This is a genomic window from Amycolatopsis thailandensis, assembly GCF_002234405.1.
Lineage (GTDB): Bacteria > Actinomycetota > Actinomycetes > Mycobacteriales > Pseudonocardiaceae > Amycolatopsis > Amycolatopsis thailandensis.
This window is the reverse complement of record NZ_NMQT01000008.1, coordinates 57,672-98,972: the sequence shown is the minus strand read 5'-3', so window position 1 is coordinate 98,972 and position 41,301 is coordinate 57,672. Positions and strand designations below refer to the sequence as shown.

Genomic DNA, 41,301 nt, shown 5'->3' with positions numbered 1-41,301 from the left:
TCTGTGCGCGCCGCGGCTGAGTCCTTCCGCGACACCGAAGACCAGATCCCGCGTCGCGGAGTAGCCGAGCGCGTTGAGCCGGTACCCCGGTTCGGTCACCCGCGACGTGGTTCCCGAGCCGACGTCGATCCACCGCAGCTTCGACTTCCCGGACGAGCCGGTCTCCGCCTGCACCACCAGGCAGGACTCCGCGGCCCGCGCGGCCATCGGCGCCAGCAGCGCCGACGCGCCGACCAAGCCGGCGGCGGCCGCCGTCGCCGCCGCCCGCGTCACCCCGTCCACGGTCCCCGCCCGCTCAAGCGAGCCTGGCCAGCGCGGCGGTGAACGCGTCGGGCGGGATCCGCACCCCGCCGCCGAACGGGTTCTGCAGCTGGTAGATCGCGAACAGCAGCAGCGTGACCGTACCGGCCAGCGTGGACACGATCACCAAGTGCGCGGCCAGCCGAGTGCCACCGAAGAGGTTGGGCAGCAGCACCGAGATGAGGCTGCCGAGGATGAGCGCGAACCAGACGACACCACCGACCCGCCCGCCCTCGACAGCGTTGAGCCGATCCTGCCGGGCCTCGTAGACCTGCCAGAGCTGGGCGGACGCTTCGGTCTTGCGTTCGCGGAGCCAGTCATCGTCCGAAGAGGCCTTGTCGACCGCCTTGCGCAACCGGTCGAGCTGCGACCAGCCGGTGTCGGAGACGAACTCGCCGCCGCCCGCCATCTGCGGCCACTCCTTCTTCTCGACCGTGGAGATGTAGTCCGCGCTCAGCTTCCGGACCTCTCCCTTGACCTCGTCCCCCAGTGAATCGGCGGCCCAGACGGCGGCGACCAGGCTGTCCGCCTCGTGGTACGAGCCTTCGCGCGCCGCACTCGCGGAGTCGAACAGGGAGATCAAGATGAAGGCGACCAGGACGGCGTGCAGCCCGCCGACGATGGTGAACACCTGTCCCGCGGCGTCGTTGTTGTCGGGCCGCCCTTCGTCCCAGCCGAACTTGCGGACGAGGTAGCCGACGAACCCCGCGAGTGCCGCCGCGCCGACGACCCAGGCGATGCCGGTCAGGTAAATACCCATTCGACTCCCTCCGTGCGATGAGTGCTGAAGCTAGTTCACGGTTCGCCGCGCGGAAAAGACCGGTTGAATCAATTCATTCCTGCGGCGGAGCAACACCAGTCGATCATCACCGGCTCGGCCCAATTTCTCATATCGCGAAACGAATTCCGCCACGCCCTGGAAAGGCGTGTCACCGCTCGGAGAGCACGGCTTCACGACCGGGTGAGGACCGGCCACTGGACGTCACTGAAGTAGCGCTATACCGACATTTCGAGCAGCTCCGTAGCCCGAACGGCCGCCGGTCACCGCCGCGTACGGCCCAGTCCGGCAAACAGGTGAACCTCCCCTGAGACCCGATCGAGTTGTTTGTCCGGGCATTACCGCTTGCTATGTTGATTTTGCACCCACTCCACCCGAATGAGTATCCGCGAATTGCTAAAACAGCAGTTCACCGGGTCGCCTGCCGGTTGAGTAATCCGTCGACTACGAGACTGAAAGGGAGTCCGTTGACGACCATCGACACCCGTGCCGGTACCCGGCCCGCCGGCGAAGTCCTCACCTGGAGCCGGAATCTGCTCGACCCGGCGCTGCGCGAGGCCGTCGACGGCCTGCCCGACTCGATGCGGATCATCGCCGGCTACCACTTCGGCTGGTGGGACGAACAGGGCCGGCCCTCCACTTCGGACGGCGGGAAGGCGCTACGGCCCGCGCTCGCGCTGTTGTCGGCCCAAGCGGTCGGCGGTGACGCCGAAGTCGCCGTGCCGGTGGGGGTCGCGGTCGAGATGGTGCACAACTTCTCGCTGCTGCACGACGACGTGATGGACCGCGACACCACCCGGCGGCACCGCCCGACCGCGTGGACCGTCTTCGGCACGGGTGCCGCGATCCTCGCCGGGGACGCCTTGCTGTGCCGCGCCTTCGAGGTGCTGGCGCCGTTCGGGCAGACCGCGCTGCGGGTGCTGAGCTCCGCCGTGATCGACCTGCTGGAGGGACAGAGCGCGGATCTGAAGTTCGAGGAACGCGGTGACGTCGACACCGCCGAATGCGTACGCATGGCCGAGGGGAAGACCGGCGCGTTGCTCGGGGCGTCCTGCACGCTCGGCGCGCTCGCCGGGGAAGGGAGGCAGGATCAGGTCGACCGGCTGACCGAGTACGGGAGGGCACTCGGGCTGGCGTTCCAGCACATCGACGATCTCCTCGGGATCTGGGGCGATCCGGAGGTGACCGGGAAACCGGTCCACTCGGATCTTTCCAACCGGAAGAAGTCTCTGCCGGTGGTGGCCGCGCTCCACTCCGGGACCGAAGCCGGGCGAGAACTGGATGCCTTGTACCGCAAGGAAAACCTCGACGTCGCGGAATTGCCCCACGCGGCGGAGCTGGTGGAACGGGCGGGCGGCCGGGCATGGAGCCAGGAGCAGGCCGACGCGCTCCTGACCGGCGCGCTGCACCATCTCGCCGTCTCGAACCCGGTGCCCCGCCCAGGCGCCGAGCTCGCGGCCCTCGCGAAACTGGTGGTGCGGCGACGTTATTGAAGACCGGGCGCGGAAAGGCAGGGGTGGGCCGGTCGAAACGGCCCGGCCCACCCGCTGTCGCCCCCGAGGGGGTCAGCGCCCGGGGCGGGTCAGTCCCTGATCACCGGCGCCCCGGCTGAGGACGACCTCGTCGGTGGCCTTGAGTGCTTCCGCGCCGTCGTCCCCGCTCTGCCCGGCGGTCAGGTCGAGCAACCGGATCGGCGGGCCGAGCCGGACCAGTGTCGGCACGTACTCGGCCTTGTCGACCTTCCAGCGTTCGCCATCCCGGACGAACCGGAACCGCGCGGCCGCGCCCTGTTCGGTCGAGCCCTTCGGCTCCGAATGCCGGGCGACGCTGTTGCCGAGGCCGTAGGCGACCCATTTGCCGTTGATCTGTTCGAAGGGCTGCACGACGTGCGCGTGGTGGCCGATGATCAGGTCGATCGAGTCGTCGCCGAGGAGTTTCTTCGCCAGTGAGCGCTGTTCGGCGGTCGCGTCGTGCTGGTACTCGGTGCCCCAGTGCAGGCTCGCGACGACGACCTGGGCGCCCGCCTTCCGCGCGGCCTTGGCCTGGGCGATCACGTCTTCGGCGTCGATCTGGTTGACCAGCCAGGGCTTCCCCGCGGGCACCTTGATCCCGTTGAACCCGTAGGCGAAGGAGATCTGGGCGACCTTGACGCCCTTGACGTCGACGATCAGCGGCTTCTTCGCCTCTTCCGCCGAACGCGCCGAGCCGGTGTGCTTGATCCCTGCTTCGTCGAGCTTGTCGAGCGTCCGCTTCGCGCCCTCGGCGCCTTGGTCGATCGTGTGGTTCGACGCCGTCGAACAGTTGTCGTACCCGGTGTCCTTGAGCGCGTCGACGATCTCGGGCGGCGCGCTGAACGACGGATACCCGCTGTACGGCCCGCCCTTCGGGGCGAGCGGGGTTTCGAGGTGGCAAATGCCGAGGTCGGCCCCGGAGATCAGCGGTTTGATCCCGGCCAGCAGCGGCCGGTAGTCGATCTCGCCCTTGCCGTCCTCCTTGGCCTGATCGGTCAGCGCCGGGTGGATCAGCACGTCACCGGTGGCGACCACGGTGAACGACCCGTCCGGCGCTTGGCTCGACTGCGGCGGCGCCTCGGACGCGGCGGGCGACTGCTGCTGCTCGGGGGCGGAACTACAGGCGGCGAGCACCAGGGTGGCGCCGAGGAGAGCGGTGGTCTTGCGGGCGCGGGAGCTGAACATGGATTCCCTCGATCGGGTGACTGTCCCATTCATCCTGCCTTACGCCGAATGGGTACGACACTCAACCAAAGTCAACAAGAACGATCGGACAGACATCGGACAAGTTCGTCGTGACTACTCGTCGAGATACCCGGCTTCTCACGTGGGATTTGTACGACCACAGCCGTCTTCCGTGACTCAATCGCGCCTTGACGTCACCCGGAAGAGTGTTTAGTAATACGAGTCACACTCTTCCGCTTCGTCCTGGGAGCATCCGATGTCCACAGCTTCGCACAGATCCCTGCCCTGGCGCATTGTTGTTTCTTGTTTGATTGTCGGTGTCGTGTTGACCGGCTGCTCCTCCGGGAAGGAGACCGCCGCGCCGCAGCAACAGGCCCCCGCGAGCGGCAAGGTCACCCTCTTCTACCTGCAGAAACAGGGCGACCAGCAGTACTTCGTCGAGCAAGCGCAGGGCGCGCAGGAGAAGGCGAAGGAACTGGGCGTCGAGCTCAAGGTCGTCAACCTCGGGCAGGACGCCAACAAGGCGATCACCGAACTCGACGCCGCGCTCGCCCAGGGCGCCAACGGCATCGCGATCGTCGTCCCGGACCAGGCCATCGGCCCGCAGGTGCTCGACAAGGCCAAGAGCGCGGGCATCCCGATCATCGCCTCCGACGACGTGATCAAGGACGGCGGCGGCGCGAAGTCGCCGTTCGTGGGCTTCAACGGCTCACAGATGGGCGACTCGGTCGGCAAGGAGGCCGCGAAGCTGTTCAAGGCGGCCGGCTGGACCGCGGCCGACACCAAGATCATCAGTGCCTACAAGCAGGACCTGACCGTGTGCTCGGACCGCGTCTCGGCGGCGAAGGCCGCGTTCGATAAGGACGCGGGTGCCCAGGTCCCGGTGATCGAGGTCGGCACCGACAACACCCCGGTCGACGCGCAGAACCGCACCGGCGCGGTGATCGGCTCGAACCCGGGCGTCAAGCACTGGGTGGTCTGGGGCTGCAACGACGAGAACGAGACCGGTGCGGTGACCGCGCTGGCGAACTCGGGCGTCGCCGCGAACGACATCATCGGCGTCGGCCTCGGCGCGTACCTGACCTGCAAGGACTGGGCCGCGGGCAAGGACACCGGCAACAAGTCGGCGCTGTTCATCTCCGGTGCCGAGGTCGGCCGCACCGCGATCCAACTGCTCGTGGACAAGGTGAAGAACTCCAAGGAGCTGCCCCCGGAGACGATCGCGAAGACCCAGATCGTCACCAAGGACAACTACAAGCAGGCCGGCGTCAACTGCATCTGATCCCGCGTGGAGGCGTTTCCATGGCCACATCCGAACCCGCGGCGGCGCTGACCGCCGAAGGGATCAGCAAACGGTTCTCCGGGGTGACGGCGCTCGACGGCGTCACCCTGGACTTCCGGCCCGGCGAGGTGCTCGCGCTGATGGGCGAGAACGGCGCCGGGAAGTCCACCCTGCTGCGGGTGCTGTCCGGCGACCACGGTCCCGACGACGGGCATCTGCTGATCGGCGGCGGTCCCGTGACCTTCGACAGCCCGCGTGCCGCGATGGCCGCCGGGATCCGGGTGATCTACCAGGAGCCGGAGATCATCCCGCACGTTTCGGTGGCGGAGAACGTCTTCGTCGGCGAACTGCCCGCGCGGGGACGGCTGGTCAACCGCCGGACCCTGCACCGGATGACGCAGGAAGCGTTGCGGGAGTACGGGTTCGAGGGCGTGTTGCGGCCGGAGACGCTCGGGAGCAGGCTGTCCGCCGCGCAACGGCAGCTGGTCGAGATCCTGCGGGTGCTCACCGCGAAGACACCGCCGAAGGTGATCGCGTTCGACGAGCCGACGTCGTCGCTGTCCGAACACGAGGTCGACGCGTTGTTCGCGCTGATCCGACGGCTGCGCGACAGCGGCGTGGCGGTCGTCTACGTCTCGCATCGGATGAAGGAGATCTTCCAGCTCGCGGACCGGGTGGCGGTGCTGCGCGACGGCAAGCTGATCGGGGTGGAGGACGCGGCCGCCACCGACGAGAACCGGCTGGTGCGCATGATGATCGGCCGCGATCTGTCCACTTTGGAGCGACGGGTCACCCAGGAGACCGGCCGGGTCGTGCTGCGGCTCGACCACGTCACCACCGACGACGTCACGGACATCTCGCTTCAGGTCCGCGCGGGCGAGGTCGTCTGCCTCGCCGGTCTGGTCGGCGCCGGGCGCTCGGAGCTCGCGCACGCGATCGTCGGCGACCTGCCGGTGCGCTCGGGCACCGTCGAACTGGACGGGAAACCGTTGCGTGCCCGCACTCCCGGCGACGCGGTCAAGGCGGGGATCGGGTTCGCGCCGGAGGAACGCAAGACCGACGCGTTGCTGATGCAGCGGTCCGTACGGGACAACGTCTCCATCGCCGTGCTGGACCGGCTGCGCCGGTTCCGGGTGGTGCGGCGGGCCAGGGAACGCGAGCTCGTCGAGGAGTACGTGCGCGAACTGCGGGTGCGGACGCCGTCGATGGAGCAGGAGGTCCGCAAGCTCTCCGGCGGCAACCAGCAGAAGACCGTCCTCGCCCGCTGGCTCGCGCGACGCCCGAAACTGCTGATCCTCGACGAGCCGACCCGCGGTGTCGACGTCGGCGCGAAGGCCGAGATCTACCGGATCATCGACGGTCTCGCGGCCGAGGGCATCGCGCTGCTGGTGATCTCGTCCGATCTGCCCGAGGTGCTGAGCCTCGCCGACCGGATCGTCGTCCTGCGCGCCGGCCGGGTCGCCGGCGTACTCGGCCGCGACGACGCGACCGAGGAAGCCGTCCTGACCCTGGCCATCCCCGCCACCGAACCCGCTGTCGAAGAAGACCTGGAGATCGTCTCGTGAGCACCCCCACGCGCACCGAATCCGAAGAACGGGCTCCCGCGGCGGAGACCGGGCACGTCTCCCCCGTGCGGCGGGTGCTGACCGCGATCGGCGTGCAGAATTCGAGCCTGCTGCTCACCCTGATCGCGCTGGTGATCCTGATGAGCTCGCTGAACGAGAACTTCCTCCGTACCAACAACCTGCTGCTGATCGGCAGCGCGATCACCATCATGGGCCTGCTGTCGCTCGTGCAGACCCTGGTGATCATCCTCGGCGCGCTGGACATCTCGGTCGGCTCGATGGCCGGGCTCGCGTCGGTGGTTTCGGCGATGGTGTTCACCTCGACCGGCTCTTCCGCGGTCGGGACACTCGCCGCGATCGGCGTCGGCGTGGTGTGCGGCCTGGTCAACGGCATGATCATCATCTTCGGCCGGGTCAACCCGGTGGTCGCGACGCTGGCGATGCTGGCGACGTACAAGGGCATCGCGCAGGTGGTCTCGGACGGCAAGGCGCAGGGCTACACCGGCGCCGACGACCTGTTCATCTTCCTGGCCAAGGGCTCCATCGCCGGGCTGCCGACGCTGGTGTGGGTGTTCCTGCTCGTCGCGGCCGTCCTGCACTTCCTGTTGCGCTACACCGACATCGGCCGCAACATCTACGCGATCGGCGGCAACGACACGGCCGCGCGGCTGGCCGGGATCAACATCAACCGCTACATCATCGGCGTGTACGCCCTCGTCGGGGTGGTCGCGGCGATCGCGGGGCTGCTGATCACCGCGCGCACCGGATCCGGGCAGCCGACGTCCGGCTCCGAAGGGCTCGAACTGCTGGCCGTAACCGGCGCCGCGCTCGGCGGCACGATGCTCAAGGGCGGCAAGGGATCCATCATCAGCACCGTGCTGGCGGTGATCATCCTGGGCGTGCTCAACAACGGGATGTCCGGGCTCGGCGTCAACCCCTTCTGGCAGAACATGGCCACCGGCTCGCTGCTCGTCGTCGCCGTCGTGCTCCAGCAGGTCCGGAGCGGGGAACGCCGGGTCGGCCTGCCCGTATGACCCGGCATGCCCGGATCGTCGACGAGCTGGGCAGGCTGATCGTCTCCGGCGCCCTCGGGACCGAGCGGCCGATCGTGCCGGAGGAACTCGGCCGCCGCTTCTCCGCGTCGCGCACGGTGGTGCGGGAAGCGTTGCGGGTGCTGGAATCCAAGGGCATGGTGACGGCGCGGCCGCGGGTCGGCACCTGGACGCGGCCGCCGGAGCACTGGGACGCGATCGACCCGGACGTCATCGCCTGGCGGGTCGCCGGGCCCGACCGCCCCCGGCATCTGGCGGACCTGTACGAACTGCGGCTGGCGATCGAACCGCAGGCGGCGCGGATGGCGGCGTGGCACCGTCGTCCGGACGAACTCGCGGTCCTCGTCGCGACGTACGGGCTGATGGCCGACGCCGCCGATCTCCGCGCTTTCCAGGAAGCCGACAGCGCCTTTCACGCGGCGCTGCTCCGCGCGTCCGGCAATCCCTTGATCGCGCAGTTGCACATCCCGGTCGTCGCGGCGCTCGAAGAGGTCCCGGGCGACGACGTGCTCGCGGCGCATTCGCTCGTGGTGGCGATGGTGCTCGGAAAGGACGCCGACGGGGCGGAATCGGCGTCGCGGCGGCTACTGGAAACCGTTGTGCCGCCGCTCGATCACGCGTGTCGTCCATCCAGTCACGCGTGTCGTCCGTCCGGACACTAGCGCCCGACTCGCATGGCCCAGCTCGGACCGCCGGCCCGGCCACGAGGAGGCGCCGGAATCGGCGGAAACGTACGCGGACCGACGGCCTTCACCGGTACCGGATAGAGGCCTTTCCGGAAGCGGCCGTTTTCGAACAAGACGACCATGGCGGCGTCTTCGCCGCCGACCCACACCTCGAGACAGCGGCGTCCCGCGCGATATCCGGCGTCGTAGGTCGACAGGCTCGAACTGAACCCGATCGTACTGCCGTCTTCGAAGCCGACCGAGATCGCCGGAAGGCGGAGGTCGTTCGCGCGGAAGACCTCGATGTCGATGACTTTCGCGGCGTACCAGCCGGTCTTCCGCACGGACTTGGCTCTTCTGTCCCAGCCGACCCAGGCGGTCAGACTGCCCACGATCCCGAGGGCCAGTGGAATGCCGAAGAGAACCACGAGTCCCGGTGAGCCGGTCGCCAGTGAGGACCACACCACGAGACCGAACGCCACGGCACAGGCACAAAAGGACGGGATGGCCAGGAGGCTCATGGTGTGAAAACGCTGGGGCAGTACCTCGAATCCGGGCTCCCGTGCGACGGCTGTTTCCGTGGGAAGCCAGGTGCCGACCGCGGCTTCGCCTATCTTGCGGCTGTGTCGCAGAGCGATGGCGCACGCGATCGCGGCAGTGAGCAGCGAGGCCGCCAGGATGCCGTCGACCACGAATTCGGTGCTTCCCGCCCAGTCGGCGGGGCCTTTCTCGGTGAGACCGAAGCAAAGCCCGAGGAAGACGGCAAGGAAGAGCATGATCCCGCCGGCGGCCACCAGAAAGGATGTACGCCGCCGATCCATGAGCATCGGCACGGAAGGCTGAGTGGCCACGGGAGCTCCCTCGGGGTCGACGAACACCATGCCGACCAGACTTCCCGGCGCTCCTCCTTGGAGAATAGCCGAATCGCGTCACGAGCGGAACGCGCAGCGGCCTCAGGAAAGACAGTCGGAGGGATCGCCGCGTCGCAGGGCCGGGTCCTCTTGGGTGAAGGTTCGCGCCACTCCGGGCCCGCTGGACCGCGTCTCGAAACGGACGGTCACCCGCCCGTGCCCGGCGCCCTGCACCCAGCCGCTCCCGTGCTCCTCGTGCACGACGTCGTTCCCGGGCCGCCAGCCCGAGAACACGACCGGAGCGGGTTCCTTCGAAACCGAAGTCTCCGAGGCTTCGGCAACGGGGACGGACAAGGTGAACAGCGGATCCTGATGCGGCACCGAAAGCCCGGAGAACGCGACGCCCGCCAGCCGGACCCCGCCGAACTCCGTCGGGTCGATCAGCAGCCTTTCCGCCATCGAGGCGAGCTGGTCGAATTCGTCGGTGGGCGAGGCCATCGTCTCCGAACGGGTCACCGTGCTGAACGTGGTGTCCCGCAGTTTCACCACCACCGTCCGGGCCACCTTCCCCGCGTTCACCAACCGTTTGTGCGCGTGGACGGCGAGGTCGCGGACCTCGCGCCGCAGGCTCGGCAGGTCGATCAGGTCCCGGTCGAAGGTCGTCTCCGCGCTGACCTGCTTGAGCTCCGCGCGGTCGGACACCGGCCGGTCGTCGACACCGGTGGCGAGGCGCCGCAGGTCCCGGCCGACCACACTGCCCAAAGTGGACACCGCGTCGGCGTCGGAGAGCGCGGTCAGCTGCCCCAGCGTCCGGACGCCGATCGCGCGCAACTTCCCTTCCGCCACCGGGCCGATCCCCCACAGCACCCTGGTCGGCAGCGGGGCGAGGAAGTCGCGTTCGGTGCCCTGGTCGACGACGAGCAGCCCGTCCGGTTTCGCCAGATCCGACGCGACCTTCGCGACCTGCTTCCCCGACGCCGCCCCGATCGACGCCACCAGGCCGATCTCGGACCGGATGTGCTCCCGCAGGCGGGTGCCGAACTCCCGCACCTCGGCCGACGAAGCCCCGGCCAGCGAAGGCGGTTCCGCGAAGGCCTCGTCGAGGGAGATCCTTTCCAGCACGGGCGCGTACTGGGCGACGAGGTCGAACACCTGGGTGCTCAGCAGTTCGTACAGTTTGAACCGCGGCGGCAGGATCACCCCGTTGGGTGGCAACAACCGCCGCGCCTGCGACATCGGCATCGCCGACTTGATCCCGTGTTCGCGTGCCTGGTAGCTCGCCCCGGCGACCACGCCGCGCGGGCCCGCGCCTCCCACCAGGACGGGCCGCCGCGCCAGCGTCGGCCGGGTCAGCTGCTCACAGGAGGCGTAGAACGCGTCCATGTCGAGGTGGATGACCCACCGGTCATGCCCGCCCATCGCCCGGTACCTCGAGAAGACGGTGCAGGGCCTTCGTGTACTCCTCGAACGCGGCCCGGCCCCGGGTGGTCAGCTCGACCAGCGTCACCGGTGTGCGATGTTCGAAGGCCTTGGTGATCTCGACGTAGCCGGCGTCTTCGAGTTTGCGCAGATGCGTCGACAGGTTGCCGGGCGTCATGTCCAGCAGTTGCTGCAACCGCGGGAAAGTGATGCTGTCCCCCTGCCCCAGGCTCGACAGCGCCACGGTGACCCTCAGCCGTGCCTGCGCGTGGATCACCGGATCGAGCTGCGGCAGCCCGTCTTCGCTCATCGCGACCGCACCAGGAACACCAGTGACGCCACCAGGAAGCCCCCGCCGCCCGCGAGACTCAGCACGAGGAAGTTGTGCGGTCCCCCGGCCAGCACGCTCGCCGCGCCGCAGGCGATGATCCACACTCCGAGGCCGTACTGAAGCTTGCTCTGCCACAGCATTCCGCCCGCGAGGTACATCAGGCCGGTCAGCATGAGCGAAGTCCCGGACCACAGCAACGGGATCAGGTCGGTGTCGAGGCCGAGGCGGATCAGGGCGGTGTTCACCACCGTCAGCCCGCCGAACGCGATCATCCAGCTCCAGCCGTACATCGCCCCGACGAGCCGGGACGGCCCGCGTACGCCACGGCCCGCGCGGATGCCGTAGATCGCCGAGTACGCCATGGCGCCGACGAACCCGGCGACGGTGATCGTCGCGGCGACCCACATCGGCATCAGGGCGGTGGGCGGAGCGGAGACGTAGATGAGCCCGAAACCGAACAGCCACACCAGACCCCAGACGGCGAGCAGCACGGCCGGGTTCGGCCCGATCTCGCGCCGGGTCTTCTCCGTTTGACTGGCGATGAGCGCGAGCGATTCCTCGGGCGTCATCGGCCGCGCGTCGTCGTGCTCATCCTCCACCACCTCGGAAAACTAACACGCGCTCACAGTCTCGCGGTGTCGAGCCGGAACCTCGCCATCACCACGAGCGCGGGCACCACGAGCCACGCCGCGAGCACCCCGGCGGCGATCAGCACCCCCGAGCCGCCGAGCACCGGCGCGCGGCCGATCTCGCCCAGCCAGTACGTCGGCATGATGTGCCCGGCGGTGTTCATCCAGCCGGGCAGGATCTGCAACGGGATCCACAGCCCGCCGAACATGCCCAGCGGCAGCATCAGCGCGCCGGTCACGGCCTGGACGGTGTCGCCCTTGCCGAACAGGCCGATCATCAGGCCCAGTACCGCGAAGGGCAGCGCCCCGAGCCACAGCGATCCGAAGATCGTCAGCCACTGGCCGGTTTCGAGCCGGATGCCGCGGATCATGCCCGCCGCGAAGATCACCAGCAGCACGGGCAGCGCCACGAACAGGCCCGCCGACACCTTGACCATCAGATAGCCCGGCGCCCGCATCGGGGTGAGTCGCAGCGTGCGCTGCCAGCCGTCGGTGCGTTCGGTGGCGACACGGGTGCCGGTGAACAGCGCGGCGGTCATGGCGCCGTACGCCGCCATGTTCACCATGGTCACCGTCGCGGTCGAGATCCCGGGTGCGATCTCTTGGGCGCCGAAGATCCCGCCGAACAACAGGAACATCGCCAGCGGCATACCGATGGTGAACAGCGCGAACTGCGGGCTGCGGACGATGCGCTTGATCTCCAGCGCGAGGTAACTCAGGCTCATTTCAAGGCCCCCTCGGTCTCATCGGCGGTCAGCGCGATGAAGGCTTCTTCCAGTCCTACGGCGGTGATCTCGATGTTCGCGGCGAGCGGGAACTCGCGCAGCAACCCGCGGATGGCGGCGTCGGAATCGGCGCAACTCAGCTCCGCGTGCCCGGCCCGCAGGACGGCTCGCGAGACCCCGGGCAGCGCGGCGAGGGCCGCTTCGGTGGCGTTCGGGACGAGGGCGCGCAGCACCCGGCCGGCGACCGCGGCCCGGACCTCGCCGACCGGTCCGTCCGCGACGACCCGGCCGTGCCGCATGAGCACGACGCGGTCCGCGTAGTCCTCGGCCTCGGCGAGGTAGTGCGTCGCGAAGAGGACCGTGCGGCCCGTCTCGGTGTACTCGCGCATCGACGCCCAGAACCGGCGCCGCCCGTCGACGTCCATCGCCGCGGTCGGTTCGTCGAGCACCAGCAGCTCCGGATCGCCGACCAGCGCGAGCGCGAACCGCACGCGCTGCTGCTCGCCGCCGGAGAGCTTCCTGCAGCGGCGGTTCGCGTACTCGGTGACGCCGGCGCGCTTGAGCACCTCGCGGGTCGGCAGCGGATTCCGGTGCAGCGAGGCGAACAGGCCGACCAGTTCGGCGACCGTGGCGTCCCTGAGCAGGGTCCCGTTCTGCGCCATCGCGCCGACCGTCCCCCGGTCCATCGCCTCGGCCGCGCTGACCCCGGCCACCCGGACCTGCCCCGAATCCGGCCTGGTCAGGCCCAGCAGCATGTCGATCGTGGTGGATTTGCCCGCACCGTTCGGCCCGAGCAGCGCCACCACCTCCCCCGGCGCGACCCGCACACTGACGTCTTCGACGGCCAGGACGTCACCGAAGCGCTTCACCAGCCCTTCGAGGCTGAACGCGTCCGCCATGACTCTCCCCCTTCGAGCACTCTGAACCACAAAGCTCACTTCCACTTTGTAACACAAAGTCCCCTGCCCTGAAAACCCCCAAGTACATGAAGGCCCCCTTCCTGTACCTAGGCGCAAGGAAGGGGGCCTTCATGTACTTGGGGGCTAGGCGGGCACCCGGGAGAGGGCGGCGGCCGCGGGTGGGGTGGGTACGGGAAGCGGCAGCGGCGCGCATTCGACATCGGCCGTCCGGCCCGGCTTGCGGTCGGGAAGGGCCCCGGTCGCCAGGTAGTCGGCGATCCGGTTGTCGACACACGCGTTGCCACGCGGGGTGATCGCGTGGCTCGTGCCGCCCGGCTCACCGATCAGGCGAGCGCCAGGGAAACGGCTACGCACTTCGAGGCTGCCTTCGTACGGCGTCGCCGCGTCGAGCGTCTCGCCGATCATCAGCACACTCGGCACCTTCTTGCCGTCGACCTTGACCGGCTTGCCGGGCTTCGCGGGCCAGTACAGGCAAGGCCCGTTGTACCAAGCGTTCTGCCACGTGTAGTACGGCGCCTTCTGATGGGTCCGCCAGTTGTCGTGCTTCCACTGCTGCCAGCTCTGCGGCCACTTGACGTCGGTGCACTGGACGGCGAGGTAGACGGCGTAACTGTTGTCGTCGCCGCGGCCACCGAAGCTCTCGAAGAGCCCCTTCATCGTCTGCCAGTCGCCCTTGTTGACGAACTTCGCGAGCGCGTCACCGAGCAGCGTCCAGCGCAGCTGGTAGTAGGAGGCCTGCTGGAAGACGTCGAGGAACTCGTCCGGCCCGACGTAGCCACCGGCCGGGACCGCGGCCAGCTTCTTCAGCTGCTCGTCGAAGACCTGCTTCACCGCGGCCTGCGTCTTGCCGAGGTGATAGACGTCGTCGTGCGAGGCGACCCAGCCGAACCAGATGTTGAGGTTGACGTCGTAGGCGAGGTCCTGGTTCAGGTTGGCCTGATACCAGACGTTGCGGGGGTCCACAGTGGAATCGAGGACCATCCGGCGGACGCGCTGCGGGAACAGCGTCCCGTAGACCTGGCCGAGATAGGTGCCGTAGGAGTACCCGTAGAAGTTCAGCTGCTCCGCGCCGAGCGCCTTGCGGATGCTCTCCATGTCCTTGACCGTGTCGGTCGTCTTGATGTTCTCGAGCAGCGCGCGGCTGTTCTTCTCCGCGCACGCGTCGGCGTAGGACTTCGAGCGCTGAAGCCAGGTCTTCTCCAGCTCCCGCGTCTTCGGCACGTAGCCCGGCCGGTTGTAGTCCATGTAGTTCGGGATGCACGAGAGCGCGGGCTTGCTGGAACCGACACCGCGCGGGTCGAAACCGACCCAGTCGTAGGCGTCGCCCGCGTGGTTCGGCACGCGCGTCCCGCGGGTCGCGAGCAGCAGCCCGGAACCGCCGGGACCGCCCGGGTTCGTGAGCATGACGCCCTGGTACTGGGCTTCGGGCGTCTTGTGCTTGACGCGGCTGAGCGCGAGCTGGATCTTCTCGCCGCGTGGCCGCGAGTAGTCCAGCGGGACCGACAGGTAGCCGCATTCGGCGCCGGCGTTGATCAACGTCGGGTCGGTGCACGCTCCCCAGGTGATCGTCTCGGCGGGTTGCGCCGCTTCGGCCGCGCCGGCGGGCGCTGTCACCGCGACCGAGGCGAGCGTGGCCAAGGCCAGCGCGGTGCTGAGAACACGTCTCAAGGTTTTTCCCTTTCCCTCCAAAGGTGAAAGCCCCGAAACCCTATCCACGTGCGTGACCTGCGAAAGCCTTCCCGCGAAGATCCCTACCAACGGCGGGTCCCGATCGCGGCAAACCGGGCAACCGGTTAATCGGTTGGGAGGCCGGATGCCGTCGGTTACGATCTCGATCATGATCTACTACGTGCGCATCCGCACCGCCTGAGACGGCGTGACCGCAGGGCCGCCCGCGATCGGGTGGCCCCCTTTCTGCGCGCCGTCTGACGTCCCTTGACGGATCCGGACAGGACATCATGCAGAAGCACATCGGGATGATCGGCTGCACCGCCCCGAGTCACATCTACCCTTCGCTGGCGATCATCCGTGAGCTGGTCGCTCGCGGGCACCGCGTCAGCTACGTCGTGGGCGAGCCGCTCACCGGGTTGATCGAACCGACCGGGGCCGAGATCGTCTCGCATCCTTCGATCCTCCCGCTCGGCGACCAGTCGGCGTGGCCGGAGGACCCGGCGTCGCAGATGCGGGTCTTCCTCGACGAAGGCATCCAGGCGATGCCGGTGCTGACAGAGTTCTACGACGACAACCGCCCGGACCTGCTGCTGTACGACATCGGCGGGCTCCCGGCGCCTCTTCTCGCCAGGCGCTACGGCGTTCCGGCGGTGCAGCTCTCCCCGACGTATGTCGCTTGGGACGGCTACGAAGAGGACATGGCGGAGATCCTGACCTCGATCCGGTCTTCGCCGACCGGAAAGGACTACTTCGCCACTTTCACCCGGTGGCTGAACGAGAACGGGATCGAGGCCGACGCCTGGGACTGGATCTCCCACCCGGAGCAGGTGCTCGCGCTGCTGCCGAGGGCGATGCAGCCCAACGTCGAGCGGGTGCCGCCGTCGGTCCGGTTCGTCGGCCCGGCGCTGGACCCGGAACGTCTCGCCGACCGGAGCTGGACCCCGCCCGCGAACGGCAAGAAGGTCCTGCTGATGTCGCTCGGCACGGCGTTCACCGACCAGCTCGACCTGTTCCGCGCGTGCGTGGACGGGTTCCGCGACTCGGACTGGCACGTGGTCATCTCGATCGGGCAGACCGACGTCGCCGAACTCGGGCCGCTGCCCGAGCACATCGAGGTCCTGCCGTTCGTCCCGCAGCTCGCGGTGCTGGAGGCCGCGTCGGCGTTCATCACGCACGCCGGCATGGGCGGCAGCACGGAATCGCTGTGGTACGGCGTGCCGACCGTCGCGATCCCGCTGGCCACCGACGGCTTCGGCAACGCGGCGAAGCTCGCGGAACTGGGCGTCGGTGAGGAACTCGCGGCCTCCGAGGTGACGGCCTCGACGTTGCGGGCCGCTGTCGAGCGGGTGGCCGGGTCGCCTTCGGTGGCGGCGCGGCTCGCCGAGGTGCGGGCCGAGACCCGGGGGAACGGCGGGATCGAGCGGGCGGCCGATGCCGTGGAGTCCTTCCTCGCGTAGCGGTGATGTCATGAGGGGTCCCCATGGGACGAAAAGTGTCCGATGGGGACCCCTCATGACACGCGCGCGCCCCGCTAGGTGCCCCGGATCTCGTTCAGGTAGTTGTAGATCGTGTACCGCGTGACGTCGAGTTCCCCGGCGAGGTGGTCCACCGAGTCCTTGATGAGGAAGAACCCCGCCTCGTCCAGTTCCCGGACGACGGCCGCCTTGTGCCGCTTCTTCATCAGGTCCACCGGGATCCCGGCCTTCGTCACCGCGCGCCCGATCAGGAACCGTTGCAGGCTGTCGACGTCCGGCGGGAACGTCTCGGGTTCGTGCCCGTTCGCCCTCGGCGCGCCGTCGGTCAGCCGGTTGACGCACAGGCAGCCGATCGCGACCCCGTCGGCGTCCCGCAGGAACAGGGTCGACGAGCGGATCGCGCGCCCGTCGGGGCCGTGGGTCTCGTAGTTCGTCAGGTCCTGTGTGGTTCCGCGACGGACCAGGCCCAGCAGCAGATCCGTCATCGGCCCGCCGACCGTCCGGCCGGTGAGGTCACCCGCGATGGCGACGATCGAGTCCGGCAGCCTGCTCAGATCGTGCAGCAGGACTTCGTTGCCGGGCCCCAGCATCGCCGCGAGCGCGTGCACCGCCGGGACGAGCGCCGTGAGCAAGTCCCCCGACGCCGCCGACGCGACGACGGGCGCCTCGAAGGCGCGAACCGGCTTCTTCAAACGACCCAGCGCCGAGCGCACCTGTTCCGCCGCGCTCGCCGGTGTCGACGCGTGCGGGGACAGCCGGACGTGTTCCGGCCGCACGGTCGCGGCGATCCCGGCGTCCGCGAGCGCGGTCCCCACCTGTTCGGCGACGTGCCCCGGCAAGGTGAAGGCGAGGATCCCGGCCCGGCGCTCGACGGCCGAAACCACCTCGCCGCCCAGGGATTTCACGGCTTCTTCGAGTTCGCCGACGCGTTCGGCGATCCGCCCGGCGATGGCCGCGACGCCCGCCTCCTCGACCAGTTCCAGTGCCGCCGCGAACGCGCCCGACGTGATCGGGCTCAGGTTCGAGATCGACCACGCGGCCGCGGTGTCGTCGGCCGGATGGATCTCGTCGTCGAACAGGCCGGGGTCACGGGCGCCGGTCCAGCCGGACAGGATCGGTTCCATCCTCTCCAGCGCGCGGTCGGACAGCACGGCGAAACCGGTGCCCCAGCCCGCCCGCAGCCACTTCTGACCGCCGACGACGAGCACGTCCGCGACCTCCCACGGCGCCTCGGTCACGCCGAAACCCTGGATGCCGTCGACGACGAGCAGCCTGTCCTCCACCACATCGCGGATCGCGGCCAGATCGGCGCGATACCCGGTGCGGAAGTCGACAGCGCTCACGCTGACCAGCGACGTCTCCGGGGTCAGGGCCGCTTTGACCGCGTCCGCCGTGACGTTCCCGAGCGGCAGCCGCCGAACGGTCAGCCGTCCCGCCTGTTCCGCTCGCGCCCACGGATAGGTGTTGGCCGGGAACTCCGAGGCCGACACCAGCGCTTCACCGCCGGGAGCGTTGAAAGCGGCCTGGAACAGTCCGAGACTGGTGAGCGGCAGCAGCACCGTGTGGTCGGTGTCGCTACCGGAAAGCCGTGCGGCGGCGGCCTTGGCGCGGGTCTCCTGCCGCATCAGGTCGTCCACTGTGGACGGCCCGGCCTTGGTCGAGGCGTCGAGCAGGCTCGCCGTCGTGTCGAGCACGGCGTGCGACGGCGGGCCGAACCGGGCGAAGTCGAGGTACCCGGCCGGTTCGTCGAACTGCAGCAGGTACCGCGGGGAGATCCGGGTCATGCGAGGACCCGCGCCAGGAACTGCTTGGTCCGCTCGTGCTTCGGCGAGCTCAGGATCTCCCCCGGCGGGCCGGTCTCGACGATCGCGCCGTCGGCCATGAACACCACCTCGTCCGCGGCCTCGGCCGCGAACCCCATCTCGTGCGTCACCACGACCATCGTCATCCCCTCCGCGGCCAAGGTACCCATCACCGCCAGCACCTCGCCCACGAGTTCCGGGTCGAGCGCCGACGTCGGCTCGTCGAACAGCATCAGCTTCGGTTTCATCGCGAGCGACCGGGCGATCGCGACCCGCTGCTGCTGCCCACCGGACAGCTGCGCCGGATAGGCGTCGGCCCGGTGCGCGAGACCGACCCTGTCGAGCAGTTCGAGCGCCTGTTCCCGGGCTTCGTCGGCAGGGACACCGAGCACCCGCACGGGCCCTTCGACGACGTTCTGCAACGCCGTCCGGTGCCCGAACAGGTTGAACCGCTGGAACACCATGCCGATGTCGCGCCGCTGCCGGGCGACCTCGCGTTCCTTCAGTTCGTACAGCTTGCCGCCCCGCAGCCGGAAACCGATCGGCTCGCCGTCGACCCACACCTGGCCGGCGTCGATCGTCTCCAAGTGGTTGACGCAGCGCAGGAAGGTGCTCTTCCCCGCCCCGGACGGGCCGAGCAGGCAGACCACCTGTCCTTTGTGGACTTCGAGGTCGATCCCGCTCAGCACCTCGGTGTGCCCGTAGCTCTTGCGGACGCCGACGGCCTTCAACAGTGCCTCAGCCACGTTCACTCCTCACCAGCGGCGCCGTGCGCAAGGCCTTGGCGGCACGGGAGAACGGACTTCGCGACCGGTCTTCGGAATCGAAGGCGCGCTCCAGATAATGCTGTCCGACCCCGGCGACGGTCACCACGACCATGTACCAGACGGCGGCCGCCAGCAGCGTTTCCATCACCAGCAGGTTGTTGGACGAGATGTTGTTGGCGGCGTGGATCAGTTCGGTCACGCCGATCACCGAAGCCATCGACGTCCCTTTGAGCATGTTGATGAAGTCGTTGCCGGTCGGCGGGATGATCACCCGCATCGCCTGCGGCAGCACCACCCGCCGCAGCGTCGCGCCCGGCGACATGCCGATCGACTTCGCCGCCTCGGTCTGTCCACTGTCGACACTGTTCAGCCCGGCGCGGACGATCTCCGCCATGTACGCGCTTTCGTTGAGCGCCAGGCCGAGCAGCGCGGCGGTGAACGCGGTGATCAGCACGTTGGTCTGCTCGTGCAGCAGATGGCCGCCGAACGGCAGCGGGATCGAGATGAATTCGAAGACCAGCGCCAGGTTGTACCAGATCAGGATCTGCAACAGCACCGGAAGCCCGCGGAACAGCCAGATGTAGCCCGCCGCGAACCAGCGCGCCACCGGATTCGCCGAGCGGCGCATCAGGGCGATCACGATCCCGATGACGATCGCCGAACCCTGTGCGATCACCGCGAGCAGCACGGTGTTGAGCAGGCCGACCGCCATCACCCGGTACCACAGGAACTCCGGGACCGAGTCCCACTGGATCTGCGCGTTCCCGAGCGCGATCCCGAGCAGGGCCAGCAGCACCAGGATGACGACGCCGCTGACCCAGCGGCCCCAGTGCTTCAGCCGGACGATCGGCAGCGGCTCAACTTCCGCCATTGAGCTTCGCCTCCTTGACCGCGCCCTGCTCGACGCCCCAGGCCTGCAGGATCTTGCCGTAGCCGCCGTCGGCGATCAGGGACTGCAACGCCTTCTGGATCGCCTCGGCGAGCGGCTTGTTCTCCTTGTTGACGCCGATCCCGTACGGTCCGCCGTTGATCGGCTCACCGGGGACGACCTCGAAGAACTTGCCCTCGCCCGCGGTGCGGGAGATGTAGACCGCACTGGGCAGGTCGTTGAGGATGGCGGCGACCCGGCCGGTGCGGAGCTGGTTCTGGTTCTGGGTGTCGGAATCGGTCGCGGTGACGGTCAGCGCGGGCTTGCCGGCCTGCGCGCATTTTCCGTTCTGCTCTTCCGCGAACTTCTGGTGGCTCGTGCCCTGCACGACGGCGACGTTCTTGCCGCACAACGTGTCCGGGCCGGCGATCTGGTCGGGATTGCCCTTGCGGACCATGATCGTGATGCCGGAGGAGAAGTAGTCGACGAAGTCGATCTGCGCCTGGCGGGTCTTGGTGTCGTTCATCGCGGCCATCGTGAGGTCGACGCGGCCGGACTGGAGGCTCGTGATCAGCGACCCGAACGCCATGTCCTGGTGGTGCACGGTGACGCCCAGCTTCTTGCCGATGGCCTTGGCGAGGTCGACCTCGTAGCCGATCGGGGTCTTGCCGTCGGCGGCGTAGAAGTTGTTGGGCGCGGACTGCAGGTTCGACGCCATGTGCAGCATCCCGGCCTGCGCGTACTTCGCGGGCAGCGTGACGGCGGCGTCCTTCTGGACTGCCTCGATCAGCGCGGTCGTGTCCGGGATCGCCGAGGGCGCCCCCGACGCCGCGGGTTCCTGGCCGCCTGCCCCGTCGGGCCCGCCTCCGCAGGCCGCGGTGACGAGCGCGGCCAGGCCGGTGAGCACGGCCAAGCGCCAGGTTCGGGTCAGGGTGTGCGGCGTCGACGGCATGACGGGGACCTCCACGGTGCCTTGGGTGGTCGCCGACGCTACAACTGGCTGTTGAAGAGGTCAACTGTGAGTTGAAATTCTGTCCGGTGGATGTCATGAGGGGTCCCCATAGGACATTTTTCGTCCTATGGGGACCCCTCATGACACTTCAATGAGCGGCTGTCGCCGCCGGGTCAGACCGCGATGTAGTTCCCCGACAGGATGAGCAGGACCTGCACGGTGATGCCGGTGCCGTAGTAGTCGGTGGCGTTCGGCGTCCAGGTGGTGACCTTGGTCCACAGCTTGTCCAGCCAGGCCTGGCTGCCGGAATCGTTCATCGCCGCGATGGCGAACGACGCGGTGAAGCAGGGGTGCTGGCCCGTCTCGCCCGCGAGCTTGCCGCCCGCCAGCGTGTAGCCGGTGGTGATCTTGGCCGGGTCGCCGCCGGTCGTCTGCTGGATCCAGGTGTTCATCTTCTTCACCTGGCCCTGCGCCGGACTGCCGGAGACGGTGATGCCGTCGACGCCGAGCCGCCACGGGTCACGGCAGGCGTTCCACGCGAAGTGCGGGTCGTGGTCCTCGAGGAAGCCGTCCGGAGCGGGCTTCGGCGTGGAGTTGGTGTTGACGACGAAGTCCGGGATCAGCCCGGTCTTCGGCGAGTACTTCTGCTGGAGCTGGGTGACGGCCTGCTCCTGCCGGGTGCGGACCTGTCCCCAGAACGAGTCCCCGGTGGCCTTTTCGAACGCGCGCAGGTGGCCCGGCATCCAGTCGGACGAGCGCGAGCTGTTCGTGTACTCGCTGTCGTCGGCCCAGTCGGCGAGCCGCATGAACTTGGTGCTGGAGTTGACCTCGCTGCGCTTGATCGCCTTGATGATCCGCAGCGCCTCGGACTTGTAGTTCACCGAACCGGAGCTGCCCCAGACCTTGTCGGCGATGAGCAGGCCGTAGGCGATCTCGAGGTCACCGTCGGTCGCCGAGTCGACGCCGTTGACGCTCTTGCAGCTCTCGTTCTGCTCGGCGGCGTGCAGGTCCTTGTCGATCGACGAAGGGTGCGCCTTCACGAACTTCAGGATGCCGTCGAAGATGGTGCGGGCTTGGGAGTCCTTGTCGCCCATCATGGCCGCGATGGTCATGCCGTAGCCCTGACCCTCGGCCACGAAGGCGTGGTCGGCGTCCGGCGCCTTGACCGCGTAAGTGCCTGTTCCGCATTTGGTGGTCAGGAAGTTCTTCTTCCAGAAGTCGTAGTACTTGGCGAGCGCCGCGTCCTGCGTCGCCTGCGAGACCGACGGGCGCAGAACGCCCGGAAGGTAAGGGGTTCCTTGAGCGGTGGCCGCGGTGGCGGGGGCGGTCGTGGCGACCAGCCCGGCGGTCAGCGCGGCCGCGGCCAGCACTGTCCGAACGGTCTTTCTCATGGCTCCTCCGGAAACGTCGTTGGTGGCGGCGGCGCGTTTCGAGAGTGACAGCCGGATCGGCCAAAAACAAGAGAGTTAAGAAAGTTTCCTTACTATTACCTCAAATGACGCTTTCATGAACGGTGCCCTAGCGTTGACCCCATGAAGATCGACTTGAGTGCGCGCGACGAGTCCTTCCGGGACTTCTGGACCGAGCGTCACCTCGCCACCCTGACCACCGTCCGCCCCGACGGGACCCCGCACGTCGTCGCGGTCGGCGTCACGGTGGACTTCGAGGCCGGGATCGCCCGCGTGATCACGTTCCGCTCGTCCAAGAAGGCCCGGATGATCAAGGAAGCGGGCGAAAAGGGCATTCCGGTCGCGGCCTGCCAGATCGACGGACCGCGCTGGTCCACTTTGGAGGGACGCGCGGTGCTGCGCGAAGACCCGGAGTCGGTGCGCGACGCCGAGAACCGCTACGCCGCGCGCTACCGGCAGCCCAAGGTGAACCCGGAACGCGTGGTCATCGAGATCGCCGTCAGCCGGGTCCTCGGGAACGCCTGACCGGGGGCTGAAGGGGACTTTCCCCTCATCTCACGCGGCGAAGGGCGCTTTCACCACGTCGCATGCGGGGAAGGGCCCTTTCAGCCCACGCCGGCTCAAGCCACGAAAAGGCTGAGCAGTCCTTCGACCGAACGCACGATCACCCGCGCGGCGGCGCGTTCGGCGTGCGCGGCGTCGGCCCGTTCCGCCTCGTGCCGCCAGCGGACGAGCGCGCTTTCGGCGCCCGCGTGGATCGCGGCCGGATCCGCGTCGGGTTCGAGGCCGAGCCGCTCGGTGGGCGCGAGGCCTTGCGCGCCGAGCAACCGGGCGGCCTCCTCGGCGATCTCCCCGGACAGCGTCGTGCGGCCGCCGCGGATGCCGGCGATGAGCCGCAGTTCCCGGAAGTCGTGCGCGGCCGCGGCGAATCGCTCCACGCGCGCGGCCAGCCGGTCGCTATGCGGAAGCGGCTCGGTGGCGAGCAGACCTTCCAGACGCAGTACCGCCGTGCGCGCCTTCAACGCCTCCGCCCTGGCGACGAAGCATCCGGCGAGCGTGTCCCGGAGATCGCCGAGACCGCTGCGGTGCACGAGTTCCGCCGAAAGCTTCAGCCTGCTCTCGCTACCGGTGCGGATCAGGGTGATCGCCAGCCGGACGCCGTAGAGCCCGAACCGCGACACCAGATGCTTCCGCGACTCCGGCGAGACCCGCAGCGGGAACGGATCGTCCACAAAGGAATCCACGGACAGGAGATGGCGCTCCAGTTCCGGGCGGGAGACCGACGCCAGCGCGCGCAGCACCTCGAACTCGTCGTCGCGCAGCGCGCGTCCCGCGTAACCGAGTTGCCCGGCGACCGCGATGACTCCCTGGAATCCCGCGCAATCCGGATCCTCCCGCCAAGCCCGCCTGGCCAGCTGCTTCGCGGTGAGCAAGGCGTCGATCCGGCCCGCGCCGACCTCGTCGGCCCGGCCGAGCACCAGCACCGTGTTCACCGCGGTCTGGCGGGCGAACGCCGAACCGCCCACCTGCCGGGTACCGGCCAGCTCGTCGGGTTCGAGGTGGCGCACCAGGCGCACCGTCGCGTCGACGTGCTCGGTGGGCGCCGGGGTGTCGAACAGATCGATCTCCCGCAAAGCTCGCGTCGGCCACTCCGACAGGGCGGAGACCAAAGTGGACTTCCCGGTCCCCGGCGTGCCGACGAAACCGACCCGCAGCGGTTCTTCCAGCCGCTCCAGGCCTTCCCGCAGCATCGCCACCGCGTGCGGACGGTCCCGGTAGTGCGCCGCGGCCTCGTTCAGCAGTTCCCGGACGTCCAGGGCGGTCACGCGGAGAGCTCCCGGCGCGGCGCGGCGCCGCTGCCGAGCGCCCCCGCCTTCCGGTGCAAGGCGGCGAGCCTGTCGATCTCCTTCTTGACCCGCTGGGTGCGCCGGTCGCGTTCGGCGGAGCCGGCGATGATCAGTTCCCGTTGGCGGGTCAGGTCTTCGGCCAGCTGGTCGGACAACGCGGTGAAATGATCGCGCAGGCGCCGCTGCACCTGCCGGACCTCGTCCTTGATCTCCTTGCTGAACCGGATGAACACGTCGTCGACATGACGCTGCGCCGCGGCCTTCGCCAGCGCTTGGCGCCGCTGGAGCCGCATCCCGCCCTCGTCGCGCACGCTCTTGGTGGCGAAGGCGACACCGGCGCCGAGGGACACCGGGTTGATCAGCGGCAGCCCGGCGAGACTGGTGACCAGGCCGAACATCAGCACGCCACCGTAGGAGCCGCGCAGTCCGGTGAAGAGTTTCTGCCCGATTTTGAACCGTTCGATCTTGGGGGCGCCGACTTCGGGGATCGAGTCCACGCCGGAGCCGGTCAGCGGCAGCTCGGGGGCTTGGCCGTAGTGCGGCCCGAAAGTGGTGGCGACCGCGTGCGCGATCCAGGCCGACCGGTCGGAAACCCAGTTGTAGTTCGTTTCGACGGTCTCGGCGAGGTTTTCTTCCAGCCAGGTCTGGAAATCCGGCCAGATCCGCACCGGGTCGCCTTCGTCGAAGGTGCGGTCGATGTGCCGCACGATCACCCTGGTCCGCTCGCGCAGGTCGTATTCGGCGTCGGAGACCAGATCGGTGATCTCGTCCGAAAGCATGTTCTGCCAGCGGACGTTCTGCCGCCGCAACTCCTCGCTACGCCGTTGTGCCTGGTGCAGCAGGGTGACCTGGTCGATCCCGTTGTCCCGGGAGACGGCGTCGAGCCGCGCCTGCAACGTCTCGACCAGTTCGACCGCGGCCGCGCGGACGCTCACCGCGGCGGCGAGCGCCCGGGTGCGCTCGATCGGGCGCGCGGCCTGTTCCCCCACCCAGTTCAGGAGTTCCGGGAAACCGGACTGTCCGTTGAGGACGGCGTCACCGGCCTTCGCGGCGGCCTGCCGCACCGTCGCGGACACCGGGAAGACGTCGGCGACGACACCGGTCTCGGACAGCGCGGTGCGATTGCGCGCGGCGAGTTCGCGCCAGTCCGGGCTGACGTCGATCTTGGTCAGCGCCAGGACGAGCGCCGGGCACCAGGTCCGGATGTGCCGGGCCAGCGCGAGTTCGGCGGGCTGGAGTTCCTGCGTCGCGTCGGAGACGAGGATCACCGCGTGCGCGTCGGCGAGGACGTCGAGGGTGGCCGCCGTGCGCGGGGATCGGGGATCCCCGATCGCGGGGGTGTCCACCAGCACCAGGCCCGTCCCGAGAAGTTCGCGTGGCAGGCCGACTTCGACCCGGCGCAGCGAGCCGGGTGGCCGGACCTCGAGCTCTTTGGCCAGGTCACCGACCGGAACGCTTTCCCGGCCGTGCCCGACCAGGGTGGCGGCGGGGTCGGCGGCGTACCCGATCTCCGTCGGAACGGCGGGGGTAATCGCGTCCCCGACCGCGCAAACTGGCGCGTTCAGCAGCGCGTTGAGCAGGTACCCCTTGCCCTGCTTGGGAAAACCGACCACCGCGATCCGGGTGCCCGGTGCCTGCCGGTCACGTCTGCGCCGGAGGCGTTCGGCCAGGTCGGCGCGGCCGTGGGCGGCACAGGCGTCCAAGGTCTCGTTGAGCACGTCGAGCCAGGCGGGGGCTGTCACGGGGATGCAGTGTTCCCTTAACCAAGCGCGGAATCAATGTGGCATGGGCCAACATGCCGCGAAGGCCCCGCGACCTGGTGCGATCGCGGGGCCCGTGCACACGGCAAGAGATGAAAGTTATTCAGCTCAGCCGATGTGGATGTCGTTGCCCGAGGCGATGTCGCCGATGTGGACGTCGCCGACCTGGCCGATGTTGTTGGCCACACCGGACACGACGTCGTGCACGTCGTTGACGCCCGCGTGGTTCGCGACGTCGTTCACGACGTTGTCGGTGACGTCGGTCGCGACGTTGTCGGTCACGTCGTTCGCGATGCCGTTGCCGTTGCCGATGTCGTGCGCCTTGCCCGCGATGTCGTGCACCTTGGTGGTGACGTCGGCGACGCCGGTCTGGCCGATGACGCTGGTCAGGTCACCGACGGTCGACAGGAAGTCCGGGGCACCGCCCGCGACACCGTCGGCGCGCGGCAGGTCACTGTTCAGATCGCCGACGGCCGGGACCGAGTCGACGGCCGGGAGCCCGGCGGTGTCCACGGCCGGGACGGCGTGGGCCAGGTCGGTCGCGGTGTCGACGGCGCCGGTGGCGACGTCACCGGCCTGGGCGACGGAGCCCGCGTCGAGGCCACGCGAAAGGTCGTCGGTCAGGCCGAAGCTGCCGACGGTGTTCTGCGCGAGGGCGGTCACGCCGGCGGCGGCGTTCGACACGTCGGTCACGTCGGAGACGGCCGGGACGGCGGGCACACCCGGGAGGTCGACCGGCAGGTCGCCGACGGCGGGCACGGCCGGGACGGCGGGAAGGCCACCGAGCTCCGGCAGAGCGCCCAGCTCCGGCAGGGCCGGGACACCCGGGAGACCGGCGCCGGGGAGGCTCGGGACGGCGGGGAGGCCGTCGACACCGGGGACGGCGACCGGGAGGCCGGCGGTCAGCGCGGTGAGCTGGTCGATCGCGCCCTGGACGCCGTCGGCGCACTCGCCGTCGGTGCCGTTGACGACGTTCGCGACGCCGCCGAAGCCCGCCAGGTTGTCGGCGGCGGCCGCGGTGGTTCCGGTGATGTCGGTGGCGGTCTCGACCGGGACGAAGTCGAGCACCAGCGGGACGACCTCGTGCACGTCGGCGGCGTTGATGTCGCCGAGGCCGGCGTCGGCCAGGACCTGCTGCGGGTCGTTGGCGAACGCCGCGCGGGCGGCGGTGTCGTTCAGCAGGTTCAGCGTGAAGTCGTGCAGGGTCTGGACGGAACCCATGAAAGGACTCTCCCGGGGGTCTAGGTCGGTGGGGGCTGGCACAGCGGCCGGAGGGCACGGCTGAGCGCAGGTCACCGAAGTTAGTGAGCCGGTACCTCTGGGCACATCGGGGATCACTCCTGGTCGTCTCCCACTCAGCCAATAGGGGATCGGTATGACATCGTTAGGGCGTTAGGGACTTAACCGAGACGCATCCCGTTGGGTTTAATGCCAACCCTCACCCGGATGGGTCAAGCCATTCAGGTGAGTGGCCCTATTTGGTCCTTAGGGGCTGGTCAAGCGAAGGAGGATGCTCGTTGCCCTACGTCCTCGGCATCGATATCGCCTCGACCCGCACCACCGCCGCCACCTGCGTGGACTCCGGCGACGGCTGGGGCGCGCCCGAGCCGTCGTGGCTCGGCGCGCGCGGTCCGTCGGCGGCGACAGCGGTGTTCCTCGACGACGACGGCTACCTGCTCACCGGGGACGCCGCCGTCGAAGCGGGTCTGTCCGCGCCCGCCCGGTTGCTGACCGGGTTCCACGAACGGGTCGGCGACGACGTCCCCGTGATCGTGGGCGGCGAGCGGTTCCCGGCCGAATCCCTCAGCGCTGTCCTCGTGGACGCCGCGGTGGATCAAGCGGCCGAGCGCTTCGGCGAGAAACCGCGGCACATCGTGCTCACGCATCCGGTCGGCTGGGGCTCGTTCCGCCGTGACCTGCTGCGCCGGGCGCTGGCCGAAGCCGGGTTCCCCCGTGCCGCACTGGTACCGGCGCCGGTCGCCGCACTGCACGCGTATCTCGCCCCGCGCGGCGAGGTCACCGCCGGTGTCTGCGAATTCGGCCCGGACGGCGCGGTGGTCACGATCGCCGCCACCGGCGTCAACGGGTGGCAGCCGGTCAAGACGGTGGAAGGCGTCGACCCCGGTGAGGCCGTCGGCAAGGTCTTCGAACTCGCGCACGGCGCCGGGATCCCGCCGCAGGCGCTGGCGGGCATCGTGCTCTGCGGCGAGGCGCCACCGGTCTCCGGCCGCACGCCGTGCCCCGTGTTCGCTTCGAGCGACCCGGTGCTCACCGTGGCGACCGGTGCGGCGAACATCGCCGCGCGACGTGACGTTCCCCGACCCGGCGGTCCGCGATCGAATGCCCTCGCCGCGGTGGAAACCGTGGAAACCACCCTGCTCCCCCGGGTGGACCCGCTCGAAGAACTCACCGAGCGGCCCGAACGGCCGCCGGTGGACATCACCCCGTTCCCCTTGCCAGAACCCACCGGGGCGGCGAAACTGCTCAGCCGGCGCAAGCCCATCGTCGCCGGAGCCGCGGTCGTGGTGCTCGCCGCGACCACCCTGTTCTTCACCCTGACCACTCGAGAAGCCACCGCAGACAAGGGTCCCGAAGCCCCTCCCGCCACCTCGAGCTCGTGCGCGCCGTCCACCCCCGGCGCCACGCCCACATCCCCCGAAGGTCGCTGTTGAACGCATTGCTCGACAAGCCCGGCATCATCCATCCGGGTGCCCGGCCCCTGCTCGACGAGGTGACCGCCGCCCCGGAACTGCCGGTGCGGGTCACCGTCGTCGCCCCCGGCGGGCACGGGAAGACCCACCTGCTCGCCCTGCTCGAACGCCACTACGCGGGCGCCGGGGTCGAAGCGATGCTCGTCGACGACGCCGATCAGCTCGGCGACGACGAGATCGCGAAGATCAAGGCGCGGGCGGAGGAAACGACGGCGCCCGTCGTCCTGGCCTTCCGGCCGGCCGCGCGGACGACCACGTTGCGCGCGCTCGCCGATTCCTTCGGCAGGTCGGTGGCTTTGGGGGCTTTCGGCGTCGACGACGTCCGGCGGCTCGTCGAGCACGCCGGTGGCGACGCGGCCACGGCCGAAGACGTCCACGCCAGAACCGGTGGTGTGCCGGGACTCGTGCTCCGCGCGGTCACCGGGCGGCTCGCGGACTTCCGCGGTGAACTGGAACAACTGGACGACGACGTGCACCGGTTCCTGATCGCGGCGGAAGCGGGCGCCGGCCGGAATCTCGATCTCCTGGCGGCGCTGCTCAACCGCGATCGCGAGGGGCTGCCCGAGATCTTCGACGGCGCCAGGGCGACAGGGCTTCTCGGTGAGGACGACGTCCTGCTGCCGATCGCCGCCGAAGCCGTCCGGACCTGGGGTTCGCCGGGGCGACGGCTGACGGTGCTGCAACGACTGCTGGAACTCCAGCTGCGTGACGGACTTCCGGTACTCGACCTCGCCAGATCCCTGCTGGGAACGGGAAGTTCGGGCGCGAGCGCGGCGGCGGCCTTCGAGGCGGCCGCGCGCGAGGCGATGCCCGACGACACGAAACTCGCGGCGCGGTTCTACGAAGCCGCGTCCGAGGCCGGTGGGCGCGGCGCGGCGCTCACCGTCGGCTGGGCGCACGCCGCCGCGCTGGCCGGGGACCTCGACACCGCGCTCCGGCTCGGCGACGGGATGCTCGGAAGTACCGACGATCCTGATGCCGCCGACGCCAGGGCGGCCGGTGCCGAAGTGGCCGCGACCGTGCTGGCGCACCGCGGGGAACTGGCGCACAGCGCCGAGCTGTACCAATGGTCGGGCCGGGCCGGTTCGAAGGCGTTCGCCGCGATCGCCTTGCTGGGCACCGGAAAACTCGAAGCCGCCCGCGGCGTGCTGGAGACCCCCGAAGTCCCGACCCTGTTCGCGGGCGCCGCATCACGGACGGCGCGCGCGATCACCGACTCGGTGTCCGGCTGCGGCACCGAAACGCTGTCGTCCCTGCTGGGCGCGGCTTCGATGCTGGAATCGGCGGGAGCGCCCGCGCCGCTGCCGGACAGCCCCGCCGCCCTCGCGGCGTTGGTGGGCCTGCATTCCGGCGAACTCGCGCTGGCCGAATCGGTGCTGAGCCGCGCGGTGGCCGGGCGGATCGGCGGGGACCTGCTCGCGAAACGGCACCGGCTGTTGCTCGGCTGGGTCGCGATGACCGCGGGCGACCTCAAGACCGCCGCCGAGTCCCTGATGCCGCCGGACGGTCTCGAGGCACGCGACGAACTCTTCGCCGCCACCCTGCAACTGGGCCTGGCCCGGCGGGCGAGTGATCTTCCCGGCCTGCAACGGTCCTGGGACCGGGCGTATCAGGCGTCGATGCGGCAGCAGCCCGACCTGTATTCGCTGCTGCCGCTGGGAGAACTCGCGATCGCGGCCGCACGGGGCAACGCGAGCGCGAAACTGGCGGGTCAGCTGGAGCGCGCGCACGCCGTGCTCGACGAACTCGGCAACCCTCCACTGTGGACAGCCACGTTGCGCTGGCACGAGCTGCACGCCGCCATCACCGTCGAGAATCACGCCGCGGCGGGCGAACATCTGGCCGCGCTGAACGCTTTCGCGCCTTGCGGCCGCTATCCGGCGGCCCTCGCCGCCGCCGCGACCGGCTGGCTCGCGGTCCTGACCGGGACCTTCGATCCCGAAGCGATCACGTCGGCCGCTTCGGAGCTGCACGAACTCGGGCTCACCTGGGACGCGTCACGGCTGGCCGGGCAGGCGGCGATCCGGACCTCGGACCGGAAGGCGATGGTCCAGTTGCTCGAAGCGGCCCGGCAGTTCCAGGGGCGCGCTCCGGAACCCGTCGCGGCCACCGGGTTGAGCGCCTTGAGCGAACGGGAACTGGAGGTCGCCCGGCTGGTCGTCGACGGGCTGACGTACAAGCAGGCCGGGAGCGAACTGTTCATCTCGGGGAAGACCGTGGAGCATCACATGGCCCGGATCCGGGGGAAACTCGGCGCCGGGGACCGGCGGGAGCTGCTGGCCATGCTGCGGGAACTGCTTCCCGCGACCGAGCCACAAGGGTGACCTTCAGGACGTCGATGCCGACCGGAGTCCGCCGGGTGTCCAGGTCCGTGATCCGCCAGGACCGGTCGAACAGGGCGGCGAGGGCGATGCGGACCTCCATCCTGGCGAGGTGGGCGCCCAGGCAGAAGTGAACGCCGTGACCGAAGGACAGGTGGGGATTGGGCGTCCGGTCCGGGTCGAAGGTGTGCGGGTCGGCGAAGACCTCGGGGTCGCGGTTGGCCGCCGTGATCATCGCGACCACTCGCTGGCCCGGGCGGAGTTCCTGGCCGCCGAGGGTGGTGGGCCGGGTGACGAACCGGTCCGTTCCGCCCGTGGGCGGCAGGTAGCGCGAGACTTCCTCGACGGCCAGGCGCAGGTCGGCCGGTTTCGGCCGGGCGGCAAGGCAAAGGACGGCGTTGACGAGCAGGGTCTTGGCCGTCTCGTGGCCGTTGATCAGCAGCAGCGCGCAGAAGTCGAGCAGCTCGTCCTCGGCGAGGCCCGACGCCATCAAGGTCGCGATGATGCCTGACGGGCGCTCGAACTCCTCGCGGAAGTAGTCACCCATTTCCTCGCACGCCCGGTGATACGCGGTCCGGCGAGCCTCGTCGGCGGTGAAGGTGCCGAAGAACGACGTGATGGCCTCGGTCCATCGGACGAAATCCGGCCACCGCGACGGCTGCACCCCGAGCAGACCCGCGATCGTGTGCACCGACAGCGGGTACGCCACCTCCGCGATCAGGTCGAAGCTCTCCCCCGCCGAGTCGAGCAGGGAGTGAACCTTCGACGTGATCGACGGCTCCAGCGACGACACGGCCCGCGGGGTGAAAACCTGGCTGACGATCCGGCGCAACGCGTGATGCCGGGGCGGATCCATCGCCAGCAGACCGCGCAGCAACGGGTTCGAACCGTGCGGGATTCCCCCGGTGCTGTGGCGCAGCTCGTCGGAGGAGAACACCGCGTGGTCGGTGAGCACCCTGTCCACTTCGGAATACCGGGTGACCACCCAGCCGCCGAACGACTCGGCGAACCGCACCGGACCCACGTCTTGCTTGTGGAAAGCGAAAATCTCCTCGACGGACATACCCCACAGCGTGCTACCCGCCGACGGCCGCCGCTTGGAAGAAACGGACACACGACGACCCGACCGCACGCCGGAACTCCGCGATCATGTGCGGCTGGTCGTAAAATCCACTGCGGACGGCGATCTCCGCCCAGTCCGGCGCCGAGGACGCCCGCGCCAGCGCCATCGCCCGGTGCAACCGCACCACTCGCGCGTACGCCTTGGGACTCAACCCGACAGCCACCAGGAACCGGCGTCGCAACTGCCGCTCGGACAACCCGGACGCGTGCCGGGACACCGGCGCCCCGGGGTCCGCGCGAATGGCCTGGAGAACTCGCCCGATCGCGGGATCAGCGGGCCGGGCCGGTGCCCGCAGCGCCCGCAACGCGGCGTCGAGCCCCTCCCCCGGAAACGGCATCCCCGCCAGCGGCACCTCGTCCGCGGCGATCCCCAGCACCGAGGCACACGTCCCCGGCCGCAACCGCACCCCCGTCAACGGCTCGGTCAGGCTCCCGGTCCTGGCCTCGGTCTCCGGCCCGGTCAGCCACACCGAACCGTCCGCGAACACCAGCAGGTCCACCGCCGGTTGCGGCAACGAGGCCGGCAGTTTCCCTTCGCGCCGCCACACCCGGCTGACGCGGTCAGCCAGGTCGGCGGGTGGCGCGAAGTCGCTGTTCACGCCCTGATTGGACCGCGGGCTGGCGCGTTGCGCCACCGAAATACGCGCAAGGTGTCGGGCTCTGAGCGCGTGTCGCGAAAGCCACTTTCGCAGTTCCCAATGTCGCATTCGGGACGCTCAGCGACTCAAATGCGACATTGGGAACCTCCGCGGCTCTCCGAAGCCCTCAGGGCCTGGGAAAGCCAGTGCGATACCGGCGCCAGGCTGTCCGGAGCCGCCCAGCCGTTGATCACGGCGAGCAGCTCGAAATACCGTTCCCGGCGGGAGTCGGTGGCCGTGTCCAGCCAGGCCAGAAGGTCGTCGGGCCGGTGGCGCGAAGTGAGAGCGGCGACGACCTGACCGGCTTCCGGCGAGTCCGGGTCGATGCCGGAATCCAGGGCCGGGGCGACAGCGTCGCGGATGTCCGCCACCGGGTCGCGGCGCGGGCCGACGTCGATGCGTCCGTCGGCGTGCTGCTCGGCGAGGCGCCGCATGAGGGCGCGGAATTCCGGGTCCGTGGAAAGTTCGGCCAGTTCCACCCAGGCTGCGACCTGTTCGGCCTCGGGGCTGTCGGGCAGTTCGGGTGTCATCGAGCGGGCGATCCCGGCGAATCCGGGGTAGTCGAGCCCGCGGAAGGTGGTGGCGAGGAAGTCGCCGATCAAGCGGTGGCGTTCGTCCCGGGTCAGTTTGGCGAGCCTGTGCATGAGAGTCATCTCCTCGGGGGTGGATCCGCGCCTCGTCGCCGCCGTCAGCACCGCGTGACGCAGGCGCAGCACACGGATCTGCACCTCCAGCGCCTGGAGGTGCGCCGCGGCGACCTCGGGAAGGGCGGCTTCTCTGTCGACGACCTTCCGGATCGTGGCCAGGTCGAGTCCCAGCTCGCGCAGGGTGAGGACGAGCTCCAGGCGCGCGAGCGCGTCGGCGCCGTAGCGGCGGTGACCGGACGAGGTGCGGCCGGACGGGGTCACGACGCCGCGGTCGGAGTAGAAGCGGATGGTCTTGACCGTCAAGCCCGTCCGCCGGGCCAGCTCGCCGATCGAGTACCAGGCGTCGTCCATGTCGCCACCCTCGCACCTCCCCTCGGGGGAGATACAAGCCTTAGGCCCGGCCCGTCCAAGGACTTCCGGCGCCCGCTCGGGTCGCGCCGCCGCCGGGCGGCAGGTCGAGGACGTCGAGCAAGGTCTGGTCTTCGTCGACGGCGTGGTATAGATGCCCGATCTTGCCGGTGCCGCCGTCCGTGCCGGAGGCGCCGATCAGCTGCCACAGGTCGTCATCGGCGTCGTGCTGGACGAGCAGAATCGGCTCGCGGCGCTCGAAGACCTCGAGGGTCTGGACACAGTTGGTGCCCAGCAACCAGTGCCGCATCCACCACGCCCGCCGATCGCGTTCCATGACCCGGTCGGCGACCCACCAGACGAACGGCAGGTCTCCGTGGGCCCGTGCCTCGTCCGCGGTCAGGTCCGGGCCGCCCTGCGGCACCCGCTCGAACGGGTCGTCGGTCAGCGAGAACGCGTGCCCGTCTTCGTGCTCGAAGACGACGGCGTGGAAGGTTCCGCCGCCCGGGTTGCCCGCGCCGATCCCGACCGACAGGCGAGCGACGTGCGGATCCGATCCGGTGGTCCAGCCGAAGGCGTACGAGGCCAGCTCACCCTGCGGCCCGACGAACTCCCCGAACGCCCGCCGCTCCATTCCCGTGACGGCGTCCGTCACTACCTCGACCAGCTCGCCCTCGAGCACCTGAATGTCCACGCCCGCAAGATAGCCGACCAAGAAACCGTGCTCGTGGCCTAGGAAGCGACGTGATGCCGTAGAAGGTCGTCGATCCCCTGAAGGAAGGTTTCGCAGATCGGTTCGGGATCGGACAGGCAGCCGGTGGCCATCGCTCCGTCCCGCATCAGGACGAAGCGCCGGGCGGCGGGACCGGCCGGCGCGTTCCCAGCGCGGGTCAGCACGTCGGTGATCACGCCCGAGAACCATTCGCGGTGGGCGAGGACGGCTTGGTGCACGGGATGGGCCGGGTCCGGATATTCCGCCGCGGCGTTGAGGAAGGCGCAGCCGCGGAATCCGGGCGACCGGATGCCTTCCGCGATGGATTCGGCGATCTCCCGGAGGGTCTCGAACGCCGGCAACCCCCTGGCCAGGATCCCGTCCGCCTGGCGGCGGAAGGCCTGGTCGGCTTCTTGCAGGTAATAGACGATCAGGTCGTCCTTGCCGGGAAAGTGCCGATACAGGGTCGCGCGGGTCACCTTCGCCTCGACCACGATCCGGTCGATGCCGACGGAGTGGATGCCCTCCGTGTAGAAGAGCCTGGTCGCCGTGGTGAGCAGCCTGGACCGCGCTTCGGAGGCCTGACCGCGGACGTTCGTCATTACCGGCATCTTACGGGATAGAACGTTCGGTCTTGACGCGACGACAGCGACCTGCAAGCGTGTGTCCGAGTAGACCGAACGTTCTCCTCTCCTTAGGAGCTCCCGTGAGCACCCAAACCGTCGTCGCGCCCGCCCTGCGGCGCCTGTACTTCGTCCGCTTCGGCTTCGCCCTGGTGTGGGCGGGCCTGCTGTTCACCAGCGCGTCGAAGCTCGGGCCGATCAGTGTCGCGCTGCTCGTGCTTTATCCCCTGTTCGACGTCGTCGCCGCCCTCGTCGACCTCCGCACCTCGCGAGACCCGAAATCCGCCCTGGGCCTGTACATGAACATCGCGATCAGCGGGCTCGCGGGCATCGGTCTCGCGATCGCCGTCACCTCCGGCATCCCGGCGGTACTGCGCGTGTGGGGCGTCTGGGCGGTCGTCTCGGGTCTCGTCCAGCTCGTCGTCGGCGTCGGCCGTCGCAAGCTGGGTGGCCAAGGGGCGATGATCGCCAGCGGGGCGATCTCCACCGTCGCCGGGACGTCCTTCGTCCTGCAAGCCGCGCAGCCGGACGCGTCACTGGTCAACCTGGCCGGATACGCCGCCCTCGGCGGCCTGTTCTTCCTCGTCTCGGCGATCCGCCTCGCCCCCGCGCGCGCCTGACGTCACCGGGTGCGGGCGCGGACATGGATCCGTTCGCCCTGCTTGCCGAACAGGCTGAGCACTTCGACCCGCCCTCGGCCGGTGGCGCCGAACCAGTGCGGCGTCCGGCAGTCGAACTCGGCGGCCTCGCCGGGACCGAGGACGACGTCCTGGTCGCCGAGCACGAGCCGCAACCTGCCCCGCAGCACGTAAAGCCATTCGCGGCCGTCGTGCGTGCGCGGGCGGGGTTCGTCGTCGACGGCCGGGATCGTCATCTTGCAGGCCCGGGGCCCGTTCTCGTGGCGAGTGAGCGGGATGAGGACCCGGCTGTCCTCGATCGGTTCGAGCACCCTCGGCGACGAGACGATCTCGTCGACGCGCAGGCCCAGCGCGGCGATGACCGGCAGCACCAGTTCGAGACTCGGCTTGCGCTGTCCGGATTCGAGGCGAGACAGGGTGCTGGTGGAGATGCCGGTGGCACGGCTGAGTTCCACCAGCGTCGTGCCCTTCTTCTCCCGGGCACGACGCAGCCGGGGCGCGATCAGCTCGATCGCCGCGGTGACAGTGGGTTGGCTCTCCATGCCGCCAGCACAGCAGCTCGTCCCGATTCCGGCAAAGTTCTTTGCCGAAACAGCCAGAAGGCGCCGACGCTGGCGCCATGATCGAAACCAAACGGCTCCCCACCGGGGTCTATCTCCTCGCCTTCAGCCTGTTCGCGATGGGGAGTGCCGAATTCCTGATGGCCGGGGTCCTGCCCTCGGCCGCCGCCGATCTCGGCGTCTCCCTGGCGTCCGCGGGCGCGCTCATCACCGCGTTCGCCCTCGGCGTCGTCCTCGGCGGCCCGCCGTTCGCCGTACTGAGCCTGAAATGGCCGCGACGGACGGCGTTGATGATCACGCAAGCCGTCTTCGCCGCCGCCATCGCGACCGGCCTGCTCGCCGACGACTACTGGATCCTGATGATCACCCGGTTCGTCGCCGGTCTCGCCTACGCCGGTTTCTTCGCCGTCGCCGCCGTGACCGCGATCAGCCTGGTGACCCCCGACCGCAACGCCCGCGCCTCCGGCGTCGTCGTCGCCGGGCTCAGCGTCGCCATGGTGGCAGGCGGGCCGGCGGGCACCCTGCTCAGCAACCTCACGGACTGGACCGGCGGCTTCTGGGGTGTCGTGGCACTCACCGGCCTTGGGGTGGTCGCCTGCGCCGCCGGCCTGCCCGCCACCGCGTCCGCGGCCCCGAGCCGTTCGGGTGAGTTGCGGGCCATGCGGTCTTGGCGCCTGTGGGGCGTCTACGCGGTCACGATCCTGAGCACCGCCGCGTACATGGTGTCCTTCAACTACTTGTCGGCGATGCTGGCGGACGTCGTCCCCGCGGTCTGGATCCCGGCGGTCCTCGCGTTGTTCGGGATCGGCGCCTTCGTCGGCTTGTCCGTCGGCGGCCGGATCTCCGATCGGCGCCCACGCCACGCGCTGCTCGGTGGCGTCCTGGGCATCGCGGTCTTCTCCGCGCTGCTCGCGCTCTTCGCCGACACCGCCTTGGCGGTGGTGCCGCTGGTGTTCCTGCTGGGTGTCGCGGCCTTCGTGATCAACCCGGCGCTCTACGGGCGGGTGTTCACGATCGCCGCCTCCGCCCCGACCCTCGCCGGCGCGACCACGGTCTCGGCCTTCCAGCTCGGCATCAGCCTCACGCCCGCCTTCGCCGCCGGGGCACTGGACCTGGGCGCTCCACTGACCGCCGTCCCGTGGGTCGGCGCGGCCTTGGCGCTGGTCACGATCCCGCTTGTGCTCATTTGCTGGCAACCATTGAAGAGCGTCATTACGCCTGCAGCAGAGAACCCCACTAGCCAGACTGCGCGGAAACCGGTTCGTTGAGCCGGATCTGGATTTCTTGCGGGTCATAAATCCCGAGCAGTGGCGGGCTTGCCCCGATCTTCCGCCCTGCCTCATGCAGTGCTTCACGGACAAACGGGTAGAGCGCGATCATGGCTGCTCGATTGAGGAATTCCTCCAGCGCTTCGCGATCGATGGTCACTTCCTCTGTGGCTGTATAGAAAACAGCGGCATCGACGGCGTACTCGGCATCCGGAGCATTGATCGTCAAGCGGCCTCGAAGATTGACGCTCGTGCTGTCGACATGGACGAAAAATGTCCAGAACTGCGATTCGCTCTGCCCCGTCGCCGACTCTTCGCCGCCGACCAAGTCGTCCTCGGAGTCGGTGTCACCGCTACTGACCGCCGCGGTGACACCGACCGGGAAACCCGAGCCCAGCTTGGCACTGACCTCATAGAACTGCACATTGACAAGATCAAGCAGGTTGAGCAAGTCACGGCCTGTGGTGACCGACTTCATTCCAGCTATCCCGCCATTTCATAGTCGGCGCGGGTCCAGACGACGTCGGGAGCGCGCACGGCCGAAGCGTGAACCCCACGCGTGGATCGAGCTGAAGCGGTGAACTGAACTCCGTTCTGTTCACTCATAGCCGAGCCAAGGTGCACCAGATTGATACGCCGAGATGGCTGACCGGACTTCCGATTCTTCAGCCACGCGTTAATCAGCTCAAGCTCATCGCGATTCGGATACAGGAGATCATCGTCATAAGCCTTGCCCGCTTCTCGAAGCCATTCGTTGACATCCGCCCATAGCCAGACTCCGCCACCGACCAGGTTGAACGGCTCAGGAAACCTCAGTTCTTTCCGGCGAACACCGCGAGCCCACTGGCCAACGGCTTGCACCGTGGCGCCGGCTCGCTCGGCTATGTCAGCTTTCGTGACCAGGTCTTCATAGGCACGGTGTATGACTACGCCGAACTGGGTCTCAAGTTGCGCGACGACGTCCGTGGCGGCCGCCAAGGCTGTGTCGCCTTCGCTCGTGACGGTCAGCAAACTCGTTCTGCCGTGTTCGCTGTACATGACGTCGATCGTGTTGGAGATCTCGAAGGCGCGATCCTCTTCGAGATGATCGATAGTGAAGATCAGCTCATACTGACCCATTACACCCTCCTCGGTCAGCGCTGCAACCAACGTACCACGGCTGTTTCAGTAGTGAAACAGCCTTAGCTCGAACGGCCCTTGGGTAGCGGGCGGGGCGTGCCGTCATGCCGATCGGGGCACAGACCCGCACGTCGGCGTAGACGACGAGCGGCATTGCCGACGTTCGGCGGAGTGTGCGGCACGGAGATCGAGTCATACCCGCACGGACACATCAGCACGAAGCCGTGGCCGCCGGGACGGACGGTCCAGCCATGCTCCTCGACCAGCTCCTTTATGACCTCGTTCAGTTCCGGTTTGTCGTGGTACCGGGTGCCCAACGACTGCCCTTCCCCCTCAGCTGGCCTGTGGCCAACGCCTCTTCGGCAAGTCTGAGCAACTACTCTTCGCGCACAACTTATCACCACTTGCGCGGATAAGTGACCCACTGTAGCGGCATAGTGCTTCATGCAGCAGTCGATCAGGAAGTTGCGTCACCGCATCGGGGCTTGTGCTCATTTGCTAGCATGCGAGCATGGAACGGGTCGAGAAACGGCAATTCAACGTCTATCTGCCGCCCGACCTCATCAAGCGGGTGAAGCACGCGTCCGTGGACGCCGACGAGTCGCTCTCGTCGTTCGTCGAACGAGTGCTGGAGGACCACCTGCGGACCAGTGAGGAACGCGAACGATGAAGGTCATGCCGATCCGGTACAGCTCGGATGTCGCCGCGATGACGCGGTTCTACGAGGCGCTCGGACTGCGGGCCGGTGCGGCGTCCCGTCCCGGCGGCTGGGTCGAACTGCCCGCCGAGGGCGGGATGCTGGCCATCCACCAGTCGTCCGGCGACGACGTGGGCCGCTGCGAGCTGGCCTTCGAGGCCGCCGAACCGCTGGAGGACGTCGCGGAACGCCTGCGGGCGGCCGGATTCGAGCCGGGACCGCTGATGGACGAAGGCTTCGGGTACTCGATGCGCGTCCAGGATCCCGACGGTGTCTGGGTTCAGCTCAACCTGTACGACCGAGACCTCTACACGTGACCGAGACCCGGCGCGCGGGGCCGCTGTTCCTCGCGGTCGGCATCGTCGCGCTCGAGTTCTCGGCCGCCGTGACCGGGTTCGTCGCTTCGAGCCTGCTGCCCGTCGTCGCCGCCGATCTCGACGCGAGGAGCAGCCTCGGCCTCCTGATCGCCGGCTCGACGCTGGGCCTGTTCGTCGCGCTTCCCTTGGCCAGCAGGGTTCTCGCCCGCCTGGGCTTTCGCGGCACGCTCGCCACCGGGATGATCGCCTATCTCGGCGGGCTGTTCCTCGCCGCGGTGTCGCGGACGGCGTGGATGTTCGCGCTCGGCCAGTTCTCCGCCGGTCTCGCCAGTGGCCTCCTCGCGGTTTTCGGGGTCGGTTCCGCGATCCGGCATCTCGACGACCGGCTGCGGATCCGCGTGGTCGCGGCGTCGTCGGCGATGTGGATCCTGCCCGCACTGGTCGGCCCGGCCGCCACCCTCGGCCTGGAACATCTCGTCGGCTGGCGGTGGACCCTTTTGCTGCCGGTGCCGTTCGTCCTTTTCGGACGGTTGCTGGTCGTGCGCGCCGCCCGCGGCGAGCCACCCTCCGACGAGACGCCGCGGCCGCTGCTGCGGACGCTGTCGATCCCGCTGGGCGCGGCGTGCGTCGTGTTCAGCATGGGCCGGTGGCCGCTCGCGCTGGCCGGGGCCGCGATCACCGTCGTCGGGATGGTCGCGATCCTGCCCGCGGGAACCGCACGTCTCCGGCCGGGAACCCCCGCCGCGCTCGGTGCGATGGTGCTGTTCGCGATCGGCTACTTCGGCGCGGACAGCCTGATCACCGTGCTCTTGACGAGCGAGTACCAGGTGAGCCTCGGTCAGGCGGCGATCGTCCTGAGCGCCGCCCCGCTGGGGTGGGCGGTGACCAGCCTGGTGGCCACCAAGTTCACTTCGGCCCGGTTTCCCTTCGTGGGTTTGGGCTTGACCGCCCTCGGCACCGCCGTCGTCGCGTTCGGGGGTTCGTTCCCGGTGGCCCTCGCCGCCTGGACCATCGCCGGAATCGGCGTCGGACTGGCTTACCCGGGGCTGTACATCAGAGCCACGACCGCGGGCTCGAACGGTTTCACCGCGGCGGAACTGGCGACCGCCGTCATCACCGCGGAATGCGTCGGGCAGCTGCTCGGCCGGGCCGTCGGTGGCGCGCTGAGTTCCTCCGGCACCGGCCTGCTCGCCTCGTACGGGCTTTTCGCGGCCGCCTTGGCGGCGGCCGCGATCGCCGCCCGGCCTAGCTGAACAACCGGTCGCCGCCGTTCGCCATCCGGTGGGTGGCACCGTGTTTGGCCTTTGGCGGGTAGACGTCCGACGATCGGGCGCGTAGGAACGAAGAATGGCTGAGCAAAGGTCCAGACGAGTCTTCCTGTCCGCGACGGCCGCGCTCTCGACGGCCGCCCTGGCATCCACCGCGACCCCGGCGGGGGCACGGGAACCAGGCGACCGGGGCCCCGGCGAAATCCTCTCACCACAACGACCCGACGCGGAATTGCGCGCGATTCTGCGCGAGATCGACGAGAACCGTATCGAGGCCACCGTACGCAGGCTCGCCGCCTTCGGGACGCGGCACACGTTGTCCTCGCAGACCGATCCCGTCCGGGGGATCGGCGCCGCCCGCGACTGGATCTTCGCCCGGCTGCAGGAGTCCGCGGAAAGGTCGGGCGGTCGGATGACGGTCGAGCTGCAGTCGTACGTGCAGCCGCCCGCCCCGCCCCGGATCCCCGTCGCCACCACGATCACCAACGTCGTCGCCACCTTGCGCGGCTCCACCACGCCGGAGCGGGTCTACGTCGTGTCCGGCCACT

The 41,301-nt window shown here is 69.1% G+C and carries 39 protein-coding genes and 2 pseudogenes (1 of these 41 cut by a window edge); 15 read left to right on the top strand and 26 right to left on the bottom strand.

Going from position 1 to position 41,301, the window contains the following annotated elements:
* Positions 1-273, bottom strand: a pseudogene (locus CFP71_RS02055) (DUF6923 family protein); the annotation flags it as partial.
* A 22-nt stretch (positions 274-295) separates the two neighbouring features.
* Positions 296-1,060 (bottom strand): bestrophin-like domain, encoded by a 765-nt coding sequence (locus tag CFP71_RS02050; RefSeq protein ID WP_093932105.1) that lies wholly within the window; start codon positions 1,058-1,060, stop codon positions 296-298.
* A gap of 485 nt (positions 1,061-1,545) precedes the next feature.
* Here CFP71_RS02050 and CFP71_RS02045 point away from each other — a divergent pair, with 485 nt between their 5' ends.
* A complete protein-coding gene (locus CFP71_RS02045; protein ID WP_093932104.1) occupies positions 1,546-2,571 on the top strand; it encodes a family 2 encapsulin nanocompartment cargo protein polyprenyl transferase in 1,026 nt (341 codons plus the stop codon).
* 72 nt (positions 2,572-2,643) lie between these two features.
* Here CFP71_RS02045 and CFP71_RS02040 read toward each other — a convergent pair whose 3' ends face one another.
* Positions 2,644-3,774 carry a CapA family protein gene (locus tag CFP71_RS02040; RefSeq protein WP_093932103.1) on the bottom strand — a complete coding sequence of 377 codons (1,131 nt, stop codon included), beginning with the start codon at positions 3,772-3,774 and terminating at the stop codon, positions 2,644-2,646.
* A 322-nt stretch (positions 3,775-4,096) separates the two neighbouring features.
* Here CFP71_RS02040 and CFP71_RS02035 point away from each other — a divergent pair, with 322 nt between their 5' ends.
* From CFP71_RS02035 to CFP71_RS02020, 4 genes are read left to right on the top strand one after another with little or no spacing between them, the layout of a single operon-like run.
* A complete protein-coding gene (locus CFP71_RS02035) occupies positions 4,097-5,056 on the top strand; it encodes a substrate-binding domain-containing protein (protein WP_244199525.1) in 960 nt (319 codons plus the stop codon).
* A gap of 20 nt (positions 5,057-5,076) precedes the next feature.
* Positions 5,077-6,621: a sugar ABC transporter ATP-binding protein gene (locus tag CFP71_RS02030; protein WP_093932101.1), complete on the top strand. Its 1,545-nt coding sequence runs from the start codon at positions 5,077-5,079 to the stop codon at positions 6,619-6,621.
* Positions 6,618-7,655, top strand: a complete 1,038-nt coding sequence (locus CFP71_RS02025; RefSeq protein WP_093932100.1) for an ABC transporter permease — start codon at positions 6,618-6,620, stop codon at positions 7,653-7,655. Before CFP71_RS02030 ends, CFP71_RS02025 begins: the two co-directional genes overlap by 4 nt.
* Positions 7,652-8,335: a FadR/GntR family transcriptional regulator gene (locus tag CFP71_RS02020; RefSeq protein WP_093932099.1), complete on the top strand. Its 684-nt coding sequence runs from the start codon at positions 7,652-7,654 to the stop codon at positions 8,333-8,335. The genes CFP71_RS02025 and CFP71_RS02020 overlap by 4 nt, the downstream gene beginning before the upstream one ends.
* Here the strand turns inward: CFP71_RS02020 and CFP71_RS02015 are convergent.
* From CFP71_RS02015 to CFP71_RS01985, 7 genes are all read right to left on the bottom strand, one after another.
* Positions 8,332-9,189 carry a hypothetical protein gene (locus CFP71_RS02015; protein ID WP_143267025.1) on the bottom strand — a complete coding sequence of 286 codons (858 nt, stop codon included), beginning with the start codon at positions 9,187-9,189 and terminating at the stop codon, positions 8,332-8,334. The two genes, CFP71_RS02020 and CFP71_RS02015, sit on opposite strands and share 4 nt — an antisense overlap.
* Before the next feature lie 102 nt (positions 9,190-9,291).
* Positions 9,292-10,608, bottom strand: a complete 1,317-nt coding sequence (locus tag CFP71_RS02010) for a DNA polymerase IV (RefSeq protein WP_093932097.1) — start codon at positions 10,606-10,608, stop codon at positions 9,292-9,294.
* The gene (locus tag CFP71_RS02005) at positions 10,595-10,918 is read right to left on the bottom strand and encodes a winged helix-turn-helix domain-containing protein (protein ID WP_093932096.1); all 324 of its coding nucleotides are present in this window, start codon (positions 10,916-10,918) and stop codon (positions 10,595-10,597) included. Before CFP71_RS02005 ends, CFP71_RS02010 begins: the two co-directional genes overlap by 14 nt.
* Positions 10,915-11,541 carry a hypothetical protein gene (locus CFP71_RS02000; protein WP_093932095.1) on the bottom strand — a complete coding sequence of 209 codons (627 nt, stop codon included), beginning with the start codon at positions 11,539-11,541 and terminating at the stop codon, positions 10,915-10,917. Before CFP71_RS02000 ends, CFP71_RS02005 begins: the two co-directional genes overlap by 4 nt.
* A gap of 20 nt (positions 11,542-11,561) precedes the next feature.
* Complete coding sequence (locus CFP71_RS01995) at positions 11,562-12,293, bottom strand: ABC transporter permease (protein ID WP_093932094.1); 732 nt, start codon at positions 12,291-12,293, stop codon at positions 11,562-11,564.
* Complete coding sequence (locus CFP71_RS01990) at positions 12,290-13,192, bottom strand: ABC transporter ATP-binding protein (RefSeq protein WP_093932093.1); 903 nt, start codon at positions 13,190-13,192, stop codon at positions 12,290-12,292. Before CFP71_RS01990 ends, CFP71_RS01995 begins: the two co-directional genes overlap by 4 nt.
* 144 nt (positions 13,193-13,336) lie before the next feature.
* Positions 13,337-14,881 (bottom strand): alpha/beta hydrolase, encoded by a 1,545-nt coding sequence (locus CFP71_RS01985; RefSeq protein ID WP_167405969.1) that lies wholly within the window; start codon positions 14,879-14,881, stop codon positions 13,337-13,339.
* A gap of 287 nt (positions 14,882-15,168) precedes the next feature.
* Here CFP71_RS01985 and CFP71_RS01980 point away from each other — a divergent pair, with 287 nt between their 5' ends.
* Positions 15,169-16,341, top strand: coding sequence for a macrolide family glycosyltransferase (locus CFP71_RS01980; protein WP_093932092.1), 1,173 nt, complete (start codon positions 15,169-15,171; stop codon positions 16,339-16,341).
* A gap of 74 nt (positions 16,342-16,415) precedes the next feature.
* Here the strand turns inward: CFP71_RS01980 and CFP71_RS01975 are convergent, their stop codons facing one another.
* The 5 genes from CFP71_RS01975 to CFP71_RS01955 form a co-directional block, all read right to left on the bottom strand.
* A complete protein-coding gene (locus CFP71_RS01975; protein ID WP_093932091.1) occupies positions 16,416-18,143 on the bottom strand; it encodes an aminotransferase class V-fold PLP-dependent enzyme in 1,728 nt (575 codons plus the stop codon).
* Positions 18,140-18,907 carry an amino acid ABC transporter ATP-binding protein gene (locus tag CFP71_RS01970; RefSeq protein ID WP_093932090.1) on the bottom strand — a complete coding sequence of 256 codons (768 nt, stop codon included), beginning with the start codon at positions 18,905-18,907 and terminating at the stop codon, positions 18,140-18,142. Before CFP71_RS01970 ends, CFP71_RS01975 begins: the two co-directional genes overlap by 4 nt.
* Positions 18,900-19,799: an amino acid ABC transporter permease gene (locus CFP71_RS01965; RefSeq protein ID WP_093932089.1), complete on the bottom strand. Its 900-nt coding sequence runs from the start codon at positions 19,797-19,799 to the stop codon at positions 18,900-18,902. The genes CFP71_RS01970 and CFP71_RS01965 overlap by 8 nt, the downstream gene beginning before the upstream one ends.
* A complete protein-coding gene (locus tag CFP71_RS01960) occupies positions 19,786-20,748 on the bottom strand; it encodes an ABC transporter substrate-binding protein (RefSeq protein ID WP_093932088.1) in 963 nt (320 codons plus the stop codon). The genes CFP71_RS01965 and CFP71_RS01960 overlap by 14 nt, the downstream gene beginning before the upstream one ends.
* A 173-nt stretch (positions 20,749-20,921) precedes the next feature.
* Positions 20,922-22,139 (bottom strand): family 8 glycosyl hydrolase, encoded by a 1,218-nt coding sequence (locus tag CFP71_RS01955; RefSeq protein WP_167405968.1) that lies wholly within the window; start codon positions 22,137-22,139, stop codon positions 20,922-20,924.
* Positions 22,140-22,280: 141 nt separating this feature from the next.
* Here CFP71_RS01955 and CFP71_RS01950 point away from each other — a divergent pair, with 141 nt between their 5' ends.
* Entirely contained in the window at positions 22,281-22,682 is a 402-nt protein-coding gene (locus CFP71_RS01950) for a TIGR03618 family F420-dependent PPOX class oxidoreductase (RefSeq protein WP_093932086.1), read from the top strand.
* Between the two features lie 95 nt (positions 22,683-22,777).
* Here the strand turns inward: CFP71_RS01950 and CFP71_RS01945 are convergent, their stop codons facing one another.
* The 3 genes from CFP71_RS01945 to CFP71_RS01935 all read right to left on the bottom strand — a co-directional run bounded on the left by CFP71_RS01945 (position 22,778) and on the right by CFP71_RS01935 (position 26,985).
* Positions 22,778-23,983, bottom strand: a complete 1,206-nt coding sequence (locus tag CFP71_RS01945) for a GTPase (RefSeq protein WP_093932085.1) — start codon at positions 23,981-23,983, stop codon at positions 22,778-22,780.
* Positions 23,980-25,746, bottom strand: coding sequence for a dynamin family protein (locus tag CFP71_RS01940; RefSeq protein WP_093932084.1), 1,767 nt, complete (start codon positions 25,744-25,746; stop codon positions 23,980-23,982). Before CFP71_RS01940 ends, CFP71_RS01945 begins: the two co-directional genes overlap by 4 nt.
* 126 nt (positions 25,747-25,872) lie before the next feature.
* Positions 25,873-26,985: an IniB N-terminal domain-containing protein gene (locus CFP71_RS01935; protein WP_093932083.1), complete on the bottom strand. Its 1,113-nt coding sequence runs from the start codon at positions 26,983-26,985 to the stop codon at positions 25,873-25,875.
* Between the two features lie 296 nt (positions 26,986-27,281).
* Between CFP71_RS01935 and CFP71_RS01930 the strand changes: the two genes are divergently transcribed.
* Both CFP71_RS01930 and CFP71_RS01925 read left to right on the top strand, forming a co-directional pair.
* Positions 27,282-28,436, top strand: a complete 1,155-nt coding sequence (locus tag CFP71_RS01930; protein WP_093932082.1) for an Hsp70 family protein — start codon at positions 27,282-27,284, stop codon at positions 28,434-28,436.
* On the top strand, positions 28,433-30,799 hold the full coding sequence (locus CFP71_RS01925; RefSeq protein WP_093932081.1) for a helix-turn-helix transcriptional regulator: 2,367 nt from the start codon (positions 28,433-28,435) through the stop codon (positions 30,797-30,799). Before CFP71_RS01930 ends, CFP71_RS01925 begins: the two co-directional genes overlap by 4 nt.
* A gap of 76 nt (positions 30,800-30,875) precedes the next feature.
* On the opposite strand, the pseudogene CFP71_RS44760 reads toward CFP71_RS01925, so the two are convergent.
* The 5 genes and pseudogenes from CFP71_RS44760 to CFP71_RS01900 form a co-directional block, all read right to left on the bottom strand.
* Positions 30,876-31,286 (bottom strand): annotated as a pseudogene (locus tag CFP71_RS44760) (cytochrome P450); the annotation flags it as partial.
* A gap of 586 nt (positions 31,287-31,872) precedes the next feature.
* Positions 31,873-32,517 (bottom strand): helix-turn-helix domain-containing protein, encoded by a 645-nt coding sequence (locus tag CFP71_RS01915; RefSeq protein ID WP_167405967.1) that lies wholly within the window; start codon positions 32,515-32,517, stop codon positions 31,873-31,875.
* Between the two features lie 125 nt (positions 32,518-32,642).
* Positions 32,643-33,554 (bottom strand): MerR family transcriptional regulator, encoded by a 912-nt coding sequence (locus CFP71_RS01910; RefSeq protein WP_093932078.1) that lies wholly within the window; start codon positions 33,552-33,554, stop codon positions 32,643-32,645.
* Positions 33,555-33,594: 40 nt separating this feature from the next.
* Entirely contained in the window at positions 33,595-34,245 is a 651-nt protein-coding gene (locus CFP71_RS01905; protein ID WP_167405966.1) for a hypothetical protein, read from the bottom strand.
* Between the two features lie 38 nt (positions 34,246-34,283).
* On the bottom strand, positions 34,284-34,865 hold the full coding sequence (locus tag CFP71_RS01900) for a TetR/AcrR family transcriptional regulator (RefSeq protein ID WP_093932077.1): 582 nt from the start codon (positions 34,863-34,865) through the stop codon (positions 34,284-34,286).
* A gap of 104 nt (positions 34,866-34,969) precedes the next feature.
* Between CFP71_RS01900 and CFP71_RS01895 the strand changes: the two genes are divergently transcribed.
* Entirely contained in the window at positions 34,970-35,506 is a 537-nt protein-coding gene (locus CFP71_RS01895) for a hypothetical protein (protein ID WP_093932076.1), read from the top strand.
* Positions 35,507-35,508: 2 nt separating this feature from the next.
* Here the strand turns inward: CFP71_RS01895 and CFP71_RS01890 are convergent, their stop codons facing one another.
* Positions 35,509-36,066 carry a helix-turn-helix domain-containing protein gene (locus CFP71_RS01890; protein WP_093932075.1) on the bottom strand — a complete coding sequence of 186 codons (558 nt, stop codon included), beginning with the start codon at positions 36,064-36,066 and terminating at the stop codon, positions 35,509-35,511.
* 77 nt (positions 36,067-36,143) lie between these two features.
* Here CFP71_RS01890 and CFP71_RS01885 point away from each other — a divergent pair, with 77 nt between their 5' ends.
* Positions 36,144-37,352 carry an MFS transporter gene (locus tag CFP71_RS01885; RefSeq protein ID WP_093932074.1) on the top strand — a complete coding sequence of 403 codons (1,209 nt, stop codon included), beginning with the start codon at positions 36,144-36,146 and terminating at the stop codon, positions 37,350-37,352.
* Here CFP71_RS01885 and CFP71_RS01880 read toward each other — a convergent pair.
* Positions 37,321-37,830 carry a hypothetical protein gene (locus CFP71_RS01880; RefSeq protein WP_093932073.1) on the bottom strand — a complete coding sequence of 170 codons (510 nt, stop codon included), beginning with the start codon at positions 37,828-37,830 and terminating at the stop codon, positions 37,321-37,323. The two genes, CFP71_RS01885 and CFP71_RS01880, sit on opposite strands and share 32 nt — an antisense overlap.
* 5 nt (positions 37,831-37,835) lie before the next feature.
* The gene (locus CFP71_RS01875; protein ID WP_093932072.1) at positions 37,836-38,471 is read right to left on the bottom strand and encodes a hypothetical protein; all 636 of its coding nucleotides are present in this window, start codon (positions 38,469-38,471) and stop codon (positions 37,836-37,838) included.
* Positions 38,472-38,982: 511 nt separating this feature from the next.
* Here CFP71_RS01875 and CFP71_RS01865 point away from each other — a divergent pair.
* From CFP71_RS01865 to CFP71_RS01850, 4 genes are all read left to right on the top strand, one after another.
* Positions 38,983-39,141, top strand: a complete 159-nt coding sequence (locus CFP71_RS01865; protein ID WP_093932070.1) for a CopG family transcriptional regulator — start codon at positions 38,983-38,985, stop codon at positions 39,139-39,141.
* Positions 39,138-39,485 carry a VOC family protein gene (locus tag CFP71_RS01860; protein ID WP_093932069.1) on the top strand — a complete coding sequence of 116 codons (348 nt, stop codon included), beginning with the start codon at positions 39,138-39,140 and terminating at the stop codon, positions 39,483-39,485. Before CFP71_RS01865 ends, CFP71_RS01860 begins: the two co-directional genes overlap by 4 nt.
* The gene (locus CFP71_RS01855; protein WP_093932068.1) at positions 39,482-40,738 is read left to right on the top strand and encodes an MFS transporter; all 1,257 of its coding nucleotides are present in this window, start codon (positions 39,482-39,484) and stop codon (positions 40,736-40,738) included. The genes CFP71_RS01860 and CFP71_RS01855 overlap by 4 nt, the downstream gene beginning before the upstream one ends.
* A gap of 94 nt (positions 40,739-40,832) precedes the next feature.
* Positions 40,833-41,301 carry the start of a M20/M25/M40 family metallo-hydrolase gene (locus CFP71_RS01850; protein WP_093932067.1) on the top strand. 947 nt of this gene lie beyond the right edge of the window, so the window shows 469 of its 1,416 coding nt (coding positions 1-469); it begins with the start codon at positions 40,833-40,835; its stop codon lies off the right edge, out of view.

Bases quoted from the DNA above. Each gene is read 5' to 3' on its own strand.
- CFP71_RS02050 (WP_093932105.1), bottom strand. From the start codon at position 1,060: ATGGGTATTTACCTGACCGGCATCGCCTGGGTCGTCGGCGCGGCGGCA.
- CFP71_RS02040 (WP_093932103.1), bottom strand. From the start codon at position 3,774: ATGTTCAGCTCCCGCGCCCGCAAGACCACCGCTCTCCTCGGCGCCACC.
- CFP71_RS02030 (WP_093932101.1), top strand. From the start codon at position 5,077: ATGGCCACATCCGAACCCGCGGCGGCGCTGACCGCCGAAGGGATCAGC.
- CFP71_RS02020 (WP_093932099.1), top strand. From the start codon at position 7,652: ATGACCCGGCATGCCCGGATCGTCGACGAGCTGGGCAGGCTGATCGTC.
- CFP71_RS02010 (WP_093932097.1), bottom strand. From the start codon at position 10,608: ATGGGCGGGCATGACCGGTGGGTCATCCACCTCGACATGGACGCGTTC.
- CFP71_RS02005 (WP_093932096.1), bottom strand. From the start codon at position 10,918: ATGAGCGAAGACGGGCTGCCGCAGCTCGATCCGGTGATCCACGCGCAG.
- CFP71_RS01995 (WP_093932094.1), bottom strand. From the start codon at position 12,293: ATGAGCCTGAGTTACCTCGCGCTGGAGATCAAGCGCATCGTCCGCAGC.
- CFP71_RS01990 (WP_093932093.1), bottom strand. From the start codon at position 13,192: ATGGCGGACGCGTTCAGCCTCGAAGGGCTGGTGAAGCGCTTCGGTGAC.
- CFP71_RS01975 (WP_093932091.1), bottom strand. From the start codon at position 18,143: ATGACCCGGATCTCCCCGCGGTACCTGCTGCAGTTCGACGAACCGGCC.
- CFP71_RS01965 (WP_093932089.1), bottom strand. From the start codon at position 19,799: ATGGCGGAAGTTGAGCCGCTGCCGATCGTCCGGCTGAAGCACTGGGGC.
- CFP71_RS01960 (WP_093932088.1), bottom strand. From the start codon at position 20,748: ATGCCGTCGACGCCGCACACCCTGACCCGAACCTGGCGCTTGGCCGTG.
- CFP71_RS01955 (WP_167405968.1), bottom strand. From the start codon at position 22,139: ATGAGAAAGACCGTTCGGACAGTGCTGGCCGCGGCCGCGCTGACCGCC.
- CFP71_RS01950 (WP_093932086.1), top strand. From the start codon at position 22,281: ATGAAGATCGACTTGAGTGCGCGCGACGAGTCCTTCCGGGACTTCTGG.
- CFP71_RS01935 (WP_093932083.1), bottom strand. From the start codon at position 26,985: ATGGGTTCCGTCCAGACCCTGCACGACTTCACGCTGAACCTGCTGAAC.
- CFP71_RS01910 (WP_093932078.1), bottom strand. From the start codon at position 33,554: ATGGACGACGCCTGGTACTCGATCGGCGAGCTGGCCCGGCGGACGGGC.
- CFP71_RS01900 (WP_093932077.1), bottom strand. From the start codon at position 34,865: ATGACGAACGTCCGCGGTCAGGCCTCCGAAGCGCGGTCCAGGCTGCTC.
- CFP71_RS01890 (WP_093932075.1), bottom strand. From the start codon at position 36,066: ATGGAGAGCCAACCCACTGTCACCGCGGCGATCGAGCTGATCGCGCCC.
- CFP71_RS01885 (WP_093932074.1), top strand. From the start codon at position 36,144: ATGATCGAAACCAAACGGCTCCCCACCGGGGTCTATCTCCTCGCCTTC.
- CFP71_RS01880 (WP_093932073.1), bottom strand. From the start codon at position 37,830: ATGAAGTCGGTCACCACAGGCCGTGACTTGCTCAACCTGCTTGATCTT.
- CFP71_RS01875 (WP_093932072.1), bottom strand. From the start codon at position 38,471: ATGGGTCAGTATGAGCTGATCTTCACTATCGATCATCTCGAAGAGGAT.
- CFP71_RS01865 (WP_093932070.1), top strand. From the start codon at position 38,983: ATGGAACGGGTCGAGAAACGGCAATTCAACGTCTATCTGCCGCCCGAC.
- CFP71_RS01860 (WP_093932069.1), top strand. From the start codon at position 39,138: ATGAAGGTCATGCCGATCCGGTACAGCTCGGATGTCGCCGCGATGACG.